Raw genomic sequence first — 41,152 nt, forward strand, 5'->3', positions numbered from 1 at the left:
GCCACCACCGCCGCCACCGCCACCGCCGCTCGCACCCGTCACGGTGACGGTGAGCGTCGAGGAGCCGATCGGGACGCCGTCCGCCGAGGCCGTCAGCACGAAGTTCACCGTGCCGTTGGAGGCCGTCTTCGGGACGGTGACGACGACGTCCGGCGTCACCGTGCTGCCGTACGGGACCGACGCGTAGGACGTCGGCGAGGTCGTGACCCACGACGCGGCGCCGGCGACGTCCGCGGTCACGCCGACGTGCACGTCGAAGGCCACCGTCGGGGTGCCCGTGACGAGCGGGACGAGCTGTGCGGCGAGATCCGTGCCGCCGACGAAGCCGCGCGAGGGACCCCCGGCGAGCAGTGCGAGGTTCTGGTAGCACGGCAGCGACGCCGAGAGCGCTCCCGGCTCGAGCACCATGAACAGCCCGATCCCCCGGCCCGCCAGGCCGTCCGGGCCCGCGAGCTCGGCCTTCGTGACGTAGCCGTGCGGGTCGCTGCTGACGTCGATGCACCCAGCGGCCCCGGACCGGCCGGCGCCGTGCGGCTCGGCGTCGCTGAGGACGACGAGGAGCTTCGCGGCGCCTGCCGGGGTGGTGTCCCAGCCGACGGCGGGGTCCGCCGCGGCCGCCTGGTGGAACAGGAGGTTGTGCGCCTCCGGGGCGTCGGCGCCCCCGCCGGCGGCGAGCCGGCCGAGCGCCGCGGTGACGGCCGCGCCGTCCGTCGTCATCGGCTGCTCGATGGCGGACTCGAGCGGGGCGTCGGTGGAGTCCCGGAACTGCACCACCGAGAAGCGCGCCCCGGGGATCACGGCCTGCACGCCCGCGACGAGGGCGGCGGCGTCGTCCCGGGCCTGGAGGATGCCGTCGGCCATGCTGCCCGTCGTGTCGACCGCGAGCTCGACGTCCACGGCGGACGGCGTCGGGCGCGGCGGAGGCACCGGGACCTGCACCGACAGGCGCGTGGTCGCGGAGCTGCCCGCCTTGACGGTCAGGCCGGGCAGCGTCGTCGGACTCACCCCCGCCTGGGCACCGGTGGCACCGACGGCGGCGGACAGCACAGCCAGGACGAGCACGGACAGGGCGTGTGAACGCCGCGGGACCGATGGACGCATGGGACTCCTCAGGAGCTGCCCCAGGTGCGGCACCACCGGTCCCCGAGCGGTGGCGCACCGAAGCGATGAGCGAACAGTTGAGCGGACTGTTGTCTTGCGTACGCAATGCGTAGCGATGAGAACGGCGGATCCGGTGCGCGACGCGAGGGTCGTAGGACGAAGGTCCAATCCGCGAAACGGGCGGATCGGGTGGATCGACGTCGGTGCCGGGGCCGGGCGGGTGACGGACGGCGGCGCTACCGTCGGCCCGCACCTCGTCGTCCGACCGCACGCCAGGAGGCAGCCGTGGGAATGCTCGACCGGCTCGACGTCGACGGCACGAGCGTCGTCCTGCGGACCGCGACCGACGACGACCTGCCGGCGCTCGTCGCGATGATCGCCGCCGACCAGCACGCGAGGATGCGGGACGGGATCCGGGACGACGCCGACCTCGCGCGGTACCGGGCGGCGCTGCACGCGATCGACGCGGACCCGGCGCACCTGCTCGTCGTCGCCGAGGTCGACGGGCTGCTCGTCGGGACGTTCCAGCTGTCGTTCCTCCCGGGGCTCGCGCGGCGCGGGTCGCTGCGGGCACAGATCGAGGCGGTGCGGCTCGACGGGGCGGTGCGCGGGCGGGGGCTGGGGACGGCGCTCATGCGGTGGGCGATCGAGGAGTCCCGGCGGCGGGGCTGCTCCCTCGTGCAGCTGACGACGGACAAGCGGCGGTCGGACGCGCACCGGTTCTACGAGCGGCTCGGGTTCGTGGCGTCGCACGAGGGGATGAAGCTCTTACTCGATGCTTCACTCTCGAACTAATGTTCGACATAGACGGTAGTCTGCAGTAGCATCGGATCATGGTCGAGACACGTTGGCAGCACTCCAGCTCGGGCGGTGACACCGAGCGATCGGGTGCCGACCACCCGCTGCCTCTCGATCCGTTCGGTGGCGAGATCCGCTTGAGTGCAGTCGACCTCGCAAGCTGCCCCAGCGACGACGACGAACTGCAGCGGGCGGCCGCCGGCGCTCACGCCGAGCGGCTCGTCGACGAGCTCTGGGCCGATCCCGTTGCGGCACAGCGGGACTGGGACCTCGAACTCGCCGCCTTGTACGCACAGGTCGCTGCAGGCGACCTACGGGACGCGGTCGAGCGGCGGGTCGTGCTGGACGGGGCGCCCGGCGCCGCGGCACTTGCCGCGGTCCAAGAGGTGCTCGACGGGTCGGTCGCGTGGACGGCGGAGCAGGCCGCGGTCGACGGGTTCGTCGACGAGTTGCAGGACGGTGCGGTCGCGGGGTTCGCGGCCGCCCGGCGCCTGGAGGGGCACGCGCTGTGGTTNCGTCGACGAGTTGCAGGACGGTGCGGTCGCGGGGTTCGCGGCCGCCCGGCGCCTGGAGGGCCACGCCCTGTGGTTGCAGGTCGGCCTGGCCGCGAAGGTCGTCACGGCCTGGACCGGGCGGACCCGGTCGTTGCCGCGCCGGACCAGTTCGGGGCGGCTGGTGATGGACGACCAGGATGTCCTGGTCGATGGTGCGGTCGCCGTGGAGTTGGCGGTGGCGGCGGGGATCACCCAGAGCAGGGCCCATGCGCTCCTCGACGCCGCGACCGCGTTGATCCTCGAGGCGAAGCTCCCGATGACCGCACAGGTCCTGCGGCAGGGTCGGTTGGACTGGCCCCGGCTGCGGATGATCGTGTCCCGCACCCGGGAGCTCACCGTCGAGGCCGCACGAGCCGTCGAACGCCTCGTGTACGCGACCCGCGGGGTGCTGGACGGTGGGACCGGTCGTTTCGACACCGCCCTGACCGCCGCGTCCCTCGCTGTGGACGCGGCGGTCAGGGNTGCTGGACGGTGGGACCGGTCGTTTCGACACCGCCCTGACCGCCGCGTCCCTCGCTGTGGACGCGGAGGCTGAGGTGAGGCGTCGGCGGCGGAACCGGAAGGGTCGCCGGGTGAGCATCCAGACCGCAGACGACGGCGCCGCCCTGTTCACCGCCGTCGGCCCGGGTGAGGCGATCACCGCCGCCTACAACGGTCTGGACGCGGCGGCCAGGTATCTGCGCCGGCACGGCGACCCACGGACCCTGGACCAGTTGCGGCACGACCTGTTCGTGACCGGCTGCACCAGCGGCTACCTCCCGGTCCCCGCCGACGTGCTGCCGGTCCCGCCCGGCTGCGTCCCCGATGACGGCACAGCACCGGCGGCCACGGCTCCGGTCCCCGAGACCGGCACGTTCGGGACTGACAGTGGTCCGTCGGAGAACGGTGACGACGAGTCCGCGCCGGCGTGGTTCACCAGCACCTGGCCCGACGTCCAGGTCACCGTCAACGTCACCGTGTCCGCCGAGACCTTGATGGGCCTGGTCGACGACCCCGGCACCCTGCAGGGGTACGGGCCGATCCCCGCCGACGCCATCCGCGACCTGGTCACCAACGGTGTCTTCCGGTGCGTGGTCGTGGAGGGTGAGCACGGCACCGTCCTCGGGGTCGGGAAGAGCACCTACACGCCCGGGTACGTCGCGAGTGAACGGTTGAAGCTCCTGGTCGAGCACGCCTACCCGACGTGCACCGGGCCCAACTGCGGGAAAGCGGCCTGGCGCTGCGACCTCGACCACCAAACCCCCTACGGCCACGGCGGCGCCACGTGCGAGTGCAACACCCGCCCGTTGTGCCGCGCCTGCCACCGGCTCAAGACCGCCGGACTCCTCGTCCCGCAGCAACGCCACCACCCCGGCGATCCACCGGGCACGACCCTGTGGACCACCCGCACCGGACGCACCTGGACCGTGCTCCCGCACGCCCCGCTGCCACCGCGCTCTGCGGTGCAGGTGGCGTCGGACGGAGCCACTCGCCGTCCGGTCCCGGCAGCCACGGCGGACGAACCTCCACCGTTCTGACCGGCCACGTGTCCCGCCCGCGATCTCCGCTCCGCGTGCGCTGTCCGGGGTGGACCGAACGAGCGGCACAATGGCGCATGATGCCTGCGCTGCACACCGGTGACGCCGACACGCTCGCCACCATCGACGAGATGGTCGCGGCCAATCTGGCGGTGCTCGGCGACCGGCTCGTCGGCGTCTACGTGTACGGCTCGCTCGTGACGGGCGACTTCGATCCCGTCGTCAGCGACATCGATCTCGTTGCTGTGCTCACCGACGCGCTCGACGTCGGCGACTACGACCCGCTGCGTGCCGCGTACGCGGGTGTCACCGCCGCCCACCCGCGGTGGCACAACCGCGTCGAGCTCGCCTACATCCCGCTCGCCGAGCTGCGCACCTACCGCGCCGACTACGAGCAGCCGATGTTCAGTCACGGCGACGGCTTCGAGGTCTGCACCGTCGGGGTCGACTGGCTGTTGAACCGCGAGACGCTTCGTCGCTGCGGTGCTGCGCTGTACGGACCCGAGCCCGCACGCCTCATCGACCCGCTCCCACCAGCCGCTGTGACGGAGCTCGTCCGCGAGCTCGCCGTCATGTGGCGCGACTGGGTCGCCGGCGACGTCGCGCCGCTCGGGTACCTCGGCTACCGGGCCTACGCGGTGCTCACGCTGTGCCGTTGCGCCTACACATCGGCACACGGCGGCGCCGTGACGTCCAAGCGCGCCGCAGCAGCGTGGGCAGCGGTGAGGCATCCGGCCTGGGCTCCGCTCCTGGCGCGTGCGCTGGAGATCTACGGCGCAGGTGGCGGGCCCGGCCCCGACGACGTCCTCCCCGTCCGCGACGTGCGGCGCTTCTCGACGGCAGTCCTCGCCGACGCGGTGCGGTAGCGCCCGCCGCGGGAGGAGCGCCCAGGACCCGGCCATGGCCGACCCGATCAGCACCTCGACGGCCGCGTGCTCGCCCGGCACTACTACGCGGACGCCGTCGCCCCACTGCTCCGTACCCACCGGCCGGGGCTGCTGCACGCCGCCGGACGGCTCGGGTCCGGGTCCGGGCCCCGGGTCCGGGTCCGCGAACCTCAGCCGACGCCGCCGTCACGCATCCGGTCCGCCCGCGCCGGCGGCGGGATCGCCTCCGACCACGTCGGGAAGGACTGGCCTTGGCCACAGACGGGGCCGACCAGGCGCCTCGGCCGTGCGGCCGGTCGAGAGCACCGGCGGTCGCCTGCGGACCGCCCGTGGCACGCCGGAGGAGTCCGCGCCCCGCTCGTGGCCGACCAGGTGTGCACCAACCCGGCCCTGGCATGACGCCGTGTGCGTGTAGGCCGCTACCCCGGTGACATCGCCGACGGCGAACGTCCGCCGGCTCGGACACCGTCTGCCCGACACCGCCCACGCAGGTGGCGTGTGACGGAACCCTTCGCTGTCAGTCCTTCCCCGGCAGGCCCCTCCCGGCAGGCGATGGCGCGGCCCCGCCGGTGCGCACCGCGCGCGGGGCAGCCCGCCGCCGGCGGCCATGATGGGCGAGATGGCGACGAGGGAGAGGCTGCGCGACCGTCCGGGCTTCCGCGGCTTCTGGGCCGCGGCCACCGTGTCGGCCTTCGGCAGCTACGTCACCACGCTGGCGGTGCAGGTCGTCGTCGTGGTGACGTTGCACGAGGGCGCGACCGCGGTCGGGCTGGTGAGCTCGGCCCGGTGGTTGCCCTACCTGCTGGTCGGGCTGCTCGTCGGGGTGCTGGTCGACCGGTCCCGGCGACGGGGGCTGTTGGTGGGCGCCGATCTCGGACGCGCGGCGCTGCTCACAGCGATCCCGGTGCTCGCGGTGACCGGGCACCTGTCGATCGCTCTGCTCATGGTGGTCATGGCGGGGTTCGGCCTGCTCTCGCTCGTGCACGACGCCGCGTCGCAGTCGCTGGTCCCTCGGCTGGTGCCGGCCCGGCTGCTGACGCGGGCCAACGCCCGGCTGGACCAGAGCGATGCGGTGGCGCAGACCTCGGGACCGGCCCTGGCCGGTGCCCTCGTCTCGGTGCTCACCGCGCCGTGGGCGGTGCTGGTGGACGCCGTGAGCTACCTCGCGTCCGGACTGCTCCTGCTCCGCGTCCCGGTCGAGGAGCCTCCGTCACCACCCCGTTCGGGACGCGGGGTCGCCCGTGAGGCGGCGGAGGGGCTGCGGTGGATCTACGGGCACCCGGTCCTGCGGCCGCTCGCCCTGAGCGCCCACGGCTGGTTCCTCAGCTCGGCCGCCGCGGGCGCCGTCCTGCCGCCGTACGCCCTGCGGACACTGGGCCTGAGCCCCTTCGGGTTCGGGCTCGCCCTCGCGGTGGGCGGCGTCGGGGGACTGCTCGGCGCCCTGATGGCGGCGCGCCTCGGCTCGGACCTGGGCACGGGCCGGGTGGTCGTCGGCGCCCGGGTGACGACGGCGGCCGCCTGGGCGCTGGTCGCGCTGAGCACCGAGGGCTGGCCCGGCTGGCTGCTGCTCGGCCTCGGGCAGCTGGTGCTCGGCCTGTCGATGGGCGCCGAGAACGCGAACGAGATGGGCTACTGGCAGGCGGTGACGCCCGACCGTCTGCAGGGCCGGACGAACGCCACGAGGCGTTCGGTCAACCGGGCGATGATCGTGGTCGGCGCGCCGCTCGGCGGCCTGCTGGGTGACGCGTTCGGCTTCCGGACCGTGCTCGCCGCGGCCGCCGTCGGCTTCCTGCTGAGCGCGCTCGGCCTCGGGATGAGCGGGTTCCGCCGGGTGCGGCTCCCGCTTGAGCACCCCTGACCGACCGCAGGGCATCAGCGGCCGGGCGTTGCAGTGGTCCGGCGCAGTGGTCCGGCGGATCCTCAGCGGCCGCCGCGCACCCGGTCCGCGAGCTCCTGCGCGGGCGGCCGGATCGCCTCCGACCACGTCGGGAAGGCCCGCACGTGGTCGGCGAGGACGTCGACCGTGATCCGGGCCCGCACGGCGAGCGCGAGCTCGCCCGCCCAGGAGTCCGCGTCCGGCCCGACCGCGGTCGCGCCGACGAGCACGCCGGACGCCGCGTCGCAGACCAGTTCCAGCCGACCCTCGGAGCGCTCCTCGAGGAAGGCCCGTGCGGTGCCGCCCACGTCGAACCGTGCGCACAGCACCTCGGGGTCCGGCGAGCCGTCGGGACCGGCCGCCGTCCGGCCGACCGAGAACACCGGCGGCTGCGTGTAGACCGCCCGCGGGACGCCCGAGTAGTCCGAGTCGCGGCCCCGGCCGAGCAGGTGCGCCGCGACGACCCGGCCCTGGTACGACGCCGTGTGCGTGTACGGCGCGACCCCGGTGACGTCCCCGACGGCGAAGACGTCCGGCAGCCCCGCCCCGTCCGCACCGACCACCCGGCAGCGGCCGTCGACGTCGACCGGTGACCCGTCGTCGACCTCGACGCCGAGCACGTCGAGACCCAGCCCCGCCGTCCGCGGCGCGCGGCCGGCCGCGACGAGCACCCGGTCCGCCTCCACCGTCGACCCGTCTGACAGGTGCAGGAGCAACCCCTTGCCCGGCAACGGTTCCGCGCGCTCGGCGCCGGCCCCGGTCCGGACGTCGACCCGGACGGCGCGCAGCGCCTCCGCGACCGCGTCGCTGACCCAGCCGGGCTCCTTGCCGAGCAGCGAGCCCTCGGGTTCGACGAGCGTCACGGCGACCCCGAACGACGCGTACACCTGGGCCAGCTCGCAGCCCACCGCCCCGCCACCGAGGACGACGAGACGCTCCGGCAGCAGCGGGGACGACAGCGCCTCGTCGCTCGTCCACGTCGGGACGCCGTCCAGGCCGTCGACCGGCGGCGGGACGGGGGCGCTGCCGGTCCCGAGCACGAGGGCCCGGCGCCAGCCGATCCGCCGCACCCCGCCCGCCGCGGCCTCGACGAGGACGGTGCCGCCACCGGCCGTCCCCCGACCGACGACCCGGCCGCGGCCGCGCAGGAGCGTCACCCCGGCCTCGGCGAGCGACGCCGCCGTCGACGCGTCGTCCCGGTGCTCGGACGCCTCGTCCCGGCGCCGGACGGCGTCCGCCCAGGCCTGCTCGTGCCGCGCCCCGCCGCCGGGCCCCGCCTCCCGCTCCACGTCGCGCCGGTGCCGGCCGGCCGCGAGCAGCAGCGCCTTGCTCGGCACGCACGCGACGTACGGGCACTCGCCGCCGACGAGGCCGCTCTCGACGACCGCGACGCTCCGGCCCGCTCCCGCGAGCGCCTGCGCGACGACCTCGCCGCCCGAGCCGGCACCGATGACGACCGCGTCGAACACCGCGTCGCCGACCTCGTCCTGAGTCATTCCCGCATGGTCCCCAGGCCCGCCCTGGCGTGCCCGTCGAGTCGCCAGGTGCGGCCGTCGTGACGCGGGCGGTGCCCGAAGTGTCCGCCTCGATGTGCCCCCGGCCGCGAACCGTGTTGGCCTGTCATGGACGGCGCCACCCGGTGCCGCCGGACGGAGAGGTGAACCGACATGGGCATCGACGACAAGGCTGCGAACAAGGCCGACGAGCTGACGGGCAAGGCCAAGGAAGGTCTCGGCCGCGCGACCGACAACGAGCGTCTCGAGTCCGAGGGCCGCGCCGACCAGTCCAAGAGCGACATCAAGCAGGCCGCGGAGAAGGTCAAGGACGCGTTCAAGCGCTGACCTGCACCGAGCACGACCCGCACGACCCGCACGAGAACCACGACGGCACCGGGGCTCCCGCACCGGTGCCGTCGTCGTGCTCTCAGGCCGCGCGCCGGCCCTGCTGCTCGCCGCGGACGGCCTCGACCATCTCGCGCAGGATGTCGTCCCATGGGGTCGGCTCCAGGTGCAGAGCGGCGCGGGCGGCGCTGGAGTCCATGACCCAGGGCCGCTCGTGCTGGTGCATCACCTCGGGCAGCTCCCGCAGGAACGGCACGAACGCCCGGCCGGCGGACCGGACGACGGCGGGGATCCGCCGGACGCCGACCGCGGGCACCCCGGCGACCCGGCACATGTCCTCGACGACCTGCCGAACCGGCACGGCGTCGTGCGACGGCACGTGCCAGGGCCGGCCCCAGGCCTGCTCGGTCGCGGCGGCGGCGACGAGGGTGCGGGCGACGTCACGGGTCGCGGTCCAGGTGTGGACGACGTCCGGCTCACCGAGCACGTAGGCCGCCTTGCCCGCGAGCATCCGCCGCAGCGTGCCCTCGGTGATCTGGCTCTGCGCGTGCGGCCCGAGGTAGTCCGAGCCGCGGACCTCGGTCACCCGCACCCGGCCCGCCTCGTGCGCCGCGAGCGCGTCGAGCCACATCTGCCGCCGCACCCGCCCCTTCGTCCCGGTCGCCGCCATCGGCGTGCTCTCGGTCATGGGGGCGTCGACCGGTCCGTAGACGTAGAGGTTGGAGACCGTGGCGAGTACCGCGCCGGCCGACTCCGCGGCCTCGAGCAGCGTCGCGGCGATCGGCGGCCAGTCGGTCGCCCAGCGGTGGTACGGCGGGTTGACGCAGTTGTAGAGCGCGGTCGCGCCCCGGGCGAGGTCGGTGAGCCGGGCGCCGTCGGCGGCGTCCGCCGCGACGAGCTCGACGCCGGCCCGGCGTGGCCCGGAGCCGGAGCGGGTGACGACCCGGACGGCGTGCCCGGCGTCCGCGAGGAGCCCGGCGACCGCCGTCCCCACCGCCCCGGCACCGACGACGACGTGGAGCTGCTGCTGCGACATGACCCGATCCTCTCGACTGTTCGATCAATGCTCCAAAACAAGAGCACTGCTCTCTGTGGAAGAGCATGCGCCCGATCGAGACACAAAGTCAAGAGCGGTGCTCTCGGTTGTTGTCAGTGCTCACGCGGCGGGCCATCATGAGGACGTGCCGCAGAACGAGAGCGTCGAGGACCGGCCCGTGCTGGGCGTCCGGGCCCGGGCCAGGGTCGAGCTGACCCGCGCCATCGTCGAGACCGCCCGCCGCCATCTCGCGCAGGACGGCCCGGCGAACCTGTCGCTGCGGGCCGTCGCGCGCGAGCTGGGGATGGTCTCCTCGGCGGTCTACCGCTACGTGCCGAGCCGCGACGACCTGCTGACGCTGCTCATCATCGAGGCCTACGACGCGCTCGGCGCCGCCGCCGAGAAGGCCGAGGCCAAGGTGCCGCGCACCGACCTCGACGCGCGCTTCGTCGCCGTCGGGCGCGCCGTCCGCGCCTGGGCGATCGAGCACCCGCACGAGTACGCGCTCATCTACGGCTCACCCGTGCCGGGGTACGCGGCCCCGCAGGACACCATCGCGCCGGCCACCCGGGTGCCGACGATCCTCATCGGGATCCTCGCCGACGCGGTGGCGGCGGGGGTCTACGACCCGGCCGCCGCGCCCGGGGTCCCGGCCGCCGTCCGTCGCTCGCTCGGCCCGGTGCGGGCCGCGATCCCGGACGTCGTGCCCGACGACCTCGTGGTCCGCGGCCTCATGGCGTGGAGCACGCTGCTCGGCCTGGTCTCCATGGAGCAGTTCGGCCAGTTCCACAACGTCCTCGCCGAGGCGGCCTCGCAGCGCGAGGCGTTCTTCACCGAGGCGTTGCGCCGGACGTCCGCGGTGACGACGCGGACGCCGGCTGCTCGCCCGTGACCGGTGCGGGCCCCGGCTCTGACGGTCCGGACGGCTCGGACGGTGGCCCTGCGACGGCGTCGTGCCAGCAGGTGCGGGGGCAGCCGCACGGCTTCGCCGGGCGGCCGCGACGCGGTCGGGGGAGGCCCGGCAGCGCGGAGCCTGGTGCACCCATACGGGAGGTGTCGGCCGCGCGGCCCCCGAACTTCAGTGCTCGCGCGACCTGCGGTGCCGGCGACCTCAGTGGTGGAGGCCGCTCTCCGGGTTGTCCGCGAGCCGCTTGCGCGACGCCGCGATCTCGGCGTAGGCCCCGGCCCGGTCCGCCCAATGGGCGCCCTCGACGCTCTTGCCCGGCTCGAGGTCCTTGTAGGTCTCGAAGAAGTGCTGGATCTCCAGACGGTCGAACTCGCTGACGTCCGTGAGGTCCTGGATGTGGTTCATCCGCGGGTCGCCCGCGGGGATGCACAGCACCTTGTCGTCGCCGCCGGCCTCGTCGCGCATGTGGAACATGCCGATCGCGCGGCAGCGGATGAGGCAGCCCGGGAACGTCGGCTCCTCGAGGATCACCAGCGCGTCCAGCGGGTCGCCGTCCTCGCCGAGGGTGCCCTCGATGAAGCCGTAGTCGTGCGGGTAGCGCGTCGAGGTGAAGAGCATCCGGTCGAGCCGGATCCGGCCCGTCACGTGGTCCACCTCGTACTTGTTCCGCTGCCCCTTGGGGATCTCGATCGTCACGTCGAAGGAATCGGCCATGTTCGCTCTCCCGTTCGCGGGCGTCCTCGCCCGCATCCTGTGAAGGCGCGAACGACGCGCCGTACGTCACCGTGTGCAGCCGTCCACACACTAGTGTCCTGCCCGAGGGTGGGTCGGCCGTCTGGGGGTCATGTGCGTCACGTCGCTGCGCGGACGTTCCGTGCTGCCCTCGTGGGCACGGCCGCCGCCGTCGCGCTCGCGGCGTGCGTCCCGCAGCCGCCCGCGGGCACCGCGGCGGGCAGCACGTCCTCCGCGTCGTCCGGCCCGGCGACGACGGCCACGTCGGCCACGACGGCCACGACGACGTCGACGCCGGTCCCCGCGACGTCCTCCGCCGCACCGCCGACGACCACCTCGGGCGCACCCGCGCCGTCCGCCCCGACGAGCACGACGGCGACCGAGACCCTGGGCCCGCCGCCGGCGAGCGACTTCGTCGCCCCGGCACCGGAGCCGGTGCTCGCGGCCCTCACCGGGTCGGCCCCGGTGCCGACCGCCGCGGGCCTGTCCCGGCGGCTCTCGGCGCTGCTCTCCGACCCCGGGCTCGGCGCCCGGGTCGAGTACGACATCACCGACGTCGAGACCGGCGAGAACCTCCTCGCCCGCGGCGCGCAGACCCCGGCCACCCCGGCGTCGACGACGAAGCTGCTCACCGCCGTCGCGGCGCTGTCCGTGCTCGGCCCGCAGGAGCGGCTCGCGACCCGGGTCGTCGCCGGGGCGGACGACGCGACGATCGTCCTCGTCGGCGGCGGCGACATGCTCCTCGCGACCGGCCGGGGCGACCCGACGAAGGTCGTCGGCCACGCCGGCCTCACCGACCTCGCCGCCGGCACCGCCGCGGCCCTGCGGTCGGCCGGCCGCACCCGGGTCGCGCTGCGGCTCGACGACAGCCTCTTCAGCGGCCCGCGGGTCTCGCCCGCTTGGAGCCCCGCCGACCTCGTCTCCGGCTTCGTGGCCCCGGTGGCGCCGCTGGCCGTCGAGAGCGGCCGGGCCTCCTCGGGCGACCCGGCCACCGCGAGCGACCCGGCCCTCGCCGCCGCGAACGCGTTCGCCACGCTCCTCGACAAGCGCGGGATCACGGTGACCGGGGTCGGCCGCGGCCGCGCCCCGGACGGCGCCCCGGCCGTGGCCGAGGTGCTGGGCGCCCCCGTCCAGGACGTCGTCGAGCACATGCTCGACGAGAGCGACAACACCGTCGCCGAGGTCCTCGCCCGGCTCGTCGCGGCCCGCGGCGACCGGCCGCCGACGTTCGACGGCGCCGGGCAGGCCGTCATCGACGCGGTCGCGGAGCTCGGGGTGCCGACGGCGGGCGCGCGGTTCACCGGCGGCAGCGGGCTCGGCCGCGGCGGCGTCATCGCCCCCCGCACCCTCACCGCGACGATCGTCCTGGCCGCCTCCGAGAAGCACCCCGAGCTGCGGGCGACCCTGACCGGCCTGCCCGTCGCGGGCGTCACGGGCACCCTCGCCGAGCGGTACTCCGGGGCTGGCCAGGGCCGTGCGGTCGGCGTCGTCCGGGCCAAGACCGGCACCCTCACCGGCGCCAGCAGCCTCGCCGGCACCGTCGTCGACGCCGACGGCCGGCTCCTCGCGTTCGCCGTCGTCGCCGACCGGGTCACCTCGACCGGTGACGCCCGCGACGCCCTCGACTCCGTCGCGGCCGCGCTCGCGGGGTGCGGCTGCTCCTGACCGCGCACGCGGCCGGGCGGCACGTACGGTGGGGGACATGAGCGCCCAGCCCGCCGAAGGTCGTCCGGAGCCCGTCGACCTCCTCGTCGACTGGGACCTCGCCGCCCGGACCGCCGCCGTCGTCGGCCGGCCGGGTCCGCAGCTGCCGCGCGCCGAGGCCGCGCTCGTCGTCGCCGACCTGCGGTCCGCCGCGCACCGAGCCGCCCCGCACGTCGCCCGGGTCAGCGGGCTGTCCGCCCCGGCCGGCGAGGGCGTCCTCGTCGTCGACCGCCCGGGCTGGGCCCGGGCCAACACCGACGCCTTCCGCACCCTGCTGGCCCCGGTCGTCGCCGAGGCCTTCGAACGCCGCGATCACCGGCCCGGCGCCGCGGTCACGGCGGTCGGCAGCCGGGTCACGGCGGCCGAGATCGGCGGGCTGCTCGGGTTCCTCTCCGGGCGCGTCCTCGGCCAGTACGACGCGTTCGGCGACGGTCCCGGGCGGCTGCTCCTGGTCGCGCCGAACGTCGTCCAGGTCGAGCGCGAGCTCGCCGTCGACCCGGCGGACTTCCGGCTGTGGGTCTGCCTGCACGAGGAGACCCACCGGGTCCAGTTCACCGCGAACCCCTGGCTCGCTCCGCACCTCGTCGGCCAGGTCCGCGGGCTCGTCGGCCAGCTCATGGTCGAGCCGTCGCAGGTCGCCGAGCGGCTCGCCTCGGTCGCCCGCAACCTGCCCGAGGTGCTCCGCGGCGGGTCGTCCGGTTCGGGCGCACCGCTGCTCGACGCCGTCCAGACCCCGGAGCAGCGCGCGGGCCTGGCCCGGCTCACCGCGGTGATGTCGCTGCTCGAAGGGCATGCGGACGTCGTCATGGACGAGGTCGGGCCGCAGGTCGTCCCCTCGGTGGAGACGATCCGCTCCCGGTTCACCAAGCGCCGGGCCGGCCGCGGCGCCGTCGACCAGCTGCTGCGCCGGCTGCTCGGCCTCGAGGCGAAGATGCGCCAGTACGCCGACGGGGCACGGTTCGTCCGGGAGGTCATGGCCCGGGTCGGCACCGACGGCTTCAACCGGGTCTGGGAGTCGCCCGACACGCTCCCGATGCCCGTCGAGATCGCCGACCCGGTCGCGTGGGTGCGCCGGGTCCACGGCTGACCGGCCCGTGGCGGGCCCGCACCCGGCCGTCGCGGCGGCCCGGACGGCGGTCCGTGCCGCGCTCGCGCAGGTTTCGGCCGGTCCCGTGCTCGTCGCGTGCTCGGGCGGCGCGGACTCGCTCGCGCTCGCCGTCGCGACCGCCTTCGTCGCGCCGCGGGCGGGGCGCACCGCCGGCGCCGTCGTCGTCGACCACGCCTGGACGCCGGGCTCCGCGGCCGTCGCCGGGCGCGCGGCGCAGCAGTGCCGGGGGCTCGGCCTCGACCCCGTCGAGGTCGTGCCGCTGCCCGCGGCGGCCCCGGCCGGCCCCGACGGCGGGCCCGAGGCCGCCGCCCGCGAGGGCCGCTACGCCGCCCTCGCCGCCGCCTGCGCACGGCACGGGGCGGTCGCCGTCCTCGCCGGCCACACCCTCGACGACCAGGCGGAGTCGGTGCTCCTCGGCCTCGCCCGCGGATCCGGCGGCCGGTCGCTGGCCGGGATGGGGACGGTCCGCCGGCTGCCCGTCGCAGGTCCCGCGGACGCCGTGGTGCCGCTCCTCGTGCGGCCCTTCCTCGGGCTGCGCCGGGAGCGGACGGAGGAGGTCTGCCGGCAGGCCGGTCTCGAGCCCTGGACGGACCCGGCGAACACCGACCCGGCCTACGCCCGGGCCCGGGTGCGGGCCGCGGCGGCGCTGCTGTCCGACCTGCTCGGCCCGGGGCTGCCCGAGGCCCTGGCCCGCACGGCCGACCTGCTCCGCGAGGACGTCGACGCGCTCGACGCCGCCGCCCTCGACCTGCTCGCCGCGGCGCTCGCCGCGGCCGCGACGGACGGCGGCGGCCCGCAGGCCGGCCCGCAGGCCGGGCCGCTCGCCCTCGACGTGGCCGTCCTCGCCGCCGCACCGGACGCCGTCCGCCGGCGCGCGCTGCTCGTCGCCGCCCGCCGGGCCGGCTGCCCGGCGGGCGCGCTGGCACGGCGGCACGTGCTCGCGCTCGACGCCCTCGTCGTCGCGTGGCGCGGCCAGGGCGAGGCACACCTGCCGGGTCACGTCACGGGCCGCCGGGTCTGTGGCAGGCTTCTGCTCGCCACCGGCACCCGGTGAACCGGTCCGACCGACGGAGTGACGTGGACGCCAGCGACATGGGCAAGGACCTCGAGCGGGTCCTGCTCACCGAGGATCAGATCCAGCAGCGGCTGTCCGAGATGGCCGCGCGTATCGACGAGGACTACGCGGGCCGGGACCCGCTGCTCGTCGGCGTGCTCAAGGGCGCCGTCATGGTCATGGCCGACCTCACCCGCCACCTGCACCAGGCGGTCGAGGTGGACTGGATGGCGGTGTCGTCCTACGGCTCGGGGACGAAGTCCTCGGGCGTCGTCCGGATCATGAAGGACCTCGACCGGGACATCACCGGCCGGGACGTCCTCGTCGTCGAGGACATCATCGACTCGGGCCTGACGCTGTCCTGGCTCCTGACGAACCTGCGCTCGCGCGGGGCCGCGTCCGTCGAGGTCTGCACCCTCCTGCGCAAGCCGTCGGCCGCGAAGGTCGAGGTCGACGTCCGGTACGTCGGGTTCGACATCGAGAACGAGTTCGTCGTCGGGTACGGGCTCGACTACGCCGAGCGCTACCGCAACCTGCGCGAGGTCGGCACCCTCGCACCGCACGTCTACACCGCCTGACGGACGCCGCGGCGACGGGTGCGCCCCGTGTGACGTTTGCGTCGCGTGCGCACCGGCGGAACACTGGACACGGGCCACCCGTTGCACAGCACGACGTCGGCCGCCAGGCAAGACCGGCGGACCGTGATCGTCGACAGATGTCGCGGTGTACCGTCGTTGGCCTTACCGCGAGCAGGAGGGACGGGGCGAACCGCCCCCGGTGAATGGACGTCAAGAGAATTGTGCGCGGGCCCGTCATCTGGGTCATCGCGGCCGTCGTCGTCGTGCTCATCGGCTCCCAGGTGCTGCGGGGCGAGCAGTACGCGCCCGTCGACACCTCCGACGCGATCCAGCTGATCCAGGACAAGCAGGTCAAGTCGGCCAAGGTCATCAACGGCGACCAGCGCGTCGAGCTCACGCTGACGAAGCCGTTCAAGGGCCACGACGCCGTCTCGGCGCACTACGTCGACGCGCGCGGGGCCCAGATCGTCGACCTGCTCAACCAGAACAAGCCCGTCGAGGGCTTCACCGACGAGGTCCCCAAGAACTCCTGGCTGGTCAGCCTGCTCGCGACCTTCCTGCCGCTGCTGCTCATCCTCGGCCTCTTCTGGTTCATCATGGGCCAGATGCAGGGCGGGGGCTCCCGCGTCATGCAGTTCGGCAAGTCCAAGGCGAAGCTCGTCAGCAAGGACATGCCGAAGGTGACCTTCGCGGACGTCGCGGGCGCCGACGAGGCGGTCGAGGAGCTCCAGGAGATCAAGGAGTTCCTCGCCGAGCCGGGCAAGTTCCAGGCCGTCGGCGCGAAGATCCCCAAGGGCGTCCTGCTCTACGGCCAGCCCGGTACCGGCAAGACGCTCCTCGCCCGGGCCGTCGCCGGCGAGGCGGGCGTGCCGTTCTACTCGATCTCCGGCTCGGACTTCGTCGAGATGTTCGTCGGTGTCGGTGCCAGCCGGGTCCGCGACCTCTTCGACCAGGCCAAGGCGAACGCCCCGGCCATCGTCTTCGTCGACGAGATCGACGCCGTCGGCCGGCACCGCGGCGCGGGGCTCGGCGGCGGCCACGACGAGCGCGAGCAGACCCTCAACCAGCTCCTCGTCGAGATGGACGGCTTCGACGTCAAGACGAACGTCATTCTCATCGCGGCGACGAACCGCCCCGACATCCTCGACCCCGCCCTGCTGCGCCCGGGCCGCTTCGACCGGCAGATCGCCGTCGACGCCCCGGACATGCAGGGCCGGCACCGGATCCTCCAGGTGCACGGCAAGGGCAAGCCGATGGCGCCGTCCGTCGACCTGCTCGCCGTGGCGCGCCGCACGCCGGGCTTCACCGGCGCCGACCTCGCGAACGTCCTCAACGAGGCCGCGCTGCTCACCGCCCGCGCCGGCGCCCGGGTCATCGACGACCAGGCCCTCGACGAGGCGATCGACCGCGTCGTGGCCGGGCCGCAGAAGCGCACCCGGATCATGAACGAGAAAGAGAAGAAGATCACCGCGTACCACGAGGGCGGGCACGCCCTCGTCGCGGCGGCCCTGCGGCACACCGACCCGGTCACGAAGATCACGATCCTGCCGCGCGGCCGGGCCCTCGGCTACACGATGGTCATGCCGACCGACGACAAGTACTCCACGACGCGCAACGAGATGCTCGACCAGCTCGCGTACGCGCTCGGCGGCCGGGTCGCCGAGGAGCTCGTCTTCCACGACCCGACGACCGGGGCGAGCAACGACATCGAGAAGGCGACCGCGATCGCCCGCCGGATGGTCACCCAGTACGGCATGTCCGAGCGGGTCGGTGCGATCAAGCTCGGCCAGGAGCAGGGCGAGGTCTTCCTCGGCCGCGACTACGGGCACCAGCGGGACTACTCCGAAGAGGTCGCGAGCGTCGTCGACGAGGAGGTCCGCCGGTTCATCGAGTCGGCGCACGACGAGGCCTGGGAGGCGCTCGTCGAGAACCGCCACATCCTCGACGAGCTCGTCATCGCGCTCTTCGAGAAGGAGACGCTCAACGCCGCCGAGATCGCCGAGATCTTCACCGGCGTCGTCAAGCGGCCCGAGCGCCCGGTGTGGCTGTCGAGCGACCGCCGCGCGGTCTCCGACATCCCGCCGGTCCCGACGCCCGCCGAGCGTGCGGCGTCCAACGGCAACGGCACGGCGCACGCCGCGTCGCCGGCCGGTGCCCCGGGCGGGGTCGCCTTCGACGGCGGTGTCTCCTTCGACGCCGACCCCGAGCACGGGGGCCTGCGCTGATCGACCCGGTGACGCTGCCGGACCAGGTGTCCGGCGGCGTCGAGGGACGGCCGCCCTACGACGCCCCGCGCGTCGAGGCGGCCGTCCGCGAGATCCTCCTCGGCATCGGCGAGGACCCCGACCGCGACGGGCTGCGGGACACCCCGGCCCGGGTGGCGCGGGCCTACGCGGAGATGTTCGCGGGCCTGCGCCAGACGCCGCGCGAGGTGCTCTCGACGACGTTCGACCTCGGCCACGACGAGATGGTCCTCGTCAAGGACATCGAGGTCTTCTCCTGCTGCGAGCACCACCTCGTGCCGTTCCACGGCGTCGCTCACGTGGGCTACGTGCCCTCGCAGGACGGCCGCATCACCGGGCTGTCGAAGCTCGCCCGGCTCGTGGACCTCTACGCGAAGCGGCCCCAGGTGCAGGAGCGGCTCACGACGCAGGTCGCCGACGCGCTCATGGAGATCCTCGAGCCGCGCGGCGTCATCGTCGTCTTCGAGTGCGAGCACCTCTGCATGTCGATGCGCGGCGTGCGCAAGCCCGGCTCCCGGACGGTCACCTCGGCCGTCCGCGGCCAGCTCCGGGACGCCGCGACCCGGGCCGAGGCGATGAGCCTCATCCTCGGCCGGTAGCGCCGCCCGCAGCGGCCGGTCAGCCCCGGTCGAGAACGGCACCCGCCGCCTGCGCGTCGCACACGAGGACGTCGACGAGCCGCCCCCGGAGCGCCCCGTGCACCGGGTCGGCCTTGTCCGCCCCGACGGCGATCCCCACGACCGTCGGGATCGCGGCGATCTCCGCGAGCGTGAGCCCGAGGACGCGGTCGTCGACCGGCCCGCGGACCGGCGCCCCGGTCGCGTCGAAGTAGCGGCCGGCGATGTTCCCCACCGGGCCCGAGGCCCAGAACTCCTGTCGCTCGCGGGCCGACGCGTCGACCGCGCCGAGGATCGCCGCCGACGACCCGGCGACGACGCTGCCGATCCCGACGAGCGCGAGGTCCGCGCCCCGCGCCGTGGTGAGCGCCTCGACGATGGCCGGTTCGGCGGTCATCGCCCGGCGCGCCTCCAGGGTCGCGAAGCCGGCCGGCGCGTGGAAGTAGCGGTACGTCGCGCCGAGCCGGGTCGCGAACTCGCGGACCAGCTCCTGGCTCGTCACGAACGACGCGCGCCCGGAGACCCCGCCGACGAGCTGGACGACCTCGGTCGACGACATCACCGTCGGGGTCACCGCCGCCACGACGGCCTGCAGGCCCTCGCCCCACGACATCGCGATCGTCATGCCGTCCCTGAGCTGCTCGCGCAGCCAGGTCCAGGCGAGCTCGCCGACGAGGTCGACGGAGCGCACCCCGACCTCGTGGACGTGGCTCGCGACGACCGCGGCCGTGAGCCCGAACCGCTCGACGAGCGCGCGCTCGAGCGTGAGGTCGCGCCGGACCCGCTCGTGGATCCGGATCTCGACGATGCCGCGCTCCTGGGCGGCGGTGAGCATCCGGGAGACGTTCGAGCGGCTCGTGCCGAGCAGGCCCGCGATCTGCGCCTGCGAACGGTTCTCCCGGTAGTAGAGCTTCGCGACCTGGATCAGAGAGGCCTCGTCGCGGGGCGAGCTCACGCGGGACCTCCCGGGCACGGCGTCGTCGGCGCCGCGCGGGCCGCGTCGGCGGACCCCATTCTCGCGCCCGGACCGCCGCTGCGGGCGCGACGTCCCGTCACCCGGGGTGTCCGGTGCTGCACACTCCTGGGGTGGGCGTCGGGCTGAACACGGGGTGGATGCGCCGTTACCGGCGCACGAACCTGCGCGCCGACCTGACGGCGGGGCTCGTCGTCGCGGCGCTCGCGGTGCCGCAGGCGCTCGGCTACGCCGTCGTCGCGCACGTCCCCGTCGAGGTCGGGCTCTACACCCTGCCGCCGGCGCTGCTCGCGTACGCCCTCTTCGGGTCCTCGAGGCTGCTCGTCGTCGGGCCGGTGTCCACGGTGAGCGTCCTGTCCGGCTCGCTCGTCGCCACGCTCGCCGGTGGCGACACCGCGCGCGCCGTCGAGCTCACGAGCTCGCTGGCCGTCGTCGCCGGGATCGTCCTCGTCGCCGGCGGGCTGCTCCGGGTCGGCTGGGTCGCGGAGTTCCTCAGCGAGCCGATCCTCTCCGGGTTCGTCACCGGCCTCGTCGTCCTCATCGTCGTCGGCGAGATCCCGGGCCTGCTCGGGCTCGGCACCCCGCAGGGCAACGTCCTGAGCCGGATCGGTGCGCTCGTCGGCGGCCTGCCGGACGCGAACTGGGTCACCGCGCTCGTCGGCGCGCTCGCCCTCGCCCTCCTCTTCGGCGGCAGCCGGGTCGACCCCCGGGTGCCGTGGAGCCTCGTCGTCCTCGTCGCCGGGGTCGTCGTCGCCCGGACGGCGGGGCTCGAGGCGCACGGCGTCGCACTCATCGGCCACGTCCCCTCCGGCCTGCACCTGCCGCAGCTGCCGATCCCGGCGGCCGACGACGTGCCCGCCCTCGTCACCGGCGGCCTCGCGATCGGCGCGGTCGGTCTCGCCGAAGGGCTCGCCGCGGCCCGGCTGTTCGCCGCCCGGTCCGGTGCCCACGTCGACGCCGACACCGAGCTGCTCGCGCACGGTGCCGCCGACCTCGCGGCCGGGCTCGCCGGCGGGATGGGCGTCGCCGGCAGCCTGTCGAAGACCGCGGCCGCGGCCCGGGCCGGCGCCCGGACCCAGATGGCCGGCCTCGTCGCCGCCGCGGCCGTCGTCTCGGTCCTGCTCTTCCTCGCCCCGCTCGTGTCCGCGCTGCCGAAGGTCGTCCTGTCCGCGATCGTCGTGCACGCGGTCTGGGGCCTGGCCCGGGTGCGGGCCTTCGCCCGGTACCGGGCGATCCGGCGCAACGACGTCACCGCCGCGACGGTGGCCCTCGTCGGGGTCCTCGCGCTGGGCCCGCTCGCCGGGCTCGGGGTCGCCGTCGCGCAGTCGATCCTGGGCCTGGTCTACCGCTCGATCCAGGTGACGATCGACGAGATGGGCAAGGTCCAGGGCGAGAAGGCGGCCTGGGGCGCCGTCGCCCGGCACCCGGACCGCAAGACGGTGGACGGCGTCCTCGTGCTGCGGCTGTCGGGCCCGATGTTCTGGGCGAACGCGGCGACCGTCGTCGACGAGATCGCGCTCGCCGTCGCCGACCACCCCGGCACCCGCGTGCTCATCCTCGACCTCGAGGCGACGAACCAGCTCGACACGACGACCGTGGACCGGCTCGCGGCGCTGCTCACCCGGCTGCGCTCCGAGGGCGTCGACCTCTACCTGGTCCGGGTCTTCGAGGACGTCCGCACGGTGATGACCCGCTCGGGGTTCATGGCCGACCTCGACCCGACGGGCCGGATGTGGCACTCGATCTCCGCCGGCGTCCGGGCGGCCCGCAAGGCGATCCGCGCGGCCGGGCCGGACGGCGTCCCGGTGCCGGTGCTCGAGGGGCCGTACCCGGCCGCGGGGACCGTCGCCGAGGTGCCGGCGGAGGAGGAGGACGAGGTCCTGGAGGCGGTGGGCGCGGACGGCGCCTCCGCGGACACCGACGAGGAACGGATCGCCGCCCGCCACGAGCACGAGCCGGCCCCCGGTCGGCGACCGCGACCGCGGCCCCGAGCCGGTGCGTGACCGCTCGGTGACTGCGACGGCACCCTGGGGCGGCTCGGACGCACTCCTGTAACACGTCCGAAACCTGTTGCGCCCCAAGGGGTCTCGGCGACCTCGTGAAGGCCTCCACGTTCGGCCGACCCCGCGTTGTTTCTCGGGGGGCGATAGGCCAGAATGACGCCACCACCCGGTCCGGCAGCGTCCATGCGACCCGTGTGGCCCCGCACCGCCGCACCACCCTTTCGCACCGAATCCCTTGCACGGCCGTACGGCCGTCAACCCGTCGTTCCCGCGCCCGGCGGGGACGGCCGGTCGGCCGTTGCGTGTTGCACCACCACCGACGTTCGCTCTATCGGGTAGTCAGGGGTCGTCCCGAACATGGTCCTTCCGCACGCACGCACCGCCCCTGCCGACGAGGCGCCCGTCGAGGTCGTCGCCTACTTCGGCGACGACCCGCTGCGCGCCTACCAGCTGCGCCAGTGGCTCCCCGTCCTCGAGCAGCTCGACCGGGTCCACCGCGTCCTGCTCGTCCTGCGGGACCCGGCCACCGCCTGCGCCGTCGCGTCCCAGACCCGGCTGCCGCACGTCCTCGTGCCGAGCTTCGGGGAGCTCACCGAGCTCTACCGGCGGGTCGAGGCCAAGGTCGCGGTCTACGTCAACAACTCGGCGAAGAACTTCCAGTCGCTCGTCGCCCGGTCGATGGTCCACGTCCACGTGAACCACGGCGAGAGCGACAAGATCTGCATGGTGAGCAACCAGGTCAAGGCCTACGACCGGGTGTTCGTCGCCGGCGAGGCCGCCGTCGCGCGGCACCGCGCCGCCCTCATCGGCTTCGACCTCGACCGGCTCGTCCCCGTGGGCCGGCCGCAGCTCGACCTCGTGCCGCCGACGACGCTGCCGTCCAGCGGGCGCCGCACGGTGCTCTACGCCCCCACCTGGGAGGGCGAGGAGCCGTCGAACTGCTACACGAGCGTCGACGTCATGGGGCCGCGGATCGTCGCGGAGGCGCTGCGGGTGCCGCAGGTCCGCCTCGTCTACAAGCCGCACCCCCGGGTCGTCTCCAGCACGACGCCGCTCGTCGTCGCGGCGCACCAGGAGATCCTCGACCTGCTCGACGCCGCGAACGCCGTCGACCCGGACGCCGGGCACGTCTACGCGCCGGCGGCCGACATCCTCGGCGTCTTCGGCGCCTGCGACCTCATGGTCACCGACGTGTCGTCGGTGGGTCTGGACTTCCTCTACCTGCACGTCGGCAAGCCGCTGCTCGTCGCCGACCGGTTCGCCGACCCGACCCGGCTGCGCGAGGCGGCGCCGGTGAGCCGCTGCGCGGACGTCGTCGTCCCGGCGACCCTCGACGGCCTGGCCGGGCTCATCGACTCCCGGCTCACGCACGACCGGCACGCCGCGGCCCGGCTGCAGATGCGCCGGCACTACTTCGGCGACCGGCCGGTCGGGCAGAGCACCCGCGACTTCGTGACCCGGATCGGCGAGATGGTCGCCCTGCGGGACCGGCAGGTCCGCGAGCGCGCCGAGTCCCCGGACGCCGTGGCGGCGGCCGCGCTCGGTGCACCCGGCTCGTTCGGCGACCCGCGGCTGGACGAGGCGTGGACGAGCGGGGACACGCCGCGGACGACGCCGGCGCACCCCGCCGGCGCCGCCGGTCCCACGGACCAGGACCCGTCGGCCCAGGGGGAGCCCGCCGCGCCCGGGCGCCGGCCGGCCGCCGTCCAGGCCGTCGTGCTCGCGGCAGGGATGGGGACCCGGCTCGGGATGCCCTTCCCGAAGCCGCTCACGCCGCTCTCCGACGGGCGCAGCATCATCGCCCAGCAGCTGGACAACCTCGGTGAGACGTTCGGCACGGCCCTGCGCACCACGGTCGTCGTCGGGTTCCGCCCCGACCTCGTCATGGGTGCGCTCGCCCCCGAGCACCCCGTGAGCTTCGTGCTCAACGAGCGCTACGAGCGGACGAACACGTCGAAGTCCCTGCTCGCGGCGCTGCGCGCCTCCGGCCCGGGCGGCGTCCTGTGGCTCAACGGCGACGTCGTCTTCGACGGCCGGCTCCTCGGGAAGGTCGCCCCGCTGGTCGCTGCGGAGCAGAGCTTCGTCTGCGTCAACGACGCGGCATGCGGCGACGAGGAGGTCAAGTACCGGGTCGACGACTACGGTTTTGTTACCGTGTTGTCGAAGAGCGTTACCGACGGTCTCGGCGAGGCTGTCGGGATCAACTACATCGCGTCGCAGGACAAGGCGGCGCTCGTCGAGCACCTCGAGGCCTGCGCGGACCAGGACTACTTCGAGCGCGGGATCGAGACCGCGATCGAGAAGGGTCTGAAGGTTCGCCCGGTCGACATCTCGGAGTACTTCGCCGTAGAGGTCGACTTCACGGCAGACCTGGAGCGTGCGAACCAGGAGGTGAGCAGGACCGTCACGTCCGCCGCGTAGGCACCCGGAGCCGCTCCGGTCCCCCTGCGCGGGCCGGAAGGGCGGCGCTCTATGAGTGCCAACGGTGTCTTCGGCCCGAGCACAGCGTTGCTCGGCCACCGCGGCTGCGGCCGCGGCCTCGTCGAGGGGTTCCGCGAGAACTCGCTCGACTCCTTCCTCGCTGCCGTCTCCTTCGGGGTCGACTGGCTCGAGGTGGACGTCCGCCGCACGCGGGACGACGTCCTGGTCGTGGTCCACGACCCGGCCCGGGACGACGGCGTGTTCTGGGCCGACCTCACCGGCGCCGAGGCGGTCGCGAGCGGTCTCATGACGCTCGAGGGACTCATGGAGGCCCTCCCCGAGGGGATCGGCGTCGACTTCGACGTCAAGACCTCCCTCGAGGACGCCCCGCTCGACCGCTCCCGGACGACGATGGGCCTGCTCGGGCCGGTGCTGCGCCGCGAGTCCTCGCGCCGTCCGGTGCTCGTGACGTCCTTCGACGCCGGTGCCCTGGAGATCTGCCACGAGCAGGCCCCGGGCGTCGCCCGCGGGCTGCTCACGTGGGTCGAGTTCCCCGTCGGGCACGCGGTCGCCTCGGCGGCGCACCTCGGCGTCCAGGTGCTCGCCCTCCACGGCGGGTCGCTCAAGCCCAACCGGCGCGAGCCCGAGCACCTGCAGCGGCCGCTGCACAAGGTGGTGGACGTCGCGCACGCGAGCGGGCTGGAGCTCATGGCCTGGTGCCCCGGGGTCGCCTTCGCCCGCCGGCTCGTCGCGGCCGGCGTCGACGCCCTGTGCGTCAACGACGTCCCGACGGTCGTCCGCGAGCTGCGCGAGCGCGAGGTCGGGACGGCTCTGTCGGCCTGACCGCGTGTCGCGCCCGCCCCGCGGGCCCGATCGATGGGATAAACGCAGCAAGGCCCCTCGCAGTATGCGTGCGAGGGGCCTTGCCATGGTCGACGTCGTCGTCCGCACGGACGCCCGGCCTCGCCCTCGAGGGGGATCGGCCGGACACCGTCGCGGACGGGTCGTCGAACCGACGGTCACCTGCCCCGGCCGGTGCCGAGGGCTCCGTCCTGGTCGGGTGACCGCGGGTCGTGCGGACGGGTCCGCTCGCCCCGCGCCGTCGGTGCGCGGTGGTCCCGGACACCGGTTGCTGCGTCCTCACCCGGGTCTCCCCGCGATCGGTCGCGCTCGCCGGCGCCGCCCCGGTGGGCCGCCCGGACGAACCGGACGTCTCCACCGGATCCCCCGGAGATCCTCCGGGTTCGACCACCGTTCCCGGTGGCGTGGGAGATTTCTACGCCTGTCCGGGGGCGGCCGCAAGCCCTTCTCGACAACTTTCTTCGGGGCCGAAACCCGTTGTGGGTCAACGGGTTCCGCAATTCTCCACGGCCTGTGGACGAACCTGTGGGAAACGTGTGCAGAACTGCCTCGCAGCGGTGGACAGGCTGTGTGCGACAGGGGGGTCACATGTGCACAAGGTGTGGACAGGAGCCCTTCGTGAGCACGCGACGCCGCTGCGCGACCGCGTAGAAAAAGTCACGCCACGGTCGGTCCGTGCCGCGGGCGGCAGGTCCTAGGGTGGCCGTGTGAGTGACGTCCTCGGGCTGCCGAAGCACCTCGCCGATCTCGGCAGGTGCCTCGTCATGGGCGTCGTCAACGTCACCCCGGACTCCTTCAGCGACGGCGGGCTCTGGTTCGAGCCCGAGGACGCCGTGGCCCACGGGCTCGCGCTCGTGCGCGCCGGCGCCGACGTCCTCGACGTCGGCGGCGAGTCGACGCGCCCCGGGGCACCCCGGATCCCGCTCGCGGAGGAGATGCGGCGCGTGCTGCCCGTCGTCCGCGGGCTGCGGGCCGAGGGGGCGGTCGTCAGCATCGACACGATGCGGGCCGAGGTCGCCGACGCCGCGCTCGCCGTGGGCGCCCACATCGTCAACGACGTGAGCGGGGGCCTGGCCGACCCGACGATGGCGAGCCTCGTCGCGGACGCCCGGGTGCCGTTCGTCGCGATGCACTGGCGCGGCCAGAGCGACCGGATGGAGCAGCTCACGCACTACGACGACGTCGTGGACGACGTCGTCGCCGAGCTCACCGCCCGGCTCGACGCGCTCGTCACGGCCGGTGTCGACCCGCGCCAGGTGGTCCTCGACCCGGGCCTGGGCTTCGCCAAGAAGCTGCACCACAACTGGACCCTGCTCGCGCACCTGGACGCGCTGGCGGCCATCGGGCGGCCGCTGCTCGTGGGGGCGTCGCGCAAGCGGTTCCTCGGTGCGCTCGTCGCCGGGCCGGACGGCGCACCCGCGCCGGTCGAGGAGCGGGACGCCGCCACCGCCGCGACGAGCACGCTCGCCGCCGCGGCCGGGGCGTGGGGGGTCAGGGTGCACGAGGTGCGCCCGTCGGTCGACGCGGTCAAGGTGGTCGCCGCGGTCGACGCCGCCCGGAGGGCCCGACCGGGCCCGCCCGAGCGGGCCGGCGTGACATCACGGGCCACCGTGTCGCAACAGGAGTGGGGATGATGCTTCCACCGGTTCTCGACGACCACGGGCGGCCCCTGGACCAGATCCGTATCGTCGGGCTGACGGCGACCGGCCACCACGGCGTGTTCGAGCACGAGCGCCGCGACGGCCAGGCCTTCACCGTCGACGTCATCCTCCACCTCGACATCCGCGCGGCCGCCGCGAGCGACGACCTCGACGACACCGTCGACTACGGGTCGCTCTCGGTCGACCTCGCGGACGCCGTCCGCGGGACGCCGCTCAACCTCATCGAGACCCTCGCGTCGAGACTGGCGCTCATGTGCCTGGCCGACCCGCGGATCGCGGTCGCGGACGTCGTCCTGCACAAGCCGCAGGCGCCGATCCCGGAGTCGTTCGCCGACGTCATGATCGTCGTGCGGCGCAGCCGGGCCGACCTGGAGAGCCGCGACCCGCAGCAGGAGCTGTCCTGGATGCAGGAGGGCCCGCCACGGTGACCTCGCCGGACGACACCCCGGACCGGCCGGTCGCGGCGGTCGTCGCCCTCGGCGCGAACCTCGGGGACAGGTTCGGCGCGCTCCGCTCGGCCGTCGGCGGCCTCGACGCGTTCGAGGGCGTCCGGGTGCGTGCCGCCTCCGCGGTGTTCGAGACCGACCCGGTCGGCCCCGAGCAGCCCGACTACCTCAACGCCGTCCTGCTCCTGCAGACCCGGCTCTCCGCGCTCGAGCTGCTCGCGGCCTGCCAGCAGGTCGAGAACGACCACGGCCGGGTCCGGACGGTGCGCTGGGGCGCCCGGACGCTCGACGTCGACGTCGTCGACTACGACGGCCTCGTCGTGACGACCCCGGTGCTCGGGCTGCCGCACCCGCGGGCCGCGGAGCGGGCGTTCGTCCTCGTGCCGTGGCTCGACGTCGACCCCGACGCGGTGCTGCCGACGCCGGCCGGCCCGCGCCGCGCCGCCGACCTGCTCGCCGGGCTTCCCGCCGCGGACGTCGCGGGCGTGCGGGCGCGGCCCGACCTCGTGCTCGAGGTCCCGGTATGACGCCCGCCCGGCCCTGGCCCGCGGTGCTCGCCGCCGTCGTCGTCACGGCGCTCGGCTGGGCCGGTCTGCGGCTGTGGACGCGCAGCGGCGGGACGTACGTGCCGCTGCCGTGGACGGCGGTGGCCGGGACGGCGGCCCTCGCGCTCGTCGTGCTCGCCCTCGGCACCCCGGTGCGGCGCTGGGTCTCCGGCCGCCGCGACCACGCGCTCGACCCGCTCGTCGCCGCCCGGACCGTCGTCCTCGCCAAGGCGGCCGCGTACGGCGGTGCGCTGCTCGTCGGCTGGTACGCCGCCCAGGCCCTCGTGATCCTGCCCGACGTCGTCGGCGCCCGCCGGACCCGGCTCGTGCTCGCGGCGCTCGCGGCGATCGCCTCGCTCGGGGTGTCCGTCGCCGGGTTCGTCGTCCAGCGTTGGTGCCGGGTGCCCCCCGACGACGAGGGCGGCACCGCCCGCGACGCCTAGACCGGCTGCTGCGGGTCCCCCTCGGGCGGGCCGGACCCGTTGCGCCGCAACCGGTACACCTCGGCGTCGAGGCGGCGGATCCGCGGCGCGGCCCACAGGTACCGGCCGACGACGGCGCCGAGCAGCGCCGCCGCGAGCAGCAGCAGCCCGAGCTGGCCCACGAGGAACACCAGGCCGTCCAACGCGTTCACGTGCGCGGGCTCCCTTCGACGACGACCTCGACGCGCCGGTTCTTCGCCCGGTTGTCGGCGGAGATGTTGGGCACCGCCGGCCGCAGCGACGAGAAGCCGGTGGCGTCGATCCGGCCGGCGTTCGCGCGGCGGCTGCGCAGGTACTCCGACACGGCGACGGCGCGCTGCAGCGACAGCGGCTGGTTGCGGGTGTCGAAGCCGGTGTTGTCGGCGTGCCCGCCGATCTTCAGCGCCGTCGCGGGGTGGGTCCGCAGCCACAGGACGAGGACGTCGAGCCGCGCCCGGGCGGCCCGGTCGAGCGAGGCGGAGTTCGTCGCGAACCGCACCGTGACCGTCTGTGCGGCGGCGGGGGCGTCGGTGCCGCCGGTCGTGCCGCCAGGTGCCGCGCCGGCGGCGGCCGCGGCGGGTGCGCAGGGGGCGGCGTCTGCGGCGTCCGCCGGGTCCGCGACGCGCACGACCCGGGTGCCGTCGACCCCGGCGAGCGCGGCGGCGGCCTCGGTCATCCGCCCGAGGTCGTCGACCGCGACGAGGGTGGCGTCCCGGCCGGACCAGGTGACCGTGGTGCCCGCGGCGAGCCCTGCGTCCGCGAGCGCCGCGCAGCCGCGGACCTCGAGGTCGGCCTCGGTGCGCAGCGCCGTCCACAGCGAGCCGCCGACGACGGTCGCGGCGAGCAGCCCCGCGACGACCGGCACCGCGGCGACGGGGCCCGCGGCCGTGCCCGGCCGCGGGCGCGCACGTGCACGGCGGCGTCCGGGGGCCGGGGCGTTCTCGGTGTCGATACCTGCGGGACGCGCCCTGGGCCCGAGAGGTTGTCACGCCGTCCGGCAGACGCCGTGGCGGGCGCTCAGCCTCCGGCCGGGACCGGCCTCGCCGACCCGCCGGCGCCGCGGCGCAGGGCCGCGTGCAGCGCACCGGGGGTCACCACGCCGACGACGGCGCCCGTCTCGTCGACGACGGGCAGCCGGGCGTCGTCACGCGCCGCGAGGGCGGTGAAGGCGTCCCGCACGCTCGCGCCGAGCCGCAGCGGCGGGACGCCGGCCGCCGGTCCGCCGGCGAGCGGGCCGGCCGGCTCGAGGTCCTCGGCGAGCAGCGGCGTCACGGCCATCCGGCGGACCCCGGCGTCCGCCCCGACGAACGCGGCGACCGCGTCGTTCGCCGGCGCCGCGAGCAGCGTCGCCGGGTCGGCGAGCTGGTCCAGCCGGCCGCCCGGCCCGAGGACGGCGACCCGGTCGGCGACCCGGACGGCCTCGTCGAGGTCGTGGGTCACGAACAGGGCCGTCGTGCCGAGCCTGGTCCGGATCGTCGTGAACTCGTCCTGGAGCCGCTCGCGCTGCACCGGGTCGACGGCGCCGAACGGCTCGTCGAGCAGGAGCACGGGCGGGTCGGCGGCGAGCGCACGGGCCACGCCGACCCGTTGCTGCTGGCCGCCGGAGAGCTCGTGCGGGTAGCGGTCGGCGTAGGTGGCGGCGGGCAGGCCGACGAGGTCGAGGAGCTCGCCGACCCGCTGCCGCACGAGGGTCCGGTCCCAGCCGAGGAGCTCCGGGACGGTCGCGACGTTCTCGCCGACCGTCCGGTGCGGGAACAGGCCGACGCGCTGGATGACGTAGCCGATCCGGCGGCGCAGCCGCACCGGGTCGGTCGCGGTGACGTCCTCGCCGTCGAGGAGGATCCGCCCGCTCGTCGGCTCGACGAGCCGGTTCACCATCCGCAGCGTCGTCGACTTGCCGCAGCCCGACGGCCCGACGAGCGCGACGACCTCGCCGCGGTGCACGTCGAGGGACAGGTCCCCGACGGCGACCGTGCCGTCGGGGTAGCGCTTGCCGACGCCGTCGAGGGCGATCATGACGTCCGGGTCGACCATGGTCCCCACCATCGCCTGCCACCGGGCGGGCGCAACCCAGGACGGCGCGACCGCGGGCGGCGCGACGCCTCGCCGGGTGCCCGCGCGGGGTCGGGCCTAGCGTCGGACGGGTGATCCCCTCCGCCGCCGTCCCGCGCGCCGCGAGCTGCCTGCTCGAGAACGCCTGGGTGTGCCCGGAGTACCTGACGTCCAGACGCTCGGAGCTCGTCGACGCGGTCGTCGCGCACCTGCAGATCACGGTCGTGTCGGTCGTCGTCGGCGCGCTCGTCGCGCTGCCGCTGGCCCTGCTGGCCCGCCGGGTGCGCGCCCTGCGGCCCGTCGTCCTCGGGGCGTCGACGGCGCTCTACACCGTGCCGTCGCTCGCCCTGTTCTCCCTGCTGCTGCCGTTCACCGGGCTGTCCCGCACGACGGTCGTCGTCGGGCTCGTCCTGTACTCGCTGACCGTCCTCGTGCGGACGGTGCTCACCGGGCTCGAGGGCGTGCCCGAGGAGGTCCGGGACGCCGCGCGCGGCATGGGGTTCGCGCCGTCCGCGCTGCTGTGGCGGGTCGAGCTGCCGCTCGCGCTGCCGGTCGTCGTCTCCGGGCTGCGGGTCGCGACGGTCTCGACGGTCGCCCTGACGACGGTCGGCACGATCGTCGGCAACGGCGGCCTCGGCGACCTCGTCTACGACGGGCTGCGGACCGACTTCCGGGCCGAGGTGCTCACGGCGTCCGTGCTGTGCGTCGCGCTCGCGCTCGTGCTCGACGCCGTCCTCCTCGTGGCCGGCCGGCTGCTCGTGCCGTGGCGGCGGGGGGTGGCCTGAGTGGGGTGGCTCACCGGCGCCCTCGCCTGGCTCGCCGACGGTGCGCACTGGCAGGGTGCGGACGGCGTCCCGCAGCGTCTGCTCGAGCACGTCGGGCTGTCGGCGGCGGCCGTCGGCATCGGCTGCCTCGTCGCCCTTCCGCTGGGCCTGTGGCTCGGGCACGTCCGGCGCGGCGGCGCCTTCGCGGTCGCGACGGGCAACCTCGCCCGGGCCGTCCCGACGTTCGCCGTCCTCGTGCTGCTCGCGCTGGCGCCGTCCCCGTTCGGGCTCGGGACGACGTCCACGCTCACCGCGCTCGTCCTGTTCGCGGTGCCGCCGCTGCTGACGAACGCCTACGTCGGCGTCCTCGAGGTCGACCCGGCAGCTGTCGACGCGGCCCGCGGGATGGGCCTGACGTCGTCCCAGGTGCTGCGCCGGGTCGAGCTGCCGCTCGCCGTTCCGCTCGTCATGAACGGGGTGCGGCTCGCGGCCGTCCAGGTGGTCGCGACGGCGACGATCGCGGCGCTGGTCGCCGGCGGCGGCCTCGGCCGCATCATCGTCGAGGGCTTCGGCCGGCAGGACCAGGCGCAGCTGCTCGCCGGGGCGTTCCTCGTGCTCGCCCTCGCGCTCGCCGTCGAGGGCGGGATGGAGCTGCTCCAGCGCCGGGTGGACCCGCTGCGCCGGGCGCGCGGCCGGCAGCGCGTCGCCGCCGACGCCCACCTGGACGTGCGGAGCGGTTCGTCCTGATATCGCATGGATCCATGCGTCCTGCCCCGATGAAGACCTCGACGAGTACCCGGACGAAGACCCCGGCGAAGACCTCGTCGAAGGCCCGTCTGTCGATCCTGCCCCTGGTCCTGCTGACCGCCGTCGGCCTCGCCGCGTGCGGCGGCTCGTCCAACGCCTTCGGCAGCGGGTCGTCCGCCCCGGCGCCGTCGGCGGGAACGCCGTCGGCGACCGGCTCGGGCGGTGACGAGAAGACCCTCACCGTCGGCGGGGCGAACTTCACCGAGATGCTCGTCATGGAGCAGATGTACGGCCAGCTGCTCACGGATGCCGGCTACACCGTCGACTACAAGACCGCCGACAACCGGGAGATCTACGCCAAGAGCCTCGCGAGCGGCGAGATCGACGTCGTCCCGGAGTACGCGGCGACGATGGCCGAGTACCTCAACCGGGCCGAGAACGGCCCGGACGCCGCGACGATCGCGACGAACGACGCCGCGGCGACCGTCGCGGCGATGGCGCCGCTCGCCGCGAAGCAGGGGTTCACGGTGCTCGAGCCGTCCCCGGCCGCCGACCAGAACGGCTTCGCCGTGACGCAGGAGTTCTCCACGGCGAACAGGGTGACGACGCTGTCCCAGCTCGCCGCGCTGAAGAAGCCGGTGCGCCTGGCGGCCGTCGTCGAGTGCGCCGACCGGCCGTTCTGCGCACCCGGGCTCGAGAAGACCTACGGGCTGGACGTCTCCGAGGTGCTCCCGCTCGGCTTCGGCAGCCCGCAGGCCAAGCAGGCGGTGCTCACGGGCAAGGCCGACCTCGTCCTCGTCGGGACGACGGACGGCACGCTCGGCGCCCAGAAGCTCGTCCTGCTCGAGGACGACAAGGGCCTGCAGCTCGCGGACAACCTCGTGCCGGTCGTCAACACCGCCTCGGCCGGCGGGGGCGGCGTCGCCGCCGTGCTCGACCCGCTGTCGAAGGCGCTGACGACGCAGGACCTCGCGCGGCTCAACGCCGAGGTCGACGCGCAGCGCAAGAAGCCCGAGGACGTCGCGAGGGCCTACCTGCAGAGCAAGGGCCTGCTCGGGTAGCAGGTCGGGGAGCAGACTGGCGTCGTGATCCTGCCGAAGGAGCGCGACCCCAGGCTCGTGACGGTCCGGCGCGGCGGCACGCTGACGGACGAAGACCACCACCTGCTCGCGCTGTGGGCGGCGGCGTGCGCGGAGCACGTCCTCGGGCTGTTCGAGGCCGCCCGGCCGCAGGACCCGCGGCCGCGGCAGGCGATCGAGGTGGTCCGGGCGTGGACCCGCGGCGAGGTGATGATGTCGCGGTCGCGCGCCGCGGGCGGGCACGCGATGGCCGCCGCGCGCGACCTGCGCGGCGCTCCCCGGCACGCCGCGTACGCCGCCGGCCAGGCGGCCGTCGTCGCCCACGTCGCCGAGCACGACCTCGGGGCGGCCGCCTACGCGATCAAGGCCGTCCGGGCCGCCGTGCCGGCCGCGGAGGCGGAGGCCGCCGGGCGCCTGGAGTGCCGGTGGCAGCGGGAGCTGCTCCCGGCCGCGGTGCGCTCGCTCGTGCTGGAGGACCAGCGGCGGCGCAACGCCATCTGCTGGTCGGTGTTCGACTGCTGACCGCCGTCCCGGCTGCGGCCTGGCCGGTCGCCGAGCGTGATCGTGAGGCGTGTCGGGGACGCGTGTCGCGGGTCGGCCGACACGGCGCGTGGCCGGGCCGGTGCGGCCGCCTCGGGCGAACGGGGGACGCCCGGCCAGCGTGACCAGGCCTGCGATGCGCCTGTGACTGCTGTGACTTGTGGGACACGCCGGAATGTTGACGCTCGGTTACCGGGTGAACGCCCGGAACGGTCCTAGGGTGTGCCCTCGTGAACGGTCAACACTCCGAGCAGGTGACGCGCGCCTGGGGCCCCACGGCGGCCGCGGCTGTCGTCGCCTGTCTTCCCCCCGCAGCGATGGCCACCAGCATCGGATGCGCCGGCCTCGGCCTGGCGATGGACAGCACGGCGGTCGCCGCATCGGGCGCCGTCGCGGCCACCGTCGGCATGGTCGCGCAGCGCTCCGCCGGGCGACGGCTGCGCCGCCGTCTGCGTCAGGAACGCGCCCGCAACCGCCTCGAGCTGCACGACCTCGAGATCCGGCTCGAGCAGGCGACCCGGCACCTCGCCGAGGCCGTCGCGCTCGCCGAGGCGGCGACCCGGGCGATGTCCGGCGCACCGCTCGTCCTCACCGCGGAGGGCGCCGTCGTCGCGAAGACGCTCACGCCCGCGGCGCAGGCCGCCCTCGTCGCGGAGCCGGCCGCACAGCCGGTCGCCGCGCCGGTCGTGGAGCCCATGGCGCCCGTGGCCCCGGTCGCACCGGTCGCCGTCCCGGAGCCGGCGCGCGTCGTCGTCCCGGCCGCCGAGGCCGACACCGAGGTCATCGAGGCGGTCCCGGCGCTGCCCGCCGGGGCGCCGGAGGGGCTCGACCTGCCGGTGCTGCCGCGCCGGGTCGCTGCCGCCGCCGTCTCGGAGCACCTCAGGGACGCCGCCCGGGTCAACGCCGAGGTCGCCGGCCGGGTCGCCGCCCGGCTCGCGGACCCCGTCTTCGGGCAGCCCGTCGTCCCGGCGACGCCGGCCGACCTCTTCACACCGGCCAACGGCCTGCCGGTGGCCGGTCCCGAGGCGGACGACGCGGGCTGGTTCGCTCCGCGCCGGTCCGGCAACGGCCTGCCGCCCGCACCGCTCAGCCCGGCCGTGGGCATCTCGCTCCCGGTCTCGTCCGGCCCGATGTCCGGCAGCGGCATGCCGCCCGGCCAGCGGGAGCCGGTGAGCGGTGCGCTGACGCTCGTCGGGGCGCAGGCCCGGGAGACCCGGCTGCCCGCGCGTCTCGCGGACGCCCGCGTCGTCGACCTGTCGACGCTCGCGCACCCCGAGTCGAGCGGCCTCATCGTCGTCCGGCGGGGCGGCCGGCACGCGGCGCCCCCGGTGGCCGCCGACCACGTCGCCTGACCCGGCGGCGGCACCGGCCGCACGACCGGCCCGCAGAACCGTTGCGCCGCAGCACCTCCGGGTGCTGCGGCGTGCTGCGTCCGTGGCTACTTGTCGACGTCCCCGACGACGAAGAACGTCGAGCCGAGGATCGCGACCATGTCCGAGACGAGGCAGCCCGGCAGGATCTCGCTGAGCACCTGGACGTTGTTGAAGGACGCCGAGCGCAGCTTGAGCCGCCACGGCACCTTGTCGCCGTTCGACACGAGGTAGTACCCGTTGACGCCCAACGGGTTCTCGGTCCAGCGGTAGACGTGCCCCTCGGGCACCCGGAGCACCTTGGGCAGCCGGACGTTGATCGGGCCCTGCGGCAGCGACCGCAGATGGTCCACGCAGACCTCGACGAGGTCGAGCGAGACGTGCACCTGCTCCAGGAGCACCTCGAGGCGGGCCAGGCAGTCCCCGGCGGTGCGCCCGACGACGCGCCCCGGCCCGCCCGGGCCGAACAGCGGGCCGTAGGCGAGGTACGGGTCGTCGCGGCGCAGGTCGATGTCGAGGCCGCTCGCGCGGGCGATCGGGCCGCTCACCCCGTACGCGGCGGCGAGGTCGGCGGACAGGACGCCGACACCGGCCGTCCGGGCGCGGACGATCGGGTTGCCGACGACGAGTGCCTCGAGCTCGGGCAGCCGGCGCCGGACGGCCTCCACGGCGGAGTCGACGCGGGCGAGCCAGCCCGCGGGCAGGTCCTCCTTGAGACCGCCGACCCGGTTGAACATGTAGTGCATCCGGCCGCCGGAGATCTCCTCCATGACGGCCTGGAGCTCCTCCCGCTCGCGGAAGGCGTAGAAGACCGGTGTGATCGCGCCGAGCTCGAGCGGGTACGAGCCGAGGAACATCAGGTGGTTGAGCACCCGGTTCAGCTCGGCGAGCAGGGTCCGGGCCCAGACCGCCCGCTCCGGCACCTCCATGCCGAGCATCTCCTCGGCGGCGAGCACGACGCCGAGCTCGTTGGCGAACGCCGACAGCCAGTCGTGCCGGTTCGCGAGGACGACGATCTGCCGGTAGTCGCGGACCTCGAAGAGCTTCTCGGCACCGCGGTGCATGTACCCGACGATCGGCTCGGCGGAGACGATCTGCTCGCCGTCCACCCGGATCCGCAGCCGCAGGACGCCGTGCGTGGCCGGGTGCTGCGGCCCGATGTTGAGCACCATGTCGGCCGTGGCGAGGCCGCCGGCACCCACCCCGACGGTGAGCTCGCGACGCTCGGCGGCTGTGTCCACGCGCCGAGTCTGCCAGCCGACGGGAACCGGTGTCCCGCGGGTCACCGTCCATCCGGCGACGACCCCGCTGCGTGAGAGGCTGGCGCCATGTCTGAGCACCCGGCAAGCCCGCGGGCGGCCGAGCCCTTCGAGCCGGACGGCGTGCGCTGGTCCGCGGTCTCCCCGCGCCTGGCGTCCGCCCGCCGGGTGAGCGGCTGCGTGCCCCTGGCGGTCCTCGGCCTCGGCTGCGCCGTCGCCGCTCTCGTCGTGCCCTGGTCGCAGTTCTGGCTGCCCGCCGGGTTCTTCCTCGCGGCGACGGTCTGGACGTGGTGGCTCGCCGGCCGCCAGGCCGCGGCCTGGGCGTACGCCGAGCAGGAGGACGACCTGCTCGTCCGCAGCGGCATCATGTTCCGCCGCATCGTCGTCGTGCCGTACGGCCGGATGCAGTTCGTCGACGTCCACGCCGGCCCCGTCGACCGGCTCTTCCGGATCGCCCGCGTCCAGCTGCACACCGCGTCCGCGGCGAGCGACGCCGCCATCCCCGGGCTGCCGCCCGAGGAGGCCGCGCGGCTGCGTGACCGGCTCTCCTCCCGCGGGCAGTCCCGGCTGGCAGGGCTCTGAGTGGCCGAGCAGCCGGTGACGGAGCGTCCCGCGTCCGGTCCGCCCTCGGGCCGCCCCGCGGCGGCGGACGGCGCCTGGCACCGGGTGCACCCGCTGACCCCCGCGGTGAAGTCGTGGTCGGCGCTCGTCGTCGTCCTCGTCGTGATCGCCCAGGAGTTCGGCCGCGAGGCGGTCGGCGGCAGCGGCGGCAGCAGCAGCGACGGCGGTGGCGGGCCCGGTGAGGCCCCCTTCGACATCCGCGACCTCGGCGGCGGCGTCCTCGCCGGCGGAACGGCCCTCGTCGCGCTCGTCGTCCTGCTCGCCGTCGGGTTCGCCTGGCTGTCCTGGCGGATGACCCGGTACCGGCTCACCGACGAGGCGCTGGAGCTGCACCAGGGCGTGCTCTCGCGGCGGCAGCGGGCCGCCCGGATCGACCGGCTGCAGGCGGTGGACGTCGTCCAGCCGCTCGTCGCACGCATCTTCGGGCTGGCCCGGCTCAACGTCGAGGTCGCCGGCTCCGGGGACTCCAAGATCGAGCTCGCCTACCTGACGCACGACCAGGCGATCGGCCTGCGGGCGCACCTGCTCGCCCGCGCCGCCGGCGTCACCTACTCGACGACCGAGGCGCCGGAGGCTCCCGAGCACGCCGTCTTCGAGCTGCCCGTGCAGCGGCTGCTCGGCTCCGTGGTCCTCTCCGGCGCGTTCGTCACCGCCGTCGTCGGCGGGCTCGGTCTCGTCGTCGGGGCCGGGGTCGCCGCGGCCTTCGGCGCCCCCTTCGGCTCGGCGTTCGCCGGCGTGTTCCCGATGGCGCTCGCCGTCGGCGGCATCCTCTGGAGCCGCTTCACGAACGGCTTCGGCTTCCGGGTGGCGTCCTCGCCGGACGGCGTCCGGCTCCGGCACGGCCTGCTCGAGCAGCGCAGCCAGACGGTGCCGCCGGGCCGGGTGCAGGCGGTGCGCCTGCGGCAGCCGCTGCTGTGGCGGCGCCCCGGGTGGTGGAACGTGCGCGTCAACGTCGCCGGCTACGGCGCGGGCGGCGAGCAGCAGGGCGAGGGCGAGACGACGCTGCTGCCCGTCGCGGACCGCAACGAGGCGCTCCTCGTGCTCTCCATGGTCGTGCCCGACCTCGGCGTCGCGCCGGGGGAGGACCCGCGGTGGCTCGTCGGCACCGCGATGGACGGCGCCGGGCCGGACGGCGGGTTCGTCACCGCGCCCCGGGAGGCGCGCTGGCTCGACCCGTTCGCCTGGCGCCGGACCGGCTACCGGGTCACCGACGAGGTGCTGCTCGTGCGCCGCGGCTGGCTGCACCGCGAGGTGGACGTCGTCCCGCACGCGCGCACCCAGAGCCTCGGCGTCCGGCAGGGGCCGGTGCAGCGCCGGCTGGGCCTGGCGACCTTCGCGGTGCACTCGACGCCGGGGCCCGTCGCGCCGGTCGTGCCGCACCTGTCGTCGGCGCAGGCCGCCGCGCTGCTCGCCGAGCAGTCGGTCCGGGCCCGCGCCGCCCGGCTCGCCGCCGGGCCGGAGCGGTGGATGGCCGGCCCGGGCGACGACCTCACACCGGGCCCGGAGCGCGCGGATCCGGCGGACCCGGGGGGCCCGGCGGCTCCGGCAGCACCGGCTGCGGACGGCCCGCCGCCGACAGCAGCCAGCTGAACCCGCCGAGCCCGTCGGGGTCGAGCAGCTCCGCGACCGCGGAGCGCTCCGCGAGCGCCCGCAGGATCGTGGCCGCCGGCAGCGGCGCGCCGGACGGGTCGTGCGACCCCGGGTGCGCGCCCGGCCCGGCCGACAGGCCCAGGGAGCGCAGCGCGCCGCGCTGACGGACGACGACGCCCGCGGACGCACCGGCGGCCCCGGCCGCCGCCGCGACGGCGTCGAGCGCGACGTGCGCGGTGACGTCGCACGAGCCGTCGGGCACCGGGTCGACGAGGAGCCCGCCCCGGTAGCCGGCGAGGCTGCCCGCCGGTGGCCGGGTCGCCGCCGTGTGGGCGTAGTCGACCGCGAGCAGCACCGCGCCGTGCGGCGTCGCGGCGCAGCGGGCCGCGAGCGCCGACCACAGGGCGTCCCGGGGGCGGCCCACCTCGGCGCGGGTCCCCGTCGGGCGGCCGTCGAGCGGCCACCAGCGGGCGAGCCAGGCCGCGTCGTCCGGCCCGGGCGGGTCGCCGAGGCGCTCGCGCCCGGTCGCCGGGTCGACGAGCACCTCGCGGACGGCGCCGGTGCCGTCGACCTCCACGACCGGGCACGGGACGACGTCGAGGAGCTCCCAGCCGACGACGAGCGCGTCGTCGAGGAGCGGGAGGTCGGCGAGGAGGGCCTGCAGGCCGGCCGACCAGCCCACCCGGTCGGGCAGCGTCGCGGGCCGGGGGACGACGTCGCAGCCGTGCAGGCCCAGCGGCACCGGACCGTCCGCGGCGTCCTCGAGCGCGGCCAGCGCGACGAGCAGCTCGCCGCGGCCGGCCCCGACGTCGACGACCCGGGAGCAGCCCGTCTGCCGGGCCAGCCGGGCGAGCGCGCGGGCGAGCGGCCCCGGCGCGGCGTGGGACGCCGTCCGGAAGTGCCCGGCCGGACCCTCGGGGCGCCGGTAGAACCCGGCGGGCCCGTAGAGGGCGTCCGCCCAGGCGGTCACCCAGGGGGCGTAGTCCTGCGGGCGTACGCCGACCCGGCGCGGGTCCGACTGCGGGTGACTGCCGTCGACGTCCACGCTGCCTACCCTGGCAGGAATGGAGAGCACCCGCCCCGAGGTCCAGCCCGCCGCCGGTCCGGCGGCCGGCCGGTCCGCCCGCCGGCTGCCCCGGCCGCCCCGGGGCGACACGGTGCTGGCCGTCGTCGTGCTCGGGTTCAGCCTTCTCGCGCTGGCCGGCTACACCGGCGCGACGGGCTGGGCCCTGCTGCTCACCGTGGCCCTGTGCGCGCCGCTGGCCTGGCGGCGCAGCCACCCGGAGCCGGCGGCCGGGGTCGTGTTCGCCGCGGCGGCGCTCCAGGTGCTCAGCCCCGGGGTCGGTCCGCTCGTCGCGGACGTCGCCGTCCTGCTCGCGATCTACGCCCTGTCGGCGTACGGGGCGGACTGGGCCCGCCCGGTCGCGCTGCTCGTCGGCCTCGGCGGTGCGCTCGTCGCCGTCCTGCGCTACGGCTCGTCGATCTGGTCCGGGCAGAACCTCGGCTCGGCCCTGGTGTCGCTGGTCTTCCTCGTCGGCTTCCTCGGCATGGTCGTGCTCGTCGTCTGGGGGTTCGGCGTCCTGCGCCGGTCCCGGGTGGCGCGGACCGAGGCGGTCCAGGAGCGGGCCCGGCTCGTCGAGGTCGAGCGCGAGCAGCAGCTGCGGCTCGTCGCCCAGGCCGAACGGGCCCGGATCGCCCGCGACCTGCACGACGTCGTCGCGCACTCGCTCGCGGTGATGATCACCCAGGCGGACGGCGGCCGGTACGCCGCCCGGAGCAACCCCGACAGCGCCGTGCAGGCCCTGGAGACGATCGCCGAGACCGGTCGCACCGCGTTGTCGGAGATGCGCCGGCTGCTCGGCGTCCTGCGGGACGAGGCCCCTGCCACGTCCGCCACGGCACCCCAGCCGGGCCTGGAGGACCTCTCGGCCCTCGTCGACGGGCTACGGTCCGGGGGGCTGGCCGTGACGCTCGAGTCGCGCGGCGAGCCGGCCGCGCTGCCGCAGGGGATGGGGCTGGCGGCCTACCGGATCGTCCAGGAGGGGTTGACGAACGTGCTCAAGCACGCCGGTCCGCAGGCGACGGCGCGGGTGCACCTGTGGTGGTCGCCGTCCGCGCTCACGGTCGACGTCGTCGACGACGGTCGCGGGGCCGCCGCGGTGGCGCCGGACGACGGGCCCGGCCACGGCCTGCTCGGCATGCGAGAGCGCGCCGCGGTCTACGGTGGCAGCGTCCAGGCCGGGCCGATGCCCGGCGGCGGGTTCGGCGTCCGGGCGGTCTTCCCGCTCGCGTTCACGCCGACGGCGATGCCGGGGGTGCGGGCGTGAGCGAGCAGGGTGCGGTCGGTCAGGGGGCGGACGCCGAGGGTGCGGGCGGCCGGCGGATCCGGATCCTCCTCGTCGACGACCAGGCGCTCGTCCGTGCCGGGTTCCGGATGGTCATCGACAGCCAGCCCGACCTCGAGGTCGTCGGCGAGGCCGCGGACGGTCTCGCGGGCGTGCAGGCGGTGCAGCGGCTCGCCCCCGACCTCGTCGTCATGGACGTGCGGATGCCCGTCCTCGACGGGATCGAGGCGACCCGCCGGATCGTCGCCCTGCCGGACCCGCCGCGGGTCGTCGTCCTCACGACGTTCGACCTCGACGAGCACGCGCTCGCCGCGATCCGGGCCGGGGCGAGCGGCTTCCTGCTCAAGGACGCGCCGCCGGAGGACATGCTCGCCGCCCTGCGGACCGTGCACGCCGGGGACGCCGTCATCGCGCCCTCGACGACCCGCCGGCTCCTCGAGCACCTCGCCCCGCACGGCTGCGACCCGGTCGCGCTGCAGTCGGTCGAGCACCTCACCGAGCGCGAGCGGGAGGTCCTCGTCGCGATGGCGCGGGGCTGGTCGAACTCCGAGATCGCGACCCGGCTCTTCGTCGCCGAGGGCACGGTGAAGACCCACGTCGGGCGGATCCTCGCCAAGCTCGACGCCCGGGACCGGGTGCAGGCCGTCATCGTCGCCTACGACGCGGGGCTCGTGCGTCCCGGCGGCTGACGCGGGTCCGACGGCGGGTACGACCCAGGGGGTACCGCCCGCCGGCGGGAACACCACCGGCGAGGGACGATCCGGCGGCCGGTCCGCTGCGACCGTCGAGGTATGACCGAACCCGTCAGCACGAACCCCTGGAACGCCGGCGTCCCCGGCGTGCACGGTCCGCAGGGCGGCG

The 41,152-nt window shown here is 75.3% G+C and carries 40 protein-coding genes; 29 read left to right on the plus strand and 11 right to left on the minus strand.

Annotated features, from left to right (window positions below):
• The coding region (locus ECOMGDLI_RS20095; RefSeq protein ID WP_143447814.1) for a vWA domain-containing protein at positions 1–1,062 on the minus strand (1,062 nt) is incomplete at its 3' end.
• A 330-nt stretch (positions 1,063–1,392) separates the two neighbouring features.
• Here ECOMGDLI_RS20095 and ECOMGDLI_RS20100 point away from each other — a divergent pair.
• From ECOMGDLI_RS20100 to ECOMGDLI_RS20130, 5 genes are all read left to right on the plus strand, one after another.
• A complete protein-coding gene (locus ECOMGDLI_RS20100) occupies positions 1,393–1,896 on the plus strand; it encodes a GNAT family N-acetyltransferase (RefSeq protein WP_088318671.1) in 504 nt (167 codons plus the stop codon).
• A gap of 681 nt (positions 1,897–2,577) precedes the next feature.
• The coding region (locus tag ECOMGDLI_RS36900) for a DUF222 domain-containing protein (RefSeq protein WP_369812774.1) at positions 2,578–2,914 on the plus strand (337 nt) is incomplete at its 3' end.
• A gap of 111 nt (positions 2,915–3,025) precedes the next feature.
• A complete protein-coding gene (locus ECOMGDLI_RS20115) occupies positions 3,026–3,970 on the plus strand; it encodes an HNH endonuclease signature motif containing protein (RefSeq protein ID WP_088318674.1) in 945 nt (314 codons plus the stop codon).
• A gap of 77 nt (positions 3,971–4,047) precedes the next feature.
• Complete coding sequence (locus tag ECOMGDLI_RS20120; RefSeq protein WP_088318675.1) at positions 4,048–4,836, plus strand: aminoglycoside adenylyltransferase domain-containing protein; 789 nt, start codon at positions 4,048–4,050, stop codon at positions 4,834–4,836.
• 640 nt (positions 4,837–5,476) lie between these two features.
• Positions 5,477–6,715, plus strand: coding sequence for an MFS transporter (locus tag ECOMGDLI_RS20130; RefSeq protein WP_158221077.1), 1,239 nt, complete (start codon positions 5,477–5,479; stop codon positions 6,713–6,715).
• Between the two features lie 62 nt (positions 6,716–6,777).
• On the opposite strand, the gene ECOMGDLI_RS20135 is transcribed toward ECOMGDLI_RS20130, so the two are convergent.
• Entirely contained in the window at positions 6,778–8,229 is a 1,452-nt protein-coding gene (locus ECOMGDLI_RS20135) for an NAD(P)/FAD-dependent oxidoreductase (RefSeq protein ID WP_088318678.1), read from the minus strand.
• 171 nt (positions 8,230–8,400) lie between these two features.
• Here ECOMGDLI_RS20135 and ECOMGDLI_RS20140 point away from each other — a divergent pair, with 171 nt between their 5' ends.
• A complete protein-coding gene (locus ECOMGDLI_RS20140; protein WP_088318679.1) occupies positions 8,401–8,574 on the plus strand; it encodes a CsbD family protein in 174 nt (57 codons plus the stop codon).
• Between the two features lie 82 nt (positions 8,575–8,656).
• Here the strand turns inward: ECOMGDLI_RS20140 and ECOMGDLI_RS20145 are convergent, their stop codons facing one another.
• Positions 8,657–9,610, minus strand: coding sequence for an NAD-dependent epimerase/dehydratase family protein (locus ECOMGDLI_RS20145; RefSeq protein ID WP_088318680.1), 954 nt, complete (start codon positions 9,608–9,610; stop codon positions 8,657–8,659).
• A 145-nt stretch (positions 9,611–9,755) separates the two neighbouring features.
• Between ECOMGDLI_RS20145 and ECOMGDLI_RS20150 the strand changes: the two genes are divergently transcribed.
• Entirely contained in the window at positions 9,756–10,502 is a 747-nt protein-coding gene (locus tag ECOMGDLI_RS20150) for a TetR/AcrR family transcriptional regulator (RefSeq protein ID WP_198955036.1), read from the plus strand.
• Between the two features lie 219 nt (positions 10,503–10,721).
• Here the strand turns inward: ECOMGDLI_RS20150 and ECOMGDLI_RS20155 are convergent, their stop codons facing one another.
• Together ECOMGDLI_RS20155 and ECOMGDLI_RS34765 are read right to left on the minus strand one after the other, a co-directional pair.
• Positions 10,722–11,231 carry an inorganic diphosphatase gene (locus ECOMGDLI_RS20155; protein WP_088282621.1) on the minus strand — a complete coding sequence of 170 codons (510 nt, stop codon included), beginning with the start codon at positions 11,229–11,231 and terminating at the stop codon, positions 10,722–10,724.
• A 137-nt stretch (positions 11,232–11,368) separates the two neighbouring features.
• Positions 11,369–11,701 carry a hypothetical protein gene (locus ECOMGDLI_RS34765; protein ID WP_158221078.1) on the minus strand — a complete coding sequence of 111 codons (333 nt, stop codon included), beginning with the start codon at positions 11,699–11,701 and terminating at the stop codon, positions 11,369–11,371.
• 13 nt (positions 11,702–11,714) lie between these two features.
• Between ECOMGDLI_RS34765 and dacB the strand changes: the two genes are divergently transcribed.
• The 6 genes from dacB to folE all read left to right on the plus strand — a co-directional run bounded on the left by dacB (position 11,715) and on the right by folE (position 18,535).
• Positions 11,715–12,914, plus strand: coding sequence for a D-alanyl-D-alanine carboxypeptidase/D-alanyl-D-alanine-endopeptidase (dacB, locus tag ECOMGDLI_RS20160; RefSeq protein WP_158221079.1), 1,200 nt, complete (start codon positions 11,715–11,717; stop codon positions 12,912–12,914).
• Between the two features lie 37 nt (positions 12,915–12,951).
• On the plus strand, positions 12,952–14,040 hold the full coding sequence (locus ECOMGDLI_RS20165; protein WP_088318683.1) for a zinc-dependent metalloprotease: 1,089 nt from the start codon (positions 12,952–12,954) through the stop codon (positions 14,038–14,040).
• A 7-nt stretch (positions 14,041–14,047) separates the two neighbouring features.
• Positions 14,048–15,115, plus strand: coding sequence for a tRNA lysidine(34) synthetase TilS (tilS, locus tag ECOMGDLI_RS20170; protein ID WP_088318684.1), 1,068 nt, complete (start codon positions 14,048–14,050; stop codon positions 15,113–15,115).
• 23 nt (positions 15,116–15,138) lie between these two features.
• Entirely contained in the window at positions 15,139–15,693 is a 555-nt protein-coding gene (gene hpt / locus ECOMGDLI_RS20175) for a hypoxanthine phosphoribosyltransferase (RefSeq protein ID WP_088318685.1), read from the plus strand.
• A 203-nt stretch (positions 15,694–15,896) separates the two neighbouring features.
• A complete protein-coding gene (gene ftsH / locus ECOMGDLI_RS20180; protein ID WP_088318686.1) occupies positions 15,897–17,918 on the plus strand; it encodes an ATP-dependent zinc metalloprotease FtsH in 2,022 nt (673 codons plus the stop codon).
• Positions 17,915–18,535, plus strand: a complete 621-nt coding sequence (folE, locus tag ECOMGDLI_RS20185; protein ID WP_088318701.1) for a GTP cyclohydrolase I FolE — start codon at positions 17,915–17,917, stop codon at positions 18,533–18,535. The genes ftsH and folE overlap by 4 nt, the downstream gene beginning before the upstream one ends.
• Before the next feature lie 19 nt (positions 18,536–18,554).
• Here folE and ECOMGDLI_RS20190 read toward each other — a convergent pair whose 3' ends face one another.
• On the minus strand, positions 18,555–19,508 hold the full coding sequence (locus ECOMGDLI_RS20190) for a sugar-binding transcriptional regulator (protein ID WP_088318687.1): 954 nt from the start codon (positions 19,506–19,508) through the stop codon (positions 18,555–18,557).
• Between the two features lie 131 nt (positions 19,509–19,639).
• Between ECOMGDLI_RS20190 and ECOMGDLI_RS20195 the strand changes: the two genes are divergently transcribed.
• The 7 genes from ECOMGDLI_RS20195 (at position 19,640) to ECOMGDLI_RS20225 (ending at position 27,906) form a co-directional block, all read left to right on the plus strand.
• Positions 19,640–21,529, plus strand: coding sequence for a SulP family inorganic anion transporter (locus ECOMGDLI_RS20195; RefSeq protein ID WP_088318688.1), 1,890 nt, complete (start codon positions 19,640–19,642; stop codon positions 21,527–21,529).
• Positions 21,530–21,886: 357 nt separating this feature from the next.
• Entirely contained in the window at positions 21,887–23,950 is a 2,064-nt protein-coding gene (locus ECOMGDLI_RS34770) for an NTP transferase domain-containing protein (RefSeq protein WP_158221080.1), read from the plus strand.
• A 51-nt stretch (positions 23,951–24,001) separates the two neighbouring features.
• Entirely contained in the window at positions 24,002–24,793 is a 792-nt protein-coding gene (locus ECOMGDLI_RS20205; protein WP_088318689.1) for a glycerophosphodiester phosphodiesterase, read from the plus strand.
• 782 nt (positions 24,794–25,575) lie between these two features.
• Positions 25,576–26,445, plus strand: a complete 870-nt coding sequence (gene folP / locus ECOMGDLI_RS20210; protein WP_088318703.1) for a dihydropteroate synthase — start codon at positions 25,576–25,578, stop codon at positions 26,443–26,445.
• Positions 26,442–26,900 carry a dihydroneopterin aldolase gene (folB, locus tag ECOMGDLI_RS20215; RefSeq protein ID WP_233150181.1) on the plus strand — a complete coding sequence of 153 codons (459 nt, stop codon included), beginning with the start codon at positions 26,442–26,444 and terminating at the stop codon, positions 26,898–26,900. Before folP ends, folB begins: the two co-directional genes overlap by 4 nt.
• On the plus strand, positions 26,897–27,445 hold the full coding sequence (gene folK, locus ECOMGDLI_RS20220; protein ID WP_088318690.1) for a 2-amino-4-hydroxy-6-hydroxymethyldihydropteridine diphosphokinase: 549 nt from the start codon (positions 26,897–26,899) through the stop codon (positions 27,443–27,445). The genes folB and folK overlap by 4 nt, the downstream gene beginning before the upstream one ends.
• A complete protein-coding gene (locus ECOMGDLI_RS20225) occupies positions 27,442–27,906 on the plus strand; it encodes a DUF3180 domain-containing protein (RefSeq protein ID WP_088318691.1) in 465 nt (154 codons plus the stop codon). Before folK ends, ECOMGDLI_RS20225 begins: the two co-directional genes overlap by 4 nt.
• Here ECOMGDLI_RS20225 and ECOMGDLI_RS20230 read toward each other — a convergent pair.
• The 3 genes from ECOMGDLI_RS20230 to ECOMGDLI_RS20240 all read right to left on the minus strand — a co-directional run bounded on the left by ECOMGDLI_RS20230 (position 27,903) and on the right by ECOMGDLI_RS20240 (position 29,958).
• Positions 27,903–28,097 carry a hypothetical protein gene (locus ECOMGDLI_RS20230; protein ID WP_088318692.1) on the minus strand — a complete coding sequence of 65 codons (195 nt, stop codon included), beginning with the start codon at positions 28,095–28,097 and terminating at the stop codon, positions 27,903–27,905. The two genes, ECOMGDLI_RS20225 and ECOMGDLI_RS20230, sit on opposite strands and share 4 nt — an antisense overlap.
• On the minus strand, positions 28,094–28,789 hold the full coding sequence (locus ECOMGDLI_RS20235) for an OmpA family protein (protein WP_088318693.1): 696 nt from the start codon (positions 28,787–28,789) through the stop codon (positions 28,094–28,096). Before ECOMGDLI_RS20235 ends, ECOMGDLI_RS20230 begins: the two co-directional genes overlap by 4 nt.
• A gap of 152 nt (positions 28,790–28,941) precedes the next feature.
• Positions 28,942–29,958, minus strand: a complete 1,017-nt coding sequence (locus ECOMGDLI_RS20240; protein ID WP_233153554.1) for an ABC transporter ATP-binding protein — start codon at positions 29,956–29,958, stop codon at positions 28,942–28,944.
• Between the two features lie 110 nt (positions 29,959–30,068).
• Between ECOMGDLI_RS20240 and ECOMGDLI_RS20245 the strand changes: the two genes are divergently transcribed.
• From ECOMGDLI_RS20245 to ECOMGDLI_RS20265, 5 genes are all read left to right on the plus strand, one after another.
• Entirely contained in the window at positions 30,069–30,761 is a 693-nt protein-coding gene (locus tag ECOMGDLI_RS20245) for an ABC transporter permease (protein WP_198955037.1), read from the plus strand.
• Positions 30,762–31,487, plus strand: a complete 726-nt coding sequence (locus ECOMGDLI_RS20250) for an ABC transporter permease (RefSeq protein WP_088318694.1) — start codon at positions 30,762–30,764, stop codon at positions 31,485–31,487.
• A 14-nt stretch (positions 31,488–31,501) separates the two neighbouring features.
• Positions 31,502–32,548 (plus strand): ABC transporter substrate-binding protein, encoded by a 1,047-nt coding sequence (locus ECOMGDLI_RS20255; RefSeq protein WP_233153555.1) that lies wholly within the window; start codon positions 31,502–31,504, stop codon positions 32,546–32,548.
• Between the two features lie 24 nt (positions 32,549–32,572).
• Complete coding sequence (locus tag ECOMGDLI_RS20260) at positions 32,573–33,088, plus strand: putative immunity protein (RefSeq protein ID WP_088318696.1); 516 nt, start codon at positions 32,573–32,575, stop codon at positions 33,086–33,088.
• A gap of 335 nt (positions 33,089–33,423) precedes the next feature.
• Positions 33,424–34,458, plus strand: coding sequence for a hypothetical protein (locus ECOMGDLI_RS20265; protein ID WP_088318697.1), 1,035 nt, complete (start codon positions 33,424–33,426; stop codon positions 34,456–34,458).
• Between the two features lie 86 nt (positions 34,459–34,544).
• Here ECOMGDLI_RS20265 and ECOMGDLI_RS20270 read toward each other — a convergent pair whose 3' ends face one another.
• The gene (locus ECOMGDLI_RS20270; protein ID WP_088318706.1) at positions 34,545–35,648 is read right to left on the minus strand and encodes an NADH-quinone oxidoreductase subunit D; all 1,104 of its coding nucleotides are present in this window, start codon (positions 35,646–35,648) and stop codon (positions 34,545–34,547) included.
• A gap of 156 nt (positions 35,649–35,804) precedes the next feature.
• Between ECOMGDLI_RS20270 and ECOMGDLI_RS20275 the strand changes: the two genes are divergently transcribed.
• Together ECOMGDLI_RS20275 and ECOMGDLI_RS20280 are read left to right on the plus strand one after the other, a co-directional pair.
• Complete coding sequence (locus ECOMGDLI_RS20275) at positions 35,805–36,317, plus strand: PH domain-containing protein (RefSeq protein ID WP_088318698.1); 513 nt, start codon at positions 35,805–35,807, stop codon at positions 36,315–36,317.
• A gap of 15 nt (positions 36,318–36,332) precedes the next feature.
• Positions 36,333–37,946, plus strand: coding sequence for a PH domain-containing protein (locus ECOMGDLI_RS20280; RefSeq protein ID WP_088318699.1), 1,614 nt, complete (start codon positions 36,333–36,335; stop codon positions 37,944–37,946).
• Here the strand turns inward: ECOMGDLI_RS20280 and ECOMGDLI_RS20285 are convergent.
• On the minus strand, positions 37,846–38,991 hold the full coding sequence (locus ECOMGDLI_RS20285) for an SAM-dependent methyltransferase (RefSeq protein ID WP_198955038.1): 1,146 nt from the start codon (positions 38,989–38,991) through the stop codon (positions 37,846–37,848). The two genes, ECOMGDLI_RS20280 and ECOMGDLI_RS20285, sit on opposite strands and share 101 nt — an antisense overlap.
• Positions 38,992–39,010: 19 nt before the next feature.
• Between ECOMGDLI_RS20285 and ECOMGDLI_RS20290 the strand changes: the two genes are divergently transcribed.
• A complete protein-coding gene (locus tag ECOMGDLI_RS20290; protein ID WP_088318700.1) occupies positions 39,011–40,273 on the plus strand; it encodes a sensor histidine kinase in 1,263 nt (420 codons plus the stop codon).
• Positions 40,270–40,980 (plus strand): response regulator transcription factor, encoded by a 711-nt coding sequence (locus tag ECOMGDLI_RS20295; protein WP_233153557.1) that lies wholly within the window; start codon positions 40,270–40,272, stop codon positions 40,978–40,980. The genes ECOMGDLI_RS20290 and ECOMGDLI_RS20295 overlap by 4 nt, the downstream gene beginning before the upstream one ends.
• The last annotated feature ends 172 nt before the right edge of the window (positions 40,981–41,152 follow it).

It is taken from the genome of Kineosporia sp. R_H_3 (assembly GCF_002198675.1).
In the GTDB taxonomy this organism is placed as follows: Bacteria; Actinomycetota; Actinomycetes; order Actinomycetales; family Kineosporiaceae; genus R-H-3.

Bases quoted from the DNA above. Each gene is read 5' to 3' on its own strand.
- ECOMGDLI_RS20205 (WP_088318689.1), top strand. From the start codon at position 24,002: ATGAGTGCCAACGGTGTCTTCGGCCCGAGCACAGCGTTGCTCGGCCAC.
- ECOMGDLI_RS20225 (WP_088318691.1), top strand. From the start codon at position 27,442: ATGACGCCCGCCCGGCCCTGGCCCGCGGTGCTCGCCGCCGTCGTCGTC.
- ECOMGDLI_RS20290 (WP_088318700.1), top strand. From the start codon at position 39,011: ATGGAGAGCACCCGCCCCGAGGTCCAGCCCGCCGCCGGTCCGGCGGCC.
- ECOMGDLI_RS20275 (WP_088318698.1), top strand. From the start codon at position 35,805: ATGTCTGAGCACCCGGCAAGCCCGCGGGCGGCCGAGCCCTTCGAGCCG.
- ECOMGDLI_RS20270 (WP_088318706.1), bottom strand. From the start codon at position 35,648: ATGGTGCTCAACATCGGGCCGCAGCACCCGGCCACGCACGGCGTCCTG.
- folB (WP_233150181.1), top strand. From the start codon at position 26,442: ATGATGCTTCCACCGGTTCTCGACGACCACGGGCGGCCCCTGGACCAG.
- ECOMGDLI_RS20255 (WP_233153555.1), top strand. From the start codon at position 31,502: ATGCGTCCTGCCCCGATGAAGACCTCGACGAGTACCCGGACGAAGACC.
- ECOMGDLI_RS20120 (WP_088318675.1), top strand. From the start codon at position 4,048: ATGATGCCTGCGCTGCACACCGGTGACGCCGACACGCTCGCCACCATC.
- ECOMGDLI_RS20265 (WP_088318697.1), top strand. From the start codon at position 33,424: ATGGCCACCAGCATCGGATGCGCCGGCCTCGGCCTGGCGATGGACAGC.
- ECOMGDLI_RS20145 (WP_088318680.1), bottom strand. From the start codon at position 9,610: ATGTCGCAGCAGCAGCTCCACGTCGTCGTCGGTGCCGGGGCGGTGGGG.
- folP (WP_088318703.1), top strand. From the start codon at position 25,576: ATGGGCGTCGTCAACGTCACCCCGGACTCCTTCAGCGACGGCGGGCTC.
- ECOMGDLI_RS20165 (WP_088318683.1), top strand. From the start codon at position 12,952: ATGAGCGCCCAGCCCGCCGAAGGTCGTCCGGAGCCCGTCGACCTCCTC.
- ECOMGDLI_RS20135 (WP_088318678.1), bottom strand. From the start codon at position 8,229: ATGACTCAGGACGAGGTCGGCGACGCGGTGTTCGACGCGGTCGTCATC.
- ftsH (WP_088318686.1), top strand. From the start codon at position 15,897: ATGGACGTCAAGAGAATTGTGCGCGGGCCCGTCATCTGGGTCATCGCG.
- ECOMGDLI_RS20100 (WP_088318671.1), top strand. From the start codon at position 1,393: ATGCTCGACCGGCTCGACGTCGACGGCACGAGCGTCGTCCTGCGGACC.
- ECOMGDLI_RS20140 (WP_088318679.1), top strand. From the start codon at position 8,401: ATGGGCATCGACGACAAGGCTGCGAACAAGGCCGACGAGCTGACGGGC.
- ECOMGDLI_RS20240 (WP_233153554.1), bottom strand. From the start codon at position 29,958: ATGGTCGACCCGGACGTCATGATCGCCCTCGACGGCGTCGGCAAGCGC.
- ECOMGDLI_RS34770 (WP_158221080.1), top strand. From the start codon at position 21,887: ATGGTCCTTCCGCACGCACGCACCGCCCCTGCCGACGAGGCGCCCGTC.
- ECOMGDLI_RS20130 (WP_158221077.1), top strand. From the start codon at position 5,477: ATGGCGACGAGGGAGAGGCTGCGCGACCGTCCGGGCTTCCGCGGCTTC.
- ECOMGDLI_RS20155 (WP_088282621.1), bottom strand. From the start codon at position 11,231: ATGGCCGATTCCTTCGACGTGACGATCGAGATCCCCAAGGGGCAGCGG.